Here is a 51532-nt window from a genome sequence, read left to right as displayed (position 1 = left end):
CTACCACCATCTCAAATACAGCAAGTTAACTTCCTAATAGTTAACGTTCACAGCACACGCGGAAAGAAGGATTAATACGCCGACATAATTTAAATTTATCAAATGAATTATGAGAATATATGGGAACTCAAATAATCACTCAAGGATTTAAAAGAATCATAAGGGTAAGAGTAAGAGTAAGAGTAAGAGTAAGAGTAATAGTAAGAGTAAAAAATGAATCTGTTTTTGATATAAAGAATAGACAATCGATAGAATAATGTCATTTATTTAAGGACTATAATGGCAAAATTAGGTTAAAGGCCAAGCTAATTAATTTCAAAGCACATGATAATATTCCTGTTACCTTCTTTCACTTGCAGTGATTAAGAGTTAACCTTTTTATTAACTCGCATTATCCTTAATCAATTCAATTTTTTTACTGAAGAAGCTAAGATGCTGTTCATCATGACTAATGAGTAATAACGTCACATCAGAATGCTGTTTTATTGTCAATTCATCTTTAATTGGTCTATTATGCAAAAAACCGATAGTCCCATAAATCGACTCCATAATGGCATTTGCATTTTCTTTATCTAAACTTGCGGTAGGTTCATCTAAAATCCAAAATGTCCGGTTAACTAAAAATAATTTAGCTAAAGCAATTCTCTGTGCTTGGCCTATAGATAGCCGTGTGGCATTGTCACCTATGAGGGTATCTAATTTATTAGGTAATCTATCGACAAATTCATCTGCCTTAGCAGATTTTAAGGCGTGCCAAATCTGCACATCATCTTGTGGCTCTGAGGCTACAAGATTAAGGTTGTCTCTTATCGTATTTGCAGGCAAGACGGGATTTTGTGACAACCAATGAATATTTTGACGGAATTTTATTAATACATCTTGAGATAAGGGAATGCCATCAACCAAAATGTGACCTTCAAAAGGCAAAAAACCCATCAAACAGTGAATAAATGAAGTTTTACCCGATCCACTTTGGCCAAAGATTGCTATTTTATCTCCCCGTTGTATTTTAAAATTAATCGATTGAGTTAAAGAAATGCCATCGGGGGTTTTTACAACTAAATCAATAAACTCAATAGATTGCCAATCATTAATCTGAATTTCCTTGTTATTACAGTCAAGACTATTAGTTTGTTCCACTCCATTTGATGATTGAGATTGGGTCTCTGTGACGTGCAGTATGGGCAGTTTATTCGTATTGATATCTTTTTTATTGTCAACGGAATGAAACATAGATTTTAGATTCGATGGTTTTAAATCGAGAGTCAATAGCACATCCGCAGCACCAATTGCTTGAGCTTTTGCATGATAAAATGTACCTAAATCACGAAGAGGTTGATAAAATTCAGGCGCCAAGAGTAAACAAAAAAAACCAATAAATAATGTCATTGGGAGACCATAATGGCCAAAATTCAAATCGCCTAAAAAACTGAAACCAAAATATACGGCCATAACTGCAATCGAAACAGAAGTAAAAAACTCTAACACTCCAGAAGAAAGAAAGGCAATACGCAGTACTTCCATAGTACGCACTCTGAATGCTTCACTATTAGTTTCAATTTTTACTAATTCTACATCTTTTCGGTGGAAAATCCTTAATGTCTCAAGTCCTTTTAGTCTATCCAAAAAAAATCCACTTAATTGAGCCAGCACTTGGAAATTTTTTCGATTAGCTTCAGCAGCACCCATTCCGACAAACGCCATAAAAATCGGGATTAAAGGGGCTGTAAAAAGTAAAATAACTCCAGCTGCCCAATTAAACCAGAATACCGAGATAAGAATACAGATTGGTGCACTTATGGCAAGTTGTGTTTGGGGGAGGAACTTTGCGAAGTAATCATTAAGATTATCGATTTGTTCTATGACAATTATTGACCAGGAACCTGCCGCTTTTTTCTGAAGGGCTGAGGGACCTTCTTTTTCAAACAAACTAAACAGTTGCTGACGGACGTGTTTGCGAACGGTATGCCCAATTTTTTGACCTACTTGTTCTCTTGTAATGAGTAATAAAGATCTCATCAAAAAAATCAAAAACAGTCCAATCAATTGTAGAATAAATAGACTGGGTTCTTTTTTTTCTATGATGATTTGCTGTAATAGCCAGGCAAGCATCCACGCCTGTGCAATGAGTAATAGTGTCATAACCAACCCCAAAACACCACTGAGTCGAATCCACTTGTTGGCTACAGAACGCTGCTGTTTAAGCCATTGAGTGATCTCTTTTTGTCGAGTTTTACTGATAGGTTGGTTTTTACTATTATCCATAATCAAAAAATATATGCCTTGAGAAGTAAGTTAGAGGTATTGAGTCCAAGACAAAATATAAATATCTAACTAAAGAAAAAGGAGTATATGAAAACATACTCCTTAGTATTAATGTCATTCTAACCTAATTAAAAATATTTTGCTAATGGCTGATTAATAGCTAAAACTGCAAAATGCGTTAATATACTTTTTGTCTTAACGCTTCGATTCTCTTATCAAGAGGAGGATGGGACATAAAGTATTCGCCAAAACTGCTTGGGGCTGCATTTATAGCAAGAACCGTCATGGATTTTTCAACTTGTGGCTCATGTGCTTGCTTAAGTCGTTCTAGCGCAGCAATCATTTTTTCAGCACCAACTAAGCGTGCAGCACCTGCATCAGCGTGGAATTCACGGTATCGTGAAAACCATAAAGTAATAATGCTCGCTAAAAGGCCAAAAACTATTTCTAAGACCATTGATACGCCAAAATAGGTCATTGCACTAAAACTTTCCCCACCTTCTTCATCCTCAGATGAGCCAGAGGCTGTTGTAGCAACAACTTGCGCTATCATTCGAGATATGAAGATAACAAAGGTGTTGACAACCCCCTGCAACAAAGTCATTGTGACCATATCACCATTTGCGATATGCGATACTTCATGTGCCAATACTGCCTCGACTTCATCACGGTGCATACCGCTAAGAAGCCCTGTACTTACGGCAACCAGAGCATCATCTCTTTTTGCACCTGTAGCAAACGCATTTAAGTCTGATGACTCATATATCGCAATGGTTGGCATACCAATTCCAACTTGTTGCGCTTGCGATTTGACTGTATTTACTAGCCAACTTTCCATTTCATTGCTTGGATTGGATATTACCCTTGCCCCCATTGTTTTTAAGGCTATTGTTTTAGAAAGTAGCAGAGAGATAATTGATCCTGCAAAACCAAAGAGTACAGCCATAATTAGTAGGCCACTGGTACTACTAGAGCTTATCCCAGTAATAGACAGTATGATGCCAAATAAAACCATTACAGCAAGGTTAGTCAACAAAAACAAACCAATTCTTATCATAGTTACCTCATGTCAATTATTTTAATCAGTTGGATATTAATTTAATATCATCTGCATTGTAATCAATTGGTTACAATATTCAAGTTACTTTAACTATTTTTGCATTACATTAAATCGGTAAATATTTTGCAATTACATCACGGACTCTTCATTACATGGTGTATTCATTGTAATAAATCGGCTACACACCATGACAAGCAAAAGTAACGCTGCTATAAATAAAAACACCATATTCAAACCCATCCTCTGGGCCACAAATCCGACAGCCGCCGGCCCAATAAGCATTCCTCCATAGCCAATCATCGCAACAGCTGCAACTGCAAGTCTTGGTGGCATCGTCCGTTGATTCCCAGCAGCACTAAATAAGATGGGTACTGAGTTTGCAGCACCAATACCAATTAAAAAGAAACTGAATAATGAAAATACAGTAATAGAAGAAACAACTAGGAGTAAAAAACCAAGTGTACATAACATAATCCCAAAAAATAGGATCCTAAATGCACCAAATTTAAATATGACTTTATCCCCAAAAAGTCTGCCAATAGTCATACCTATAGAAAAAAAAGCGAAACCTAATCCAGCATAACCTTCAGTGATTTCGGTATACTCAGTCATAAAAATAGCACCCCAATCAAGTAAGGAGCCTTCCATTAAAAACAGAATAAAACATAATAAACCAATTAAAAGCACTATGCCTTTTGGCATAACTAACAACGGATCTTTTAGACTGTTATTTTCCGCTTGCTTTGGTTTGGGTAATAATTTTTTCCTTATAAGGAAAAAACTCGTCGCTATACAAAACGCAATAAAAGTCACTATATAGAATAAATTCACTTGCCAATCGAAAAAATTTAATACATATAAAGCCGCTGCGATGACAAAAGGGCCAAATATTCCACCAATACTCCAAAAAGCATGCATGCTAGACATAATTGGTTTTGAAGCCATTTTTTCCAATAAAATTGCTTGTGTATTCATGGAAATATCTATTAAAGCGAGACCTGCACCAAAGAGGAACAAAAAAGCAAATACAAACCAATAGATATTAAAAAAAACCAATAAAGGCAAGCTCAGTACAACAAAAAAGATCCCTAATGCAATCGTTTTTCTTGCACCTATTTTTTCAATTAAGATGGCAGAAATAGGCATCATACTTAGTGATCCTGTTGCAAGAGCTATCAGAAGAAGCCCCAGGGCGTCTTTATCTATTCTTAATTGCTCTTGGACTATAGGAACCAAAGGTGCCCAGCACGCCATGGAAAAACCAGCAATCAAAAATATGAGTCGAGTCGCATTTATAGCTTCTTGTGAATGAATAAGAGATTCATAGCTATCTCTCCCCTGTGTGTGTATGTCTAACATATAACCTCAAATTATTACTGATAAATTACATCAAATTAAGATACAAAAAAGTGAAAGTTCGTGCGAACACAAACTGTAAAAGAATCATTCAAAATTATTAATTAGAATAATTTACTTGATAGCAGCACCTACCATGGGCCCGACCGAAAACCAAGTGCTTTCAGTTTTAAAAGGCGGTGCATAAAGTGTGGAGATTTTCCCATCAAAATAGAGGGCATTGGGCGTTTTTAGCTCATCTTTAAAAAAAGTTGCAAAATCATAAAAATTTATTGGTGCTTTCGACTTAACAAAATAGACTTCAGAAGTTGCACTTACTCCTACACCGTTTCTGACAAAACGGGAGTCACTACCTTTGATGAATTTAGGGTGTATTGTATCATTAATTACTAGCATTGGTCCTGATTGCGTTGCAAAATAGGGCGAAGGATTCTCTTTAATATAATCTATCGTTGTTTTAATATGATATGAGTATGACTCGTCTTCATTACGATGAATATAAAAGACACCATTAGGCATAAGATGAAAATTTCCAGGTCCTTCATTCTTGCTAATTTTTTGCAAAAGAACGCCTTTTTCAATATATAAACCTACTGGAGATAGATCAGAATGGTACATCCCTGCATTCATTAAAAATGAAATATTTTCTTTACTATTTTTCAACGCCCCAAAGACATTTTTATATGGCTTTCCTTCGCTATCTTTAAAAAGCATAATCGGGACTTCTCGACTGGCGTTTATGGTACACACAGTCATTTGAATCTCCTTATATTCTTTTTCAAAGCAATCAGCAAGTGCATTACAACTGATCAATAAAAATAATGCTGTAAAGAGCGAGTTAACTTTCATTTTGAATCCTTTTTTCATATTTTGCAGATTGACTGAATCAATTAATTTACATACTATTCATTTGATATCCGCCCCACTAAGTAGAAAAGTTTAGTGGCAAAATATTGTTTTAGTGTGATGCAATTACTTGAGTATTTGATGACTACATTAAAAATTTGCGTGACCTGCATATTATAAAGAGTTCTGATGAGCTTAGAAAACTTTTTTCATTGTTCTTTATGAGAATAAATGATCTTTAGTGTCACAAAGTATTAAGTCAAACTTCAATATTAATAAAACGATTAAGCAAATTAGATAATTCCAAATAAACGTCATAAAATGAAAAAAAAAATAAACTTCTCCATTTCTACTAGACAAGCATTATTTGACACCCTACCCGTTGGTATGGGGTATATACCCCTTAGCATTGCTTATGCTCTATTAATTAGTGAAACTGGTGTTCCTTGGTATTATGCTTTATTGATGAGTTTTGTCATTTATGCTGGTGCTTTGCAATTTTTTGCAGCAAGTATCATGGTTGAAATGACTTCTTTACCTGAAATTGCGTTAGCCACACTCATAATTAATTTTCGGCATATTTTTTATGGTCTCTCTTTTCCTATTGATTCGGTAAAGACTCCTTTTAAAAGAATTTATGCGATGTTTGCATTGACTGATGAAACCTACTCTTTACTGGCCAGTAAAAACCATAAAAAAAGGCCAGAAAATTATATATTTGCGGTACAGTTTATTAACCAGTCTTATTGGATTTTAGGCACAGTGATTGGATTGGCATTACATGCTGTATTGACAGGCCCAATAAAAGGGATAGAGTTTGTATTAACTGCTCTATTTATCGTATTAACACAAGAACATTTTTACCGTAAAGTAGTTAATTTATCTTTAATACTAGGTCTGGTTGCTGCATTGGCTGCATTTTTTATCCTCCCAAATCAATTTTTGAGTATTGCTATTTCTATATTTTTAATTTTTCTTTGTGTTCATCACCGCTTTATATTCCAAGCTGAATATAAAAAAGGAGTTAAATAATGAGTACTCATGGTTATATCATCAGCGCAATCGCAATCATGGCATGCATCACCTTTTTATTAAGGGCTATACCTTTTTGGTTAATGAGAAAGAAAAGAGTGGCATTTATAGACTACCTAGGGTTTATGATGCCGCCAGGAATAATGATCATTCTGGTTATCTATAGCATTAATGGGTTGAATTATACGGGTGCATCAAGCTATTTAAATATGGCTGTTTCTTGCTTAAGTGTTGTACTATTACACCACTTTTTTAGAAACTCGCTTTTAAGCATCACGTTAGGGACTGGCATCTATATCGCCTTAGGTTATTGGATTTAACCGTTTATATAAATACCTAAAAAATTCCCTATTCGTTTCAACATCCACAGATATAATCCTCGTAATAGAAATGAAGTTTCTGAATTAAAGTACCTGCTGATTTTCATTTATTATAAAAAAATAGAAACGAGTAATTCAGATAGTTTTTTTATTCTTCCTCTAGTATTTTTGAAATTAAGACACTGAGTATGTGTGTCCGCTTTCGAAGTAAATTCAACGTATTTTAACCTATCGGTTTAATAAAAAGTCTCATCCTAATTTAACTTGAAATAATTCGAAAGTAAATGTATATTAAACGAAATAATTTAATAAATAATAAAAAGGAAGAGAAAAATGAAAGAAACCATAAGAAAACACAAGGATACAGGTAAAGGCGGCATTTATTCCATCTGTTCAGCACACCCAACAATAATTGAAGCCGCATTTCTCTTTGAATCCAAAACAGATAATAAGATTTTAATAGAAGCAACCTCCAACCAAGTCAATCAGTTTGGCGGTTACACTGGCATGAAACCTACTGATTTTATTGGTTTTGTAAAAAACATTGCTAAGAAAACGCATTTTGATGAAAATCGTATCATATTTGGAGGCGATCATCTTGGCCCTAATTGCTGGGTTAACGATCCCCCTGAAATTGCAATGAAAAAATCTCTTGAGCTGATTAAGCAATATGTAGAAGCAGGTTTTACTAAAATACACCTCGATGCATCTATGCCATGTTATGGGGAACCCGCTGTTTTATCACCAGAGATTATCGCTCAACGCGCAGCACAGATGTGCAAACAAGCCGAGTTATCCAATAAAAAAATTAATTCCAATAAGTTATGCTATATCATTGGCACTGAAGTTCCAATTCCTGGAGGTGAAGCAAATGATCTTCAATCGATTCATGTATCAAAACTAGAGGACATTAAAAATACAATAGATCTCCATATAAAAGAATTTAATCATCAGGGAATCGATGATTTTGATGACAAAGTGATTGGTGTCGTAGTTCATCCAGGCGTAGAATTCGATCACTCGAAAGTATTTGAATACAATAATAATGAAACGAAAGCCATTTCTGAATTCATTAAAAGTACGCCATGGGTATATGAGGCTCATTCTACTGATTATCAAACGAAAGAAAAACTAAAACAATTAGTGAACGACAGCTTTGCAATTCTTAAAGTAGGGCCAGGTCTGACATTTGCATACAGAGAAGCAATCATTTCTTTGGCTATGATTGAAGATTTCATTATTCCTGAAAACAAAAAAAGTCAATTTATCCCAATTTTAAAGAATCAGTTATTGAATAATCCAAAATATTGGGATAAATATTACAAAGGAAATTTTGATACAATAAATCAACAGCTTTTCTTTAGTTTATCTGATAGAATCAGATATTACTGGACTGATGAAATCATTAATAATGCATTATCAAAATTACTAATGAATTTAAATAATGTGGAAATTCCTTTGAGCTTGGTAAGTCAGTTCTTTCCAAATCAATATCAACTTATTAAGGCACACGCCATTAATAATACAGCTGAAGAAATAATAATTTCAAAGGTTCAAGATGTCTTAAGCGATTACAGCTACGGTTGTGCTTATGAATAGAGAAATTTATGAATCACATACAAAGAAGAAAATTCATTCTTGAAAAATTGATGCAAGAACACAGTGTTGAGGTTAAAGACTTAGCTAGTTTAACCCACACATCTGAAGTGACAATAAGATCTGATTTAAAATTATTAGAAAGCCAGGGCAAGCTCGTCCGTTTTTTTGGAGGAGCACACAAACTTGAGCATAATACAGTTGAAGATTTAACCGTTGCAATCACAGATAATGAACAATCCCTTAATTCTAGATACTCAATTAATAAAGACGCTAAATTAAGAATTGCCGAATATGCAGCAAGCTTAGTAGCATTTGGCTCAACTATAATTTTAGATTGCGGCAGTACAACCCATCTGATAGCGGAAGAGTTATCTAAACGTGGAGGTATTACAGTAATAACTAATAATTTGCAGGCTGCCGTTTCCTTATCTAAAGCGCCAGACACAAATTTAATTTTAACAGGTGGACTTTATAGAGCAAAAACAAGCTCTTTTCATGGAAAAATAGCTGAAGAATCAATTAAGCATATTACGGCTGATATAATGTTTATTGGTGCCGATAGTTTTGATCCCAAATATGGCGTTACAACATTCAATGAAGGTTTTAATGTCAGTCGGGTGATGATGAAAAACACAAAAAAAGTTATTGTAGTCGCTGATTCAACCAAATTTTCAAGAACAGCCTATAATCAAGTTATATCACCAGAAGAAATTGATTTACTTATTACTGATACAGATACTTCTGCTAGCATAGCAAGAGAATTATCCAAAGCGAAAGTAGAAGTTAAGATGGTTTAAGACTCTGTTTCCAAACTCATTTGAATAAGCTAATCTAAATTAGGAGATAGGGGCTGTTTGGGGGCTGAGACAGCGGAACAATGCACAAACCATGGGATTGCTATTGAAACACCCGTTAGGAAAAGTATGAGACAAACTCCCTAAAAACATTTGGAATTTTTGGAATAATAAAAGAAGAATTATTGAAAGTAAAATTGATCAACTCGCTGAAACATTCAATATTGAAAGAACATTCGTAAGAATAATGCTGAGCTTTTCTAATAGGCTGAGCAGGAAAATATTATCACACAAACTGGCCAACCTGTTCAATAAAGAACAAGGTAGCCCCATTTAAAGTATCACAGATCTCGCATTTTAAAAGTCGCGCATCGCGTTATATAATAAATAAACTTATTGACTCATCTGCTTTTCAATTCGATTAATCACGTTATCCATCTCTTTTCTTGCATCTCCACCTAAAAATATTTTATTCAGAGCTGATTTCCATAAATCCTGCCATTTAGGGTTATTAGTCCCTGCAACCGGATAAGGTAAAGAAAACTCAAGAGCCTCCACATGAGCAGAAACATCTATATTATCAATCGATTCTGTCCATTTACCAGCCACATTTTTATTTGCAGGGATGACTACTTTGCTTATCTCTGCCTGAGAAGCTTCTGATGTCATAAAAGATACAAATTTCCATGCAGCATCTTTATTTTCACTATTAGCAGAAATTGCAAGGCCAATACTATGAGAAACGGTTGCTTCTCTTTCAATTTTAGGCATTTTGACAACCCCTATATGGTCTTTTATTAGCTCATTTTTTGAAAAAGGGCCTGAAAACCATGAACCTGCATAAACCATAGCTGCACGATTCGACTGAAATACATCTTGGGGCGTTATTTCACTCATTTGCTCAATAGAAGGTAAGGAACCATCTTTCATCATATCTTGAAGTTCCTCATAGACCCATATTGCTTTGTCACTTGCTATATCAGTAGGTTGCCCATTTGCAGGAACAATATTTAATCCTGCTTGGTAAAGAAGATTTAAATAGCTATCTTGGCCCTCTCTATTCAGTTCCAATACTATAGGATAGGCTTTATCACCTAATTTTTGATGAAGTTTTTCAGCTGTTTGACGTAAATCATCCCAATTCCAATCATTAGTAGGATAGGAAACTCCTGCCTCATCAAATAATTTTTTGTTAAACCAAAGTGCTATTGAATCAATATCTCTTGGAATACTGAGCTGGTTATCATTATGTTTATAGGCATTGAGTGAACTTTTAATTATTGCATCGGTATCAAAGCCAGAGTTGTCAATATAATTGTCAAGTGGTTCTAATAAGTCATTATTTGCATACTGTTTAAATCTTGGCATATTAATCCAAAAAACATCTGGAGCAACACCGCCAGCTGTCGCTGCTCCTAATTTAACCCAGTATTCTTTAGAGGGTGTTATCAGATCTAGGCTAATTTTAATGCCTGGATTTTGCTCTTCAAATTTCTTAATCAGTGTTTCTTCCACTTGAAGCTGGTTTCTATCCCAAATAGAATATCTAAGCGTAATATCTTTAGCAAACACCGATGGTATAAATACAATGGAACTTAATAGAGACAGCGTAACAAAGCTAAGTTTATTTTTCATTTTCAAACTCTCCAAAATATAAAATATGCAAAATTATAAATATTAAGAATAAAATTTAACTTAATATTTATTATTAATGTTTCAGCTAAATTGTTCGCAAATTACAACTTTAACTTTAACGATTCTATATAATTTTCATTGCAGATTTGTTAAAACCATATTGTTTATTTAGGGTAAAAGTTCTACCTAATTAAAAATTATTAATAGTTATTTAGCTTATTTTGACTGCCACATAATCTAATTTTTTCCATCACAACGTCTTTCATCGCTGCTTTCCCTGGTGGCATATAATATCGAGGATCATCAGCCTTAGGATTCTCAAGAAAGTAAGCTTTTACAGCCGATGCAAATGCAATCTTCATTTCGGTAGCTACGTTAACCTTACAAATACCTAATTCAATTGATTTCCTGAGCATTTGCTCAGGAATACCAGAGGCACCATGCAAAACCAAAGGGATATCTACTACTTTTCGGATCTCAGCTAATCTGTCAAAATCAAGTTTCGGTTCACCTTCATACATCCCGTGAGCCGAACCTATGGCAACAGCAAGTGAATCAATTCCTGTTCTCTCACAAAATTCTGCTGCAGCTATTGGGTTTGTGAAAAAACTATCTTTTTCATCCACGATAATGTCATCTTCCTGACCACCCAAACGACCTAATTCAGCTTCAACACTTGCCCCATATTTATGAGCAATCTGAACCGCTTTTTTTACAAGTGCAATATTATCTTCAAAAGGCAAATGCGAACCGTCAATCATCACAGAACGAATCCCCGCTTTTACTTTTAGCTCGATATCCATAAGATCTTCATGATGATCAAGATGAAGGGCAATCGGCAAATCATATTTTTTTGCGGCTGTTTTACATATTGCCACTAGAAAATCTAAACCCGCGTATTTATAAGTGGCAGTAGTGCCTGCTAAAATTACGGGAGATTGCATTTCAAAAGCAGTCTCAGTAATCACTTGGATAGTTTCTAAATTATGAATATTAAATGCAGGAACTGCGTACCCCTCTCGCTGGGCTTTTAATAACATTTCACGGTTAGATACAAGAAACATGTAAACTCCTTATTAAATCTGAATTAAAAAAATAGGCTTCAGCGTAAAAATTTATTACTCTGAGTATGGATAAATAACAACCCCTTTTACTACTCGATTAACTTCCCCAGTAGGGCAAGGATTGTCAGGAGTATTTCCTAGCGCTAGTGAAGTTTCTAATGCAAAAACTTGAGCAAAATAAAGGTAAGCCCATAACCCAAAAAAGTCACATGATAAATCAGCAACCTGAAAGACCTCTTCATTTCTATATAATCTACCCTTAGAATCTTCAGGTAATTGATTTATAACATCTAAAACTTCATTGTTAGCTATTTGACTAGAGGTTAATACTATATGATTTGCTGCAATATTGTTACTTTTTAATTCATGCATTAAATCCAGATCATAACGACGCGCATATGCGTTATTTGAAATAAATTGCAAGATAAGCGTTTCATTATCAACCATAAATTTTGGACCGTGTCTCAATCCAAGAGCTGAATCATGACGGGTTGCTACTTGACCAGCCGTCAATTCTAAAAGTTTTAACGCAGCTTCCTCAGCTAAACCTTTATAGCCATTTGCGCCTAATACAACATAACGCTTAAATTTAGATGCAGCGAGTTTCTTTATAGTTAACATGTTAATACTGTCCAAAGCAGCAGACAAATTAACAAGTTGCTGTGCAACTAAATTCTTTGAAGCATCACAAATTATGCCCCCTTTAATTAATTTGTTACTCAATAATAATCCTGCGCACAACATCATTGAGCTGAAACTTGATGTCATTGCAAAACTCTGATCGTTAGTTCCCTCAGGCATAACCACAAGTTGAGCCTTATTATTTGATTTAGCATAATTAGCTAATTCACTTTCAGGGTTACAGACAATAATTAAATGATGAAGATTATGACATACTTGATCCGCTAATTTGATAGCTGCAACACTCTCAGGACTATTACCTGAACGTCCAAAAGAAACCAATAGCGTCGGTTTATCTATTGATAAGTAATGGGTTGGACCAGCTACTATATCTGTTGTTGAAATCGCAACGATATCTCTTTGCGTTTCATTTTTAATCAATGGAGCCAATGCTTGTCCTAAAAAAGCAGAGCTCCCAGCCCCTGTCAAAATAATCTGATGATTATTATCATTTAAAATTGGAGTTAAAAAAGAGATAAGCTCATTGTTACCTACGATATTTTGAAATAAAATTTTCCAGATGTTTTTTTGCTGTTCTATTTCTTTTGCCGTATGTACCGCATTTAATTTCAACAATTCTGCTTCACTGTAATTAAAATAATTAGTCATAATACCCTCTAAAAAATTAATGAGAATTCAATTAAACAATTAAAACTTCAATGCCTGAATCAAGTAACATTGCATGATATAAATCAGGGATTTTTTCGTCTGTAATAACCTTATTAACTTGGTTTAAATCTGAAATATTACAAAAACTTGTACGATTAAATTTACTAGAATCAGTAACTACGATAATTTCATTGGCTACGCGGCACATGAGTTTATTTAACTGCGCTTCCATCAAATTAGGCGTGGTTAATCCATTTTTTATATCGAATCCGTCCACCCCTAAAAAGAGTTTATCAAACCTATATTGTTGTAATAAATCTTCAGATAATGAACCATACAAAGACCATGACTTATGACTTAAATGCCCCCCAGTAACTAACAACTCAATATTTTCAAATTGGGATAACTCAAAAGCAATATTTAGAGCATTTGTTAAAATAATCAATGATTTATTTTGAATAAAAGGAACAATTTGACTCACAGTAGATCCAGAATCTAAAATGATTTTATCTCCATCGTTTATCAAGGTTGATGCCTTATTTGCTATTCGTTTTTTTAATTGCTTATTAATTGCATCTTTATCATTCAAAGTCCGTTCAAATGCGAATTGTTGATTCAGCTTCGCTCCACCATAAAAACAAATCGCACAGCCTTGTTGCTCTAGAGAACGAAGATCATTTCTTATAGTCACTGTTGAAACATTAAAATGCTTACTTAATTTTTCAACTTTCACCGAACCCGATTCGCACAATTGCTCTAAGATAAAACGTCTCCGTTCACTGCAAGTCATCATTATTTATTTCACCTTAAATATTTAAATACTTTGATTTAACATAGCTACACTTCTTACCCCACTGCTGTGTCCAACTACATGAAACATAACTTTAGCAATCTAAACTACTGATTTATTGCAAAAAATTAAAGCTAAACCGTGCAAGAATGTAATTTAATAACAATATAACTATTCAATTATTTAATTTTACTTGAATAAAGGTTTATATCATGTTTGCTAATGACAAACCAAAGAGCTAAATGTTGTTTATTATTTCAAATGAAAAAATGCTAGATTTTCACCCGATTTTTACTTTATTGATTTTAAATCTATTATCTTCCTGACAGAAAAAAATTTGACATAATAACTAAAGGTTAATGTATTTTATTACCTACATATAAAATAAAGATATATGAATAGTTAATTTCATCAAAATGCAGATCCACTAACGCTAGTCGTTGAATAATATGTGGTTCCTCCTTTGTTTCCTATTACATCGCCTAATTTATTGCCATCAAAATCTCCAACAAGCCTTGGATTTGAATATGAATTAATAAAGTCATGAGAAGGAGTAAAACCATATATCCAAGGAGTTGTAGGTAGGAAATTTGTTCCAGTAGAAAAAGATACAGAAACAAAACTTCCTCCGAATGCAACTATATCATCGAGTCTATCACCGTTTACATCTATTAAAAATCTAGGGTTAAGGAAGTTTCTTCCCTTTAATCTATCATCTGTTAACCAAATTTTTGGTTCTGTGAAAGACGTCCCTGTAGAAGTTGAAACCCAAACTGAATCTTTGAACCCAACGATGTCATCTTTGCCATCACCATTTACATCTCCAACCAAACGAGGACTAGCATCATTTGATACCCAACCATTATTTGAACCAAAATTATTCAGCCAAAAATTTGTCGATGAAAATGATGAACCCGTAGATAATGCAACACTAACACTTGTATCAAATCCAATTAGATCCGATTTACCATCGCCATTAACATCTCCTAATAGTCTTGGTTTCCTGTCATAGCTGTCCCAAATCATAGTATTAGCCCAAGTTTTTGGTTGTAAAAAAAAGTTACTTTTATTTCCGCTAGATAGGCTTACAGAGACATTGTTGCCTAATTTAGAGAATCCAATAATATCGGCTTTATTATCGCCATTAACATCACCGACTAATCTTGGATATTCTTCGATGTTAGTCCAGCCTTGCGCAGTAGTAAAATCAGATAAAGAAAGATAAGGTGTAAATTTAGATGCGTTGGAAATAAACACATGGATTTTATCCTGACCAAATGCAATAACGTCAGTCACACCATCTCCATCAACATCTCCAGCTTTCAATGGATTCACGCTAGCATCTTTCCAAGAAGCTAATTCATTAGACCAAACTTGAGCCGAAATTGCTTCAACAGTTGGATTTTTGACCTGATTAGTTGCTGAAATTGATAAAAATGTAGGTATAGGTCTTACTGTATCTTTACCCTGAATTTTATCTCCTGGTACAGTACAGCTTTTAGCTAATGGTCCGCAATTTGCTGCGCCTACGAATGGAATGGATGAGTCTCTAGGAAAGCTTGGTAAATGTGAACTCACAAGTTGAGAGGAACCACTACCATCAAGTACTATTATTGTTTGCATGTTGTAATAAGATTTTAAAAAATCGTTGACTTGCTTAACAGAAAAACCATACCCCCTATCTCTACCAGTTTGAACAACTAAAATAACCATATTATTTCCGTTCATTCCAATAGCTGTGCGACCAACTCTTTCATTAGGTTTTGTTGCGCTAGGATAAAATTGAGAATTATTTATAAGAGTAATACTTCCAGCAATTGCAACTTTGGCATTTTTAAGGAAAGAATTTAATGTAAGTTGATCTGTTTGATCAATACGGAAAAATTGATAAGGAATATCGCCAGAGAATAATGCAAGTACATCACTTGCCTCTTTTATTTGACCTTTTGCATCAATTTCTTGAGAGTTTGGGCCAGAAAGCATAATTCCATTTGCAACCATAGCACCAAAAGGTTTAGAGCAGGGTTCATTGTACAATACTCCTCCATTAAGTTCTGAAGGAGGATTGGGCCACAAAGAACCCCTTAAATCAAAATGATTTGTATTAATAATGAAATCAGATGGATTAGAATTAACTTGCAATCGATTAGATCTGATTTCGTTAAACCAATATGTTAGAGGATGCAAAGGAAAACTTAATCTTTCTTTTATCGGATTGTTTCCAAATATTTTTTCGCATGTAGGATTTATTGAATTGCACTTATTTGCGTCTAATCCTTCGGAAGTAGCAGGTGATACAACTTGGCAGTTCACTGTACTTAAGCGTGTTTCCGGAACACTAAAATCAATGTATCTTATATCTTTGATATTCACTACATATCCTCTTAGATCTTGGATAAATTGACCATCTAAATTTAATTTACTTGGTAGTGAAGAAAAGGTAACATTATCACTTGGACCATTTGGCAAAGGGTACAATAACTTTTGAGTATTAGAGATATCAGCATATGCATTTACACTCCAGAAAACCGTTAAAAACATTGTAGATACATATTTTTTAGATAATTTCAACATATCGCCATCCTGTATTTTTTTATAAAATGTTTTTTGCTTAATCAAAATTCAACAGTTATTTCACCTTAAATATTTAAATGCTTTGATTTAACATAGCTGCACCTCTTACCCCACTGCTGTCTCCAAATACAGGAGGCAGTATTTTGGCAGGTACAACGTTAGGAAGAAGCCAATCAGTCATTTTTTTAGGAAGCCCAGAGTATATGTTTTGGATATTAGATAAACCCCCTCCTAATACAAAGGCATCTACATCGTATAGCAATTGTAGGCTAGCTAAAGCACTTGCTAGCATATCAAGATACATATCAAATAATTTGAGCGCTTCATTGTTGCCTAAACTTAGTTGCTGAGAAAAACCTTCCGTATTTAATACACTAAATCCTTTGGCATCAAGAACTTGAGCAAGTCCTGTTCCAGAAAGGTATCTTTCATTGCAAGCGGTTAAGCCGCAATTACACTTAAATAGAGGTAAATTATAGCGATTAATAATATTTGCTGACATCGGAACATGTCCCCACTCACCGGCAATACCATTTGATCCTCTAAAGAGTTTGCCTTCAAAAACTAATCCCCCACCTGCACCAGTTCCTAAGATGGTGCCAAAAATACTGGATAAGTTTTTAGTTTGTTCCGTATTAGCTTCAGATAGAGCAAAGCAACGACAGTCATTCTCTATGGCGACCTTTCGATTTAAAAGATGAGTCAATTCATCCACTAAATTTTTTCCTGTAAGACAAGGCACATTAACAGCTAACTGTTGCTTTGTCTTATGATTCACAATGCCTGGGATGCCAATACCTATTTTGCCTTTAGCATTTACTAAATTATCCGCAAATTCAACTAACCCCATGATACTGTCTATAAATTTTTTATAGTCATGAGTTGGAGTATAAGTTCTTTGAGAATGTAACTTATTAAAATTTGCATCAAAAATAGCAAGTTCAATTTTGGTTCCCCCCACATCAAAACCATAATAAAACTCGTTTTTTTGTATATTCATCATGGCTTACCCAGTATCCTTATGAAAATTAAACTCAACTCCCTTAGTGTGATCTCTACAACTCAATAACTTTTGAATTTAAACGCGACTCTTCTGCTTTAAAAACCATATGATGACTGGCAAGTGTTTGCTCCGGTCCAGAAAGAATTTTACTTGGATCATTTGTACGGATTGCATCTATAAAATGAGCCATTAAATAATAATCGCCGCCACCGTGCCCAGCCATATCTTTAATGTAGGGGTTATCACTTACTACGCTCAAATTATCCGCTTCGGTATCATAAATCTGCGTTTTATCATCAAGAAAAGTCGTCACATGTATATATCGACCATCCCCTTCTATTTGACCATGACTACCAAAAATTCTTGTTTTTCTATCAGACATAGGCGTAAATGCGGTCATTGTGAATGATACGGTTTGACCTTGTTCAAACTCCATATTAACAATTTGATGATCTACCACGTCATTATCACAATCATAAACACACGTACCGTATTGACTCCTCTCCAAAACTTTTACTAAATTTTCCTGTGAAGGATCAGCTGAGAGAATTTTAAGAGTGCTACTTTTAGCTTTCGGTGTAGTGCCAAGATAAATTTTCTTTGCAGAATATGGGCAATTTGATTCTGCAGCGCAATCGATACATTTATTTGCTGCATTAGGGGGGCGGTTTTCCTTTCTAAAGTGCGTTAAATTTCCAAATGAACTGATACGGATACACTTTGTATCCATGAGATAATTTAACCAATCAACATCATGGCATGATTTAGCTAATAACATGAATGAAGATTTAGCCGTATTCCCCCAATTACCACGAACAAATGAATGTGCTTGGTGCCAATATCCAACTGGTTCTAAATGCTGAATACTCACGACATCCCCGATAATATGAGTTCCAAGAATTTCCTTAAGTTTTTTCGTATATGTTGTATATCTGAGCACATGCCCAACTGTAAACATCACTTTATTTTTAATCACTTCGTTAACTATTGTTTCACACTCTGTTTCAACAGGTGACATCGGTTTTTCTAGCAGAATATGATATCCTAATCTTGCAAATGCAATTGCAGGCTCCAAATGCATATTATCTTGCGTACAAATAAGCACGGCATCGGCCATTTTTGCTTTATTTGCAGCCTCTTTCCAATCTAAAAAAATCGCTTCTTTTTCAATGCTATGCATTTGTACAAAAGGAATTCTATAGTCTTCTCTAGGTTCAGCTACACCAACAACTTTCATTAAATCCGGGTGAGCGAGCGCATATTTAGAGTAAATTTCGCCACGCGCTCCACATCCAATAACTAAAACTGTTACCACTTTTGAAATCGTCATATAATCACCTTTTAAATAGACTTAATTACTTATTAATACCTAAATTTTTTTCTGTTTTTATGTCAAATAAATGTACTTTATCCAAATCAAAAACCAATATAATTTCTTCTTCTAATTGGGGTTCCCATTCAAGACTGGTTGCTACCCTGGTAAGCACAACAACATTCCCAATTTGGCAATGCAATAAATCTTCATTACCCATTCTTTCAATTGTTTTTATTTTTGCTGTGAAATGATTTGGAGACGTTAATAAGTCCCTATCAAAATTAAGTACTTTTATATCTTCTGGTCTTATTCCAAAAGTCACCTGCTCTTCTTGATAATTATGAATAATTCCCATTAATCGTTCATTTGATGTAATGGAGACTTCCTTTTGTATCAAGAGTTCATTTCCTTTTATTTTTGCATCCCACAAATTCATTGGTGGACTTCCAATAAATTCGGCCACGAATTTATTGGCTGGAAAATGATACAACTCAGTTGGCTTATCTACTTGCATTATTTGGCCTTGATTCAAAACACAAATTCTATCGCCCATCGTCATTGCCTCAACTTGATCATGTGTTACATAAATCATCGTGGCATTTTTTCCGGATTTTTTTAAATCATTGTGTAATTCAATTAATTGTAACCTCATTGTTACTCTAAGTTTTGCATCTAAATTAGATAAAGGCTCATCAAACAAAAATACTTCCGGGCTTCTAACAATCGCTCGCCCTAAAGCCACTCTTTGGCATTGACCTCCAGAAAGTTGGCTTGGTTTTCTATCCAAAAGTTGTGTTAGTTCAAGTTTTTCAGCGGCATCAAGCACTCGTTTTTCAATTTCTTCTTTTGTAAAATTGCCCCTAAGACTAAAAGCCATATTTTTATAGACTGACATATGAGGATATAAAGCATAGTTTTGAAAAACCATCGCTATTCCTCTTTCTTTTGGTAGTTCGTCGTTAACACAACGTCCATCAATTAAAATTTCACCGTCTGATATGCTTTCAAGGCCTGCTATCATTCTTAAGAGTGTTGATTTAGCGCAACCAGATGGACCAACAAAAACAAGAAATTCTCCATCTTTTATATCCAAATCCACCCCATGTATCGCTTGAAATCCATTTGGGTATATTTTTTTTACTTTTTTTAATTGAATACTGGCCATGCTTCCTACCTTATTGAATAATAAATTGTTCTTAAAAGATAATTATCAAATTCACTATTTAGCCTTTGACACCTGCGTTAGCAATCCCTTGAATAAAATATTTTTGGAAAACAACAAAAAGCATTAACATAGGCAAAATAGCCATTAGAGCGCCAGCCATTAATAAGGGATATTCAACACCTGCCCTACCAGATAACGATGCTAAACCAACAGGTAATGTCAATTTATCTGTACTGGTATTGACTATCATAGGCCACATGAGATTATTCCAACTCCATAAACCATTAATGATAATACAAGCGATGATCCCTGGTTTTACGAGCGGTAACATTATTTTCCAAAAAATTTGAAAATGGTTATATCCATCTATCAATGCAGCCTCTTCCATTTCCTTTGGTATCGACATAAAAAATTGCCTAAGAAGGAAAGTAGCGTAAATACTGAATATTGTGGGTAAAATCACACCAGGAATTGAATTGAGTAAACCTATTTTTTGGATAATCAAAAATTGAGGAATTAGGAAAGCTTGTCCTGGTACCATTAAAATGGAAACACAGAGAATAAAAATAAAATCTCTACCTTTAAATATTAACCTGGCAAAGCTATAAGCCGCTAAACAGGCGATAAGTGTTTGGAGTATTACGGTTGAAAAAGTTACCAACATAGAATTAATATAAAAAGTCGCAAATGGAATTTCATCAAGTATATTGGGATAATTTTCAAATCTAAAAAGCTCGGGTATGATTGTTGGGGGCGTTTGGATGCTCTCACCTTGAGTTTTTAGAGAAGTAATTATCATCCAAATAAAAGGCGTTAAGCATAGCAACCCAGCAATAATCATGAATAAATGAACAAAGCAACAGTTCTTTCTTATAAAATTAGAAATATTTAATTTAGCTGGGGTATTGATTGTCATATCAGTCATATTTCAAAGCCTCTATTATTATATTTTCTAACATTAATTTACGCTGAGTTTCTTACCAAGAAACATCTGAATAAGGGTAATTAATAAAGTAACCGCAAACAGTACTACAGTTATTGCTGAGGCATATCCCTTTTCTTGGATATAAAATGCGTATTTGTAAAATAAAGAAGTGATCGTCATGACTTCATCTTCGAGCAGCGTATTGCCAAACATTAAAAATACGACATCAAATACCTGAAGTACCTCGATAAAAGTCATGATGGATACAAAAAATAAAGTGGGCACCATTAAAGGTAAGGTAACAAAAAAGAAAACTCTGATTTTACTTATCCCATCAATAAGTGTAGCTTCGTAAATTTGTTTAGATATTCCTTGCAGACCTGCCAGTAAAATAATTACTTTTACTGCTAATGAAGACCAGATAATAATAATTGAAACACTTATTTTGACTATATCAGGATTTGAAAGCCAGCCGACATCTTCTAATCCGAAATAGTTAAGGGTTTGATTTAATAACCCGAAATCCTTATTAAAAAGCCATTTCCATACCATTGCTACCGCTGCAGGCATGGTAATCGCAGGTAAGAAGAGAAGCGTACGATAAACAGATTTTCCTTTTATTGATTGGTTCAAGCCTATTGCTAATAATAAAGATAAAGAGAGAATAATCGGGACGCAAATGACCACATAAATTAGCGTATTAATAATTGCAATCCATATATCGGTATCCTCAAAAAATAAACGGGTGTAATTATCTAAGCTAATAGAGGACCAATTCATAAATTGGTCTAAATCCGTGAAGCTGAAGAAAATATTTTGTAAAAAAGGGATAAAATAAAAAACCGCAAGCCCCAAAACTAAAGGAAGCAACATAACCCATCCCCAAAATCTCTCAGCTTTTTCAAGGCGGCTTAATTTTATGTTTACTTGAGAATTCATTTTTAGCATCCAAATAATTAATTATTGAGGGTTAAAAAATTTATAATTTAAGTCTAGAGAAAAACTATATCAGTCTTGAGTGACATTTTTATTAAACTTTTTTAGCACTTCTATTACACATCAATATTATTTCCGCATGATTATTGCCCCATTGTTTTTTCAATTTTTTCTATCACTTTACTCATTTCTTTTGTCGCATCTGACCCTAAGAAGATCTTTTTAAGTGCTGATAGCCATAGATTTTGCCATTTTGGATTATTAGTTCCAGCAACTGGATAAGCTTTTGAAAATTGTAATGTCTCAATATAAGGCGACACATCCACTGTTTTAATACTTTCAGCCCACACTTTAGACGCATTTTTATTAGCGGGAATTGCTGATGTACCCAGTTGAGATTGTGCTTCTTCAGAGGCTAAATAGGAAATATATTGCCAAGCAGCTTCTTTTTGTTTACTAGCCGATGAGATAGCATAACTGACGCTGTGGGAGACACTTGCTTGAATGTCAATCTTAGGCATCATAACAACACCTACGTGCTTATTGATAATTTCATTGTTAGCAAAAGGACCAGCAAGCCAAGAACCTGCATAAGCTAAAGCGACCCTATCGGATTGAAATGCCTCTTCCGTTTTTAACTCAGACATCTGCTCAATAGAAGGTAAGGAACCATCTTGCATCATTTCTTGCAACTGTTCATAAACCCATATTGCCTCTTGTGAAGCAATATCAGTCGGTTTATCTCCCATAGGAGTTATATGTAATCCTTTTTGATATAAAAGATTGAGATAACTATCTTGACCATCTCCAGACAAGTCCATCATTAATGGGAACGCTTTATCACCTAATTTTTCATGTAACTGCTTAGTAGTGTTTCTTAAGTCATCCCAAGTCCAATCATTTGTCGGATAGGCAATTCCAGCTTCATCAAATAATTTTTTGTTATACCAAACTGCAATTGAATCAACGTCTCTTGGAATAGTCATTTGCTCACCATTGTATTGATAGGCTTTAATAGAACTATCTAACATAGTGGTTACATCAAATTTTGTTGATGCAATATGTGCATTAAGTGGTTCAATAATGCCATTTTTAGAATATTGAGTAACGTTTGGCATATTCATCCAAAAAATATCAGGCGATACCCCACCTGTTGATGCTGCACCCAACTTCACAAAAAATTCTTTATAGGGTGTTAATTCAAATTCAATTTTTACACCAGGGTTTTTTTCTTCGTATTTTCGCGCTAACGCTTCTTCATAAGGAAGTTGGTTTCTGTCCCACAATGCATACCTGAGCACAATATCTTCAGCATGTGCTAACGGCGATAACCCTACCGTGCAAAGTATGGTTAAAGTGGATAATTTAAATATGCTTTTTGTTGTGTTCATTGTTAAATCCTCATAAATGAAAAAGTAAAAAACTCGAAACCAAAACAATATGTTAAAAAAATGTTAATTAACTGTTAAATCTTGTTCTATAAAAATAATATGTACTAAATCAAAAGCCGTCAAATTAATAAATTGAAAAATGTGATATGAAATATTTACGATTCTTTAAAAAAATCGAAAGAATGAAAGGTGTTTTTTCCAATAACTCGAAAGAAAAGAAATTTTTTTTCAATAAAACAAAGAATTGAAATCTTATCTAGTTTTTAAATAGAAATTAAAGTGAGAGGTAAAAACAATAAGAGGTTTTGTTATGATTTTTAGATTATTAATCTAATATGTGATGTGATTAACATTATTTATTTAGAGAAAGAGACGATAAAGAGTATTATTTTTCCTATTACATTTGAAAAATAAATTTTTATTTAATCTTATTACAACAAAACCAATAGGGTTGAATACCGCTATTGGCTTTTTGATTAAATTAATGTAGGAACAATTAGATAGTTCTATTAACAGCTTGGTTTACCTGTTTTAAAATTAACTGCGCCTTTTGAAATTAAATAATCAGCTACTTCTTGATATCCCCCTTTACAAGCAAACGTTAAAGCATTTTGTTGCTTAGGTTCACTGATAAGATGTATATCTGCGCCTTCATCAATTAAAAATTTAACGATGTCTAATCGGTCATTACTTGCTGCAACTATAAGCATCGTTTCACCATCGGCTTCTTGCTCATTAATATCGATTTTATCTTTTAGCATAGGATATAGATAGTTAACTACATTGATATTTTTACCTAAAATAGCTGATTTAAGTACATTTTTCACGTCAGCAATATCTGTAGCAAATAGATTAGCCCCTGACTCAACTAGGTATTTAACCATATCTTCATACCCGATAAATGCCGCCCAACCCAGTGCGGTTTGTCCTAAGGAAGCCTCATCTTTAACTTCAATATCTTGACCCTGCTCAACCATTTTTTTTACGGTCTCTAAATCACCACGTTTTACCGCATCAAACCAGCTAGCATGAGGTCCTTTTGAGGGTGATTCGTAAAATATACGATGTGACAATTTTGTCGGACTTGCGATATCAATCATCTCTTCTTTAGAAAATCGAAAACCGTCAACGGCAGTTTGAGCATGCGCAAACATTCCAATGCATAGACTAGATAATGCAAATAGCGTAGTGCATATTTTTTTTTGTGTATTTAATTTTTGTGTTTTACGTGAAGACAAAAGCATAGAGTTCCCTCGATTTTTAAGTAAAAAGCTAAGTCAAACTGCTACTTAGCGGAAAGGTAAAAAAATTCTCAGCATTTAAATTAACACAGTGAATATTAATTTAAAAATTAATTAAATTTCATAAATCAGTTTGCAAGTCAAATGACGTTTTAGGGTAATATGACCAATATGCATTTTATCCACATAAGATTGCCATAGTTGTGGATAAAATAACATTGAATTTTTTTGTACAAGTAATTAAAAGTTATTCACGGAATCTGTGGATAACTCTGTGCATATACATATAACACCTAGGGTAAACTTGCTATATTATTGGCTTTGAATTAAGTGGATGAAAAATAACCACATCAATTTGCTTTTATTATTTTACTTAATTTTCATAGACTTAACTAATGTCAAATGCTTTTTTTTTCTATTCGCAAGTACATTTAACTCTACTTCGGGGAAATCTTTCCTCTCACTACTTTTGGGGATAATTAGATAAGTGTCAAGGAAAATAATTTTTTTTTTAGTCTATTAACTTAAGAAATCTGCTTGACATTTACTGTGCTTTTCAAATTGAAAAATGCAGTTAATAACAAGGCAGGGTCAAAAAATGCACCAGGCTGTGGATAACTTAATTCAGTGAGCACTATACAATGATAAATTAATTTAACAACAGAGACATAAAGCACGACTGAGCATAATTATTTGAGGATAACCCATCCATTTTATTTTTTGCCAGTAAAATGTACCTAGTCCCTATTGATCCATTTAGTTAAAGCAAAAATAGAATCGGTAGTGAACTGCTGTTGATTATCAAAAATATCATCAATATTCATCCATTTGACTTCATCAATTTCGGTCGCTTGCAAAGCAAATGGCCCTGTAGAAATACAACTATATAAATAGCCGATGATGTTTTGTCTCTCAGTTGAAAATTGAAATTGCCCATGGAATACAAAAGGAATATCGACGATCCCAAGTTCTTCTTCTGCTTCTCTTTTCATGCTCAAAAGAATATCTTCTTCTTTTTGAACAACGCCACCAGCAGCCGCATCCCAATAGCCTGGATAAAAATCTTTATTAAGTGTTCTTTTTTGGACGAGGACTTGATTTTGAGTGTTATGGACAATTAAATAAGTTGCTTTATGTAGCATTCCATTCTCTCTCATGACTTTTCTTGTCATTTCACCAATAGGTACACCATTGGGATTTAATAAATCAATCCATTCTTCCCTATCTATCACCGCTTGAATAGTCAAAACTTCTTCGTTCATTTGAAAATTGACATCTAATTCGCATGGTAGTTCTCTTTGTCCAGAATTATGATTGTCTGGACTTCCATCATACTCTATAACTTCCTCATCTGGGGATTTGATCATTTTTCTATTCCTTTTTCAATAAATTCCAAAAGACTTAAACAACCTCTTATCTAAAATGTAATTTCTTGCTTTATTCTATCTAAAATGGTTTGATTTGATTTCACACTTCGAATGTCCTGGTATAGCTCTAATGCTTCAGGATACTGAATTAATATATATCTAAGCCACTGCTTGGTTCTCATCATATGATACTGCTTTTTTATATCTTGCTCTTTTTCTAGAGCAAAATAGTTAATAAGCAACTTTATAACGTCCTCAAAAAGCATTGGCTTTTCATTATGTTTTATTACGTTTGCAATATTAGGTAAAGCTAAAGCCCCTCGACCTATCATCAGATCAGAACAACCTGTTGCATACATACATTCTATTGCAGATTGCAAACTCCATATTTCACCATTGGCAACCACTTGTAAACAAGTTTGCTCGCGAATTTCTTTAATTTTATTCCATTTGATTTTATCTGCTTGGTAGCCATCTTCTTTCGTTCTTCCGTGCACGAAAATCATATCAGCACCAGCTGACTCTATCGCATCAACTATTTCATGGGTAGGAGTCGAATCATCCCACCCTAATCTAATTTTGACGCTAAACTGATTATTGGGCATATCTTTAATTGCACTTGCTATCGCCAGTACCGCCTGATAAATAGTTTCAGGAGATTTTAATAAAACCGCGCCCCCGCCATGACCATTTACGAAACGGGAAGGACATCCGCAATTTAAATCAATGCCATGAGAGCCTAACTCCAACGCTCTATAAGCATTTAGTGCCAGAAAAATAGGGGATTGTCCAAGCAGTTGAATTCGCACAGGTGTACCACTGGATGTTTTTCCATACGATTGTAACTCTGGGCATATCTTATAAAACGATTTTTTAGGTAATAGCGTATCTGTTACTCTTAAAAATTCGGTAATACATAAATCGTAGTTATTAATTTGTGTTAACAGGTGCCTTACTAAAGGATCTAAAACGCCCTCCATAGGCGCTAGATATATTTTATTACTTTTCAATGATAGCCCCTTGCTGATCACATTTGAATAGTGGTGGGTTATGCATCATAACTATCTAATATCCTAATTAAATTTTGTTTGAGAAGTGCTTGCATGTCCTTAGTTAAGGCTTTTCTATCGTGGGTACTAAGTAAAAACATATCCTCAATTTTTTCTCCAACCGTCATGATTTTAGCCCCAATAACTCGTAAAGACAGTTTAGCAAATTCATTAGCAATTAGAACCAATAAACCCGGTCTATCAAGGGTCATAATTTCAATTTCAGTTTGTTGACTCAGTGGATGATTAGTCATTGTAATCTGGCTAACTAATGAAAAATGGGCTTCAACATAATGTGCTCGTTTAGCCGGGGGAATAGGCAAAGTGGGTTGCTTTAATAAAGTGAGTAAAGCATTTTTTAATTTGAGCTGTCTTTCCAATGCTAGAGGTCTATTGTCGCGTTGAGATAAAATAAATGTATCCATAGCCATATTATCTTTTTGCGTGAAAATTTGTGCTTGCAATACCGACAAATTCATTTTATCAATTGTGCTAACAATAGCAGCAAACAGATTATCTTTATCCTTTGTCCATATGAAAAGTTCTGTTGCACCAGGTGTTAATTGATTTGTCATCAATACTGCTGTCTTTGACAAATCCATGTTCTGCTTTTTAACTGTATTGTAGTGAGTGATAATCCCTATCTGATATCTATCATTTTGATTTTTTATATTTTCACACTCATCATTTTCTTTTCTTTTGTAACTAGAATCATTAGTAATATTTTCACTCTTACATAGATATTTCATTAGCAATTTATCTACATGCCAAGCTAGTGATTCACCGTTATGATAGATAAAATAATCAACTCTGCAGCGACGCCAAAATTGCATTATTGCACGGCTATAGACACACGATTGATTAGTTCTCGATAGCGTGAGTCCATGATGTTTATTGAGCCAAGTTAAAGCATCGAGTTGCTTATTTCTAATAGAACTTCTTATTTGCTTAAAAACAGTTTGATTATTTTCTAAAAGAACCTCGATTTTAAAGTATAGTTCATCTAATAATGATTTTTTCCAATTACTGAGAAGCGCATAATGAGTCCCTTTTATATCGGCAACAGTTAAAAGATAGAGAGCAGCAAGTCTCTCTTTGGTCGCAATGTTATCGGCTAATGCTTTTAATAGATAAGTATCCGATATGTCTTTTCTCTGCGCTGTCACTGAAAATATAAGATGATTACGAATCAGCCATGAAATTTCTTCTCTATCTTCAAAATTAATATCATGTAGCAAAGCAAAATGATTAAAGATCTCCCCCCCCACCTCAGAATGATTTGCTTTTTTGCCTTTACCAATATCATGAAAGAGAGCCGCCAGTTTTAACCTGTGTGGATATTTTAATTGAGAGAATATATGATAAACCAAATCTTCCTTATTAGCGTTCGCAAAAGACTCAATATTTAACAACACTTGAATGGTATGTTCATCAACAGTATAGGCATGAAACCTATCAAATTGCATTAATCCTGAAACATGGGACCACCCTTTATAATAATCCCAAAAAATACCCAATTGATGTAATAAACGAATCGCTGAGTAAATACTCGAAGGATGGATTAACAAGTTAAAGAATCTTTTTCTTGTTTCAATATTAAGTGTCTCACAATCTGGGAGGTTTACTAAACTTAAATTGATTGCGGTTTGATAATCCAACACATCTAAAGTAAGTTTATATTTCACCATTTCTTCTAAAAGCGTTAATAACTCATCTACATCACCAATATCATTTCCCTTCGCTTTTTTTTTCAACAAACGACTGGGGTTGATAAGACTTAAGTTATCTTTTTTTAGTTTTTTTGGATGTGAAAACGCTTTTATTTTGGTTTGGTTCTTAAATTGCTTAATGCTGTCGCCAGGAATCCATTTCGCCCTGATGATATCTAAAGCAACTAGTTTGCTTTGTTTTGTTTTAGGAATTAAAGCACCAGAAAAATGATAAAAACAACTCATCAGCTCAATTTGTTTTATCGTCTCATTGATTTGTTTTATGAAAATAATATTCTGTAGGGTAACTCCTGCCGCTGTTTGATAGAACTGTTTCATCAATTTTTCAACATCTTTATTGACTTCAGCTAGTGAACTTTGTCCGGAACCATTATAAAGGAGCTCTGTATCTTCATAAATAAAATTATATTCCTGCGCGATAGTGAGCTGATGCATAAACAACAGTCTATCTTCTTTTTTGGTTGTTATAGAATGCAGACAAAAACGTAAAAGGATCAAAGTGCATTCATACTCTTTAAGTACAGCTTCAACTGCATAGACTAATTGATTATAGGAAGAGAGCTGTGGATTATTCTTGAATTTCTCTTGAATCCAATAAATAAGGTGAATATCTCTAAGTCCACCTGGTGTTTTTAAAAGATGGGGTTCAAGGTGATAGCTAGTATCTTGAAAAAGTCGATGTCTGGTAGATTGTTCTATTATTTTTTGTTTGGCAAAATATCTAGTTGCTAAAAGTTTATCTTCGTATTTATCTACAGCGATTGCATTATATTTAAGTTCAGATCCTTTGATTAATCGTCTAAAAATAAGACTAGTTTCAAATTGAATATCACTTGAGATGATTTGTAAAAGCTCAGAAACACAATGCGTCTTAATGCTGGGTTCTAATCCTACATCCCACAAAAATTGAGTTAATTGAACAACGAGTTCCTTACTGGCTAGCAGAGTATCTTCTTCATCAAATATAAAGAGAAGATCAATGTCAGAGTATAACGAAAGTATTTGTCTGCCGTACCCCCCGGTTGCAATTAATAAATAATGGCTCTCTTCTTGTTCCGAATGCATCGTATCAATCCATTGTAATAGCAAGGAATCAATATAGCTTGATCGATATTGCGAGAGTTTTAAAGCAAAATGTTTAGCTTCTGAAAAGTATTTTATTTTTTTTAAAGCATTTATCTGCCATTCATTAAAAGCCTGAATATTCTGTTTGATTGTATTTAAAAATAAATAATCAGGCTTTTCAAACATAAACGGAAAGGGAACTAAGGAAGATTTCAAACCAGCAAAACTGCTTTCTAAAACATCTACATGTTTTTTGAACTCAAGATCGTATTGAAGCATTAAGTTGCCATATCCATTACTGTTTGAATCTTTACTCAATAAGTTGAACCGCTAATTTTAATAATCACCTATATTAGCTTTTACATAAGCATCAAAATCAGTAAATCCACCAATACTTTGTCCATCGATAATAACTTGTGGTACTGTTTCAACGGGTTTTTTAATAATGTCAGCCAGATCTTCTTTAGTCAGCCCTTTAGCAATCATATCGATGTACTCGAAATTAAATCCTGCAACATTTTCTTTTAAACGAAGTGCAAGGGCTTTAGCTCTTACACAATAAGGACAGTTGTCTCTACCATAAATAGTTACTTGCATTTTAAACTCCTTGAGTCATGAATAGTCAATTAAGCACTTTTTAACAACCGAAGTTAGGTGTACTCATAAAACCGCAATGAAGTATAGCAATCATTCGAGTAAAAACCAAATAAGGAAATGGAATAACTTATATTCATGATGAATATATAGAAAAACTTAAATTTTGATTAACTGCAAGATTCTCAATATTAGCAGAAACTATTATAGCAAAGAACATTCAAATTTAAGAATGTATTCACCTAAATGACATTAGCACTATCACTCACTATGGGGTATTAATAGATAGAAGAAACGAAATAGTTAAAGAAGTAAAAAATTTATATTTTTTTAGGGGGGATTAATAGACTAATGGTCGGCGAGATAGGATTCGAACCTACGACCCACTGGTCCCAAACCAGTTGCGCTACCAAGCTGCGCTACTCGCCGAATAAGGCATAAAATTTAAAGTGGTCGGCGAGATAGGATTCGAACCTACGACCCACTGGTCCCAAACCAGTTGCGCTACCAAGCTGCGCTACTCGCCGTCTATACAACTAGTTTAATACTAAAAAAGCTAACTGTCTAGTCATAAAAAATGGGGTGACTGATGGGACTCGAACCCACGACGACTGGAATCACAATCCAGGGCTCTACCAACTGAGCTACAGTCACCACTGAAAAAACAACGAATGAAATTCCCGTGCCTAATTGGCGCGCCCGACAGGATTTGAACCTGAGACCTCTGCCTCCGGAGGGCAGCGCTCTATCCAGCTGAGCTACGGGCGCTTTGCGCCGTTGCGGAGCGCATATTACGTATTTATCGCACTAATGTCTAGTACTTTTTGCATTTTTTTGTCTATTTGCCTAAGGTTTAGACAAAATAGAGGGTTAATGGCTATTAAACCGATATAACTATCAATTAAGTTAACACTTCACCTCCCTCTCAGTAGATTACGGAGAGGACTATTAAATCATTTAGTTAAGACAAATCTATTCCAATGTAAAATTAATTCCTAGATCATATACTAACTTGAGGGGCGTTAAACTAACCCCAAAAGCATACTTATCTTCCATTATTATTTGCACTTAATAAGTTACCCTACTTTGTGTGTTCCGTCAGATGCATTTTAGATTAATGTATTAAGCACTTGCCTTAACTACATGGCTAAAGTGCTAACGTAAAGACTGATTTTTTAGTGAACTTTTTGCACACTCTCAGGATACAATCTAAAGTAAATTTAATGGCTTATTTACCTCCATTTGTTCATCATATTACGCAATTCCTATAGATTCATCCTATCTTTTAGTCTCTTTGTCAGCTGCCTTCTCTGCCCTTTCTTTTCTTTTCTTTTCTTTTCTTTGTTTTCTTTCCTTATTCTTTTTTTCTAATAAGAGTTTCGTATACAAACAAGAAATCCTTATAGCTAGCAACTCACTCTTTGAAAGAATACTCTCAAAATACTCTCAACACATGCTTATCTATGCACGTTCTTGTCCTCGCGTGCATCGTTATTTTCTTTAACTTGTTTATGAGAGTTAAATACAATTAGAGGAGTGTCACTATAAGTGTATGTTCTATTAAATACACGCTTTGTTTAGCTTTATTTAAAACACCAAAAACAAAAAAAGCTACATTGCTGTAGCTTTTTTTTAATGATTAATCCAGTTAAAGTAAAAGCAATTATTAAGCTTGACCCTTAACTTCCTTTAGTCCATTAAATGGTGCTTTATTACCTAAAGCTTCTTCGATACGAATTAATTGATTATATTTAGCAACCCTATCAGAACGGCTCATAGAACCTGTTTTAATTTGGCCAGCAGCAGTACCTACCGCTAAATCTGCGATAGTTGCATCTTCAGTTTCACCTGAACGATGAGAAATGACCGCTGTGTAACCAGCATCTTTAGCCATTTTAATTGCTGCTAGAGTTTCAGTTAATGTCCCAATTTGATTTAATTTGATCAAAATTGAGTTTGCTATACCTTTATCAATACCTTCTTTGAAAATTTTGGTATTTGTTACAAAAAGATCGTCACCAACGATTTGAATTTTGTTTCCTAATACTTTAGTTTGATAAGCAAAGCCATCCCAATCTGATTCATCAAGACCATCTTCTATTGAAACAATTGGATATTCATTAGCTAGATTTTCTAAGTAATGAGTAAATTCATTTGAAGTAAATGTTTTACCCTCACCTTTCATATTATAGATTCCAGCCTCTTTATCATAAAATTCAGAAGCAGCACAGTCTAAAGCTAGCGTAATATCTTTTCCTAAGGTGTAACCTGCAGCAGAAACCGCTTCTTTAATAACTGCCAATGCAGCTGCGTTTGATTCTAAATTTGGTGCGTAGCCACCTTCATCACCAACAGATGTACTTAATCCTTTAGATTTTAATACTTTAGCTAAATGATGAAACACTTCTGAACCCATTCTTACAGCTTCTTTAAAAGTCTTTGCACCTACAGGCTGAATCATAAACTCTTGGATATCAACATTATTATCACCATGCTCACCACCATTGATGATATTCATCATAGGTAACGGCATTGAGTATTGACCTGGAGTACCATTTAACTCAGCTACATGAGCAAATAGAGGTAAACCTTTTGATGCGGCAGCAGCTTTCGCAGCAGCTAAAGAAACAGCGAGGATGGCATTAGCCCCTAAATTAGCTTTATTATCTGTTCCATCTAAATCTATCATGATTTTATCGATGTTAGCTTGATCTTTTGCATCTTTACCAACTAACGCTTCAGCAATGCATCCGTTTACCGCATTAACTGCTTTTAAAACACCTTTACCAAGGTAACGTGATTTATCACCATCTCTTAATTCTAAAGCTTCACGTGAACCTGTCGAAGCACCAGATGGTGAAGCAGCTAAGCCAACAAAACCACCCTCTAAATGAACTTCTGCTTCAACAGTTGGGTTACCACGTGAATCGATGATTTCACGTCCTATTACTTTTACGATTTTAGCCATCTTTTTATCCTCTTTTAGTTAAATGAGTTGTTATAGTTAAAACACTACTGTCAAATACTTTACACGAAATTGTGATTTATGCCAAATTATTCGATATGATTTCTGATATTAATCAATCAATCAATTGCTTATCAATTGAAACTCTAATTTCTATGCCATAAGGCTAGTTATACACTTTTTTGAAATTCAAATGATGCTTTTACAAATCCTTCAAATAATGGATGTCCATCTCTTGGTGTTGAAGTAAATTCGGGGTGAAATTGTGAAGCAACAAACCATGGATGTTCTGGCAGTTCGATTATCTCAACTAATTTGTTGTTACTACATTTGCCCACAATACGCATGCCAGCGGCTTCCATTTGAGCTATGTACTTATTGTTTACTTCATAGCGATGGCGATGTCTTTCAACAATTTGTTCTTTTTTATAAAGTTGTGCACTCAAACTACCAGGCTTGAGATTAACAAGTTGGCCTCCTAAACGCATAGTTCCACCTAAATCAACCTCTTCATCGCGTTGGACGACTTCACCGTGTTCATCCTGCCACTCTGTCACTAAAGCTATCACTGGACTGGAGGTTTTATTATCAAACTCTGTCGAATTGGCATCTAATAGATTAACAACATTTCTTGCAAATTCAATAAATGCAACTTGCATTCCAAGACAGATCCCCATAAAAGGGATTTTGTTCTCTCTTGCATATTGAGCAGCAAGAATTTTACCTTCAACACCACGATAACCAAATCCGCCTGGAATTAAAATGCCAGAAAGACCTTGTAAAATTTCGTCTACTCCCCGTGTCTCAATATCTTGGGAGTCGATTAATTTAATATTGACACTGACTCTATTTTTTAAACCGCCATGCTTTATTGCTTCAATTACGGATTTATATGCATCAGGCAATTCCACGTATTTCCCAATCATTCCTATGGTGACTTCTCCCATAGGATTTGACTCAGCATATAAAACTTGTTCCCATTCACTTAAATCAGCTTCAGCTGTTTTAAAATTAAATTTACTACAGACAAAATCATCAAGTCCCTGAGATTTTAAAAGTGCAGGGATTTTATAGATTGAACTAACATCTTTTAATGAAATAACCGCTTTTTCAGGGACATTACAAAATAGTGCAATTTTAGAACGCTCATTGGCTGGAATGCTTTGTTCAGAACGACAAATTAAAACATCAGGTTGAATGCCTATAGATAAGAGTTCTTTAACAGAGTGCTGAGTAGGTTTTGTTTTAACTTCGCCTGCAGTAGCTATGTATGGAACTAACGTTAAATGTAGAAATAGCGTATTTTCACGTCCCACTTCAACCGCCATTTGACGAATAGCTTCTAAAAATGGAAGAGATTCTATATCACCTACCGTGCCACCAATTTCAATAAGAGCAATATCATAGCCTTGGCTACCTGCAATAATTCTGTCTTTTATTTCATTGGTAATATGCGGAATAACCTGTACAGTAGCACCTAGATAATCACCTCGACGCTCTTTTTTTAAAACAGTTGAGTAAACTCTACCTGTAGTAAAACTGTTTCTTCTAGTCATCTTTGTGCGAATGAAACGCTCATAATGTCCCAAATCAAGATCTGTTTCAGCTCCATCATCTGTAACATAGACTTCACCATGTTGAGTTGGATTCATAGTACCAGGATCTACATTAATATATGGATCGAGTTTCATCATGGTAACACGTAACTTACGTGCTTCTAAAATTGCGGCAAGTGACGCTGCGGCTATGCCTTTTCCTAATGAAGAAACAACACCGCCAGTAACAAATACATATTTAGTGGTCATATTACACTCTGGAGAAATATCGATTGAATTAGAAGAATTTGATATCTAATTGATATACAATCCACTTTTTAATAAAGTCGAAATTACAATTAAATATACATGTTAGACGGGAAAACAGTATATATGAATATAAGTCTATTAACAAATAGCTTTTTTGTTGATTTTCGTAATTTATTTTAACCTTGCTAACATAAGGTGATTTAAGTTAACTCAATAGTTCTTATTAGCACATCAATTATATAAAATTGTAAATTGCTAGTACTGAATATTTTTTGACGGAGTTAGAACCCAATTAAAAATACTTATCTTTTTTAATTTTACTTGGTGTGCTTACTGTTCCTAGAATAAATAAATTAATTTATTTATTCCTTTTTTCATAAAACACAAGGCTAGAAGAAATGAGTTTTTTGATTCAATTTCAAGACTACATATGATTGCTATAATTTGCAAACTATATTTTCACACTAGAAACTGAACACTATAGAAGTGGTTGCGGGGGCAGGATTTGAACCTACGACCTTCGGGTTATGAGCCCGACGAGCTACCAAGCTGCTCCACCCCGCGACTGAGATGATTTTAATTTATTTTGCAGTTAATTTTTTGCTGGTGGGTCGTGCAGGATTCGAACCTGCGACCAATTGATTAAAAGTCAACTGCTCTACCGACTGAGCTAACGACCCAACACCACCATTTTAGAATGTTTTGAGTGTAGATCAAGTTTTTTTTGAAAATTTACATCTATTTGAATACAATTAAATCAAATTGATTAGTCTTTAACTCAATTTACACTTCATCTGCAATTCTAGATATGCTGATGGAATATTTAACATTCGCTTAAACTAAATTTGGGTCTACACTCATACTACTGGATTTTAGCCTTAGCTTTATTAGCTGAGTCAGTACCTGGGAATTGATTGACGACTTCCGTAAAAATTGCTTTTGCTTTTTCAGTTTCACCCTGCTCCTCTAATATCAGTCCAACTTTTAGTAATGAATCGGATGCCTTAGGTGAATCAGGATAATTTTTGACAACAATGGCAAAATTTGCAGCTGCATCATTTTTTTGATTTAAATTGTAATAAGATTGACCTAGCCAATAATGTGCATTGCCTATATAATCTGATGTTGGGTATTTTTTAATAAATGCCTCAAAATGTGCTGCTGCTTGCTGATAATTTTGTTGATTGAGCGCTAAGTTCACTGCCGAATTATAATCATTAAAATCATTTCCCGTTAATTCTACCGAAGAACTTGGTTGGGCAATCGCCGTGTTGTTATTAATTTGGCTTTCAGAATTTGATGAATTACTCGCACTAGGCACTGAGGTGTTATCGCTTTGAGACATTGGTATGAGTTGGTTAAATTGTTCAGCCAACAATTGCTGTTTTTCAACTGCCTGATTCAATTTATAAGATAACTGATCTATTTCATCTCGCAAGCTACTTATTTCATTTTGATTGGCAGACATCTGCTGCTGTAATTGAGTAAAAAGCTGACTATGCGCAGTTGCAATACGTTCTAATTCAGCGATTTTAGTTTCTGTTGTATTTGCATGTACTTGTAATGAACACCCGATCGCTAGCAGCAATGAGAGTGAAAATTTACTATAAAAATTAAGCTTACTCTTCTTCATAATCTCACCTATTTTGTTCATTCCGCCTCTTTTCATAATGCTACCCAAATTATTTTTTGCTATTGGTTATAGCGCATTTTTTGTAATAATCGCATTTATTTCATGTTTATATATTTTAAAAGTTAAAGGCAGGTCAAATGATAAATCATCCGCCTGCCTTCTTTTAAAACGACAATCTTATTGACTAGTAAACTAACACTGCACGGCGATTTTTAGCAAAAGCAGATTCATCATTACCATAAACTGCAGGTTTTTCTTTACCATAAGAAACAATTTGCATCTGAGCATCAGATACTCCACGTCCTTGTAGGTACATTCTGACAGCATTCGCACGTCTTTCACCTAATGCGATATTGTACTCAGCCGTCCCTCTTTCATCTGTATGTCCTTCTATTACAACACGAATTGAAGGATTTTCTCTTAAAAATGCAGCATGAGAGTCAATCAGATTTAAGTCATTTGCACTGATGTCATATTGATCAAAGCCAAAATACAAAATGTTATTTGACTGAAGCTGTTGTAATTGCATTCTAGCTTCATCTGATAATGAACCAAATTCGTTGCCGCCAAAACCTGGTAATTGTCCTGATTCTAAGCTACCCGTTTCACCATTTGGATTTGTATATAAATCCTCTCCACCTGTATTTTCAGTGTTTGATTTACATGCGGCTAACGCAAATAAAGGTAAAACAACCAATAGAGTTTTGACTAGTTTATTTTTTTTCATTTTTTATTCCTTGTGATAATAAGTTATTTATTAATTTAAATTTAATTACTTAATTATTGGGCCCCACGCAGGGTATTTTAACTGCCCACCAGAAGAGGGTAATCTCCCCTTGAAACGACCATTAGCTGATACAACACCTAAACTTGAGTTATATCCACCTGTACTATAAATTATCATAGTGCCATTAGGCGCTATACTTGGAGATTCATCTAAATCAGTATTTGTCAGTGCTTTGATAGAGTTGTCCGTTAAACTCTGACTTACAAGAGTTTGTCTACCACCTTGAGAACTAATATAAACCATGAAATTACCATCAGGGCTAATTTGTGCATTTTGGTTTTGGGCGCCTTCAAATGTCATTCTTTGAGCTCCTCCACCATTAACATTCGTTCTGTAAATCTGAGGTCTACCTGTTTTATCAGAGGTAAAAGCAATGGATTGCCCATCTGGGAACCAAGCGGGTTGAGTATTATTACTTCTATCATTTGTCACTTGTCTTACATTACCAGAGCCAACATCCATAGTGTAGATATTCAGACTGCCAGATTGTGATAAAGCCATGGCAATTTTAGAACCATCAGGTGAAAATGCTGGGGCACCATTATGTCTTGGGAATGAAGCAATTTTTCTTACTTGCCCAGTTTGCGTGTCTTGAAGCATAATCACGGAAGGTCCTGTTTCGAAGGAAACAAATGCAATCTTGGTGCCATCAGGTGACCAGCTTGGTGACATTAATGGTTGAGAAGCTTTATGTATTGTGATCTCATTGTAACCATCATAATCAGATACTCTTAGCTCATGGGCATACTTAGAGGTATTAGTTTTAACAATGTAAGCTATTTTAGTCCTAAACACTCCCTTTATGCCTGTCAATTTCTCAAATACTTCATCACTGACTGCATGCACTCCATATCTAAACCATTTTTTATCAACTTGCTGTTGATTTTGAATAACTAAATTAGCAGAACCAGAAGAAATATCAATTAATTGATAGGCAATCGCTAATTTACCATCGGCTGCAGGTTGAACTTGCCCTACTATAATAGAATCAATTCCTTTTGCTCTCCATAACGCTGGATCAATTTGAGCAGGTGAGTTAATATTTTGTGGGAATTCATTATTTTCCAATGGTTGGAATTTACCGCTATTTCTCAAATCTGACTTAATAATTTCAGATACATCACTTCCAGAAACTCCTCCCATAGAGGTGAACGGAACAACAGCTATTGGTCTTGCTGCATCAACGCTATCTGTTACTTCTATTCTAATTTCCGCATTTACTATGCTTGTTAAAAACATAATAAACAGCATCACCATGACATTTATTTTTTTCATTATAATAACCTTAATTTATTAAACTCAGCCTCTTTAAGCTTCTAATTCATAGCCATCAATCCAAAGCTCAAAGTAAACACTTAGTCAATTTTTATTGAGTAAATTAACCGTCTTACTATTATATAACTATTGATTAATCTTACCATACTCTTGATTGAATTGAATTGTAAAAACTAATATTTAAAATCCAAAACAATATCTTTACCCTTAAAATAGTTATAAATTTCATCTGTCGGTGCCCGAGGTGCCTTAGCTAGATTGGCTGCACTAAGTGCTTGATTACATAATGCAGGATCTCCACTAAGCTGTCTAGTGCTGATGATATTACCTTCTCTATCAATTCTTATCGCTACACTACATTTTTTATTTCTATGCAAAGATTTTGCATCATACATATATCTAGCAACAGAAGCACTAATTGCATTGCGATAACTATCTGAATCAGTCATTGTCACACCAGATGATTTACCACCACCTTCACCTGCGGCCGCAGATTGTCCTGAATTAGATCCCTGCCCTCTTTGCTTATCTGATATAAAATCTCCTAATGCGTCATCAGCTAATTTTTTGCTATTTCTTGCTTCACCCTCAGCTTTTGCCTTAGCAGCGGCATCTGCTTTAGCTTTCGCCTCTGCATCTGCTTTTGCTTTCGCTTCAGCTTCTTTCTTTTTCTTTTCAGCTTCGGCTTTAGCTTTAGCCTCGTCTTGCTTCTTCTTCTCTAATTCTGCCTTAGCTTTCTCTTCTTGTTTTTTCTTTTCTGCATCTGCTTTAGCTTTAGCTTCTTTCTTTTTCTTTTCAGCCTCAGCTTTGGCCTTCGCTTCAGCCTCTTTTTTCTTCTCAGCTTCTGCTTTAGCTTTTTGTTCTGCTTCTTTTTGCTTTTTCTCTATTTCTGTTTTTAAAGTTTCTTCTTGTTTTTTCTTCAACTCTGCTTCTTTTTTGAGTTTTAGCGCCTTAGCATCCGCCTCTTTTTTGAGTGCTTCAGTTTGCTTTTCTTTTGCTGCTAGCAACTCTTTTTCTATAGCTTCTTTCTCTTGTTGCTGTTTTTGCAGCGCCAATTGTGCTTGTTCTTGTTCTAATGCTTTTTGTTTTGCCTGTTCTGCAAGCTCTTTTTCAAGCTGAGCTTGCTTTTCTTGTATTTCATTTTCGATTTCGGCAAGTTTTTCTTGTTCTTCAAGTTGCTGTTTTTCTCTTGTTTGTTCAGCTTCCTTTTGATTCGCAGTAATAGTACTCATTCTCATTTCATTCGCTTCCATAGCGTTGAAATCCACCATTACAGCATCAATAATATCACCTTGATTGCCACTGCCTGTCTCATCCATTAAATGAGTATAAGTGGCTATTATCAGGGCAACAATAAGTACCGTGTGCAGTAAAATAGAAAGAATAAATGACACGGTAAACTTGCTTTTTCTTTTAGTAAAATTTGACACATTAATACCTAGTTTATATTTTATACCAACAATCTTAACCTATTGGTTGAGTCATTAAACCGACTTTTTCCACACCAGCTTGCTTAAGTGTATCTAACGCTTTAATGATTTCATTATATTCAACTTGCTTTGCGCCACCTATTAAAAAAATAGTTTTAGGATTTGCTGTCAATTGACTTTTTGCTTCTTCAATTAACAATGACTCAGAAAGAGGCTCACTTCTTTCTTGATTAATTATCATAACATAAAGACCCGCAGCAGCAACTTCGACGATGACAGGTGGATTTTCACTAGTATCCACTACGGACGAATCAGATGTCGTTGGAAGATCTACCTCTACACTTTGACTTATGACAGGTGCAGTAGCCATGAAAATTAATAATAAAACTAATAAAACATCCAAAAAAGGAACAATGTTAATTTCTGACTTCAATTCTCTTTTAGAAGATCTTAGACGACGCTTAGCCATGCTTATACCTTGTGCTTACTTACTTGTTGAACTTGAAAATGCTTGTCTATGCAAAATAGCAGTGAATTCTTCAACAAAATTATCATAATTCTGTTCTAATTTATTCACTCTTTGATTCAATCTATTATATGCCATTACAGCAGGTATGGCTGCAAATAGACCTATAGCTGTTGCAATCAAGGCTTCAGCAATACCCGGAGCAACCGTTTGCAGGGAAACTTGTTTTTCTCCTGCTAAAGAAATGAAGGAGTGCATAATTCCCCATACTGTGCCTAAAAGACCAATATATGGACTAATTGAACCCACTGTCCCTAAAAAAGGGATATAGGCTTCAAGCGTTTCCATTTCTCTGTTCATAGCGATTCTCATTGCTCGCGCAGAACCATCAATGATGGCTTCTGGCGCATCAGAATTTGCTCTATGTAATCTAACAAATTCTTTAAAACCAGAATAAAATATTTGTTCTGAGCCTATCAAAATATCACGTTTACTATGACTTTCTTGATAAAGTTTTGACAACTCTATACCCGACCAAAATCTATCTTCAAATTGCTGGGCATCAGCAACTGCAGAGCTTAAAACTCGTGTTCTTTGAAGGATAATAGCCCAAGATGAAATAGAAAAGCCTAATAATACTAACATCACAAATTTAACAAAAAGTCCTGCTTGCATAAACAAGCCAATAATACTCATATCATTCACAGTACAACCCCATTTTTAATAGAAGCAGGCAAGCGCATTGCCTTCATTTTTGTCTTACTTACACTGGCTACAACCACGTTGGCTTGGCTCAATAAAACTTGATTTTCTTTTCTAAATAATCGCTGTTCAAAAATTATTGATGCATGATTCAATTCAGTTATTTCGGTTTCTATTTCGAGCTCATCATCTAAAACTGCAGGGCGGTGAAATTCAATGCTCATGCGTCTAACCGCAAAAGCAACATCTTCTTGCAGCAATCTTTGCTGAGAAAAACCAAGTGTTCTTAGCAATTCTGTTCTTGCTCGTTCAAAAAAAGCCACATACCTGGCATGATAGACAACACCACCTGCGTCTGTGTCCTCGTAATAAACTCTAATTGGCCAGTGGTAAATTTTATTTAAGTTCATAATTCAAGAATTGGTTATTTAAAATTTTTTAATTTAAAAAATGGATTATTATGTATTTAACTTTGGCGTAAAAACATAATAAACTACTTGAGAATGATACCATTTTTTTTAAGTTTGCAATAGTTTTATTGTGTATATCGAAAGTCTGTTTTTTTAAAACTATTTATTATTTCAACATATTTATATATCAATGGTCGTTTTAACCTAATTTGAATTGTGACTATTTTAAGACATAATCCTATTATTGATGCGACTCTACATTTTTTCAATACTTCTGCAGAACATACTTATGCATATAAATGATCAAAAACAAGCAATGTTAAAACTTTTAGAAAAACTCGTGAACATAGATAGCGGTAGCTATTACGCTGAAGGAATTAACCATGTAGGTGCTATATTGACAGATCTATATCATGAATTAGGCTTTACAAAAACTGTACACTCTGATAATCAAATAGATGGTAAAACTCTTGGTAATCATATCTCCCTTAAGCACAAAGAAGCTAAGAACCCTCAAATACTTATATTAGCGCATTTAGATACGGTATTTCCCCTACATGAATCAGATAAAAGGCCATTTACAGTTAAAGAAAATAGAGCTTATGGTCCTGGAGTAATTGATATGAAGGCGAGTCATGTGCAAGTCTACTTTGCGTTAAAATTTCTTACTGAAACTGGCGATAGTGCCTATAAAAATGTTTTGTTATTGCTTAATTCGGATGAAGAAATAGGATCTCCTAGTTCAAAGGCACTCATTCGGCAGTTGTCCAAAAATAAATCTTGTGCATTGGTAATGGAACCTGCAAGACCTAATGGAAGTATTGTTAGTTCAAGACGTGGCGTCGGCAAATATATCATTGAAGTGTTTGGCGTTGCAGCCCATTCTGGCATAGCCCCTAAAGATGGTGCTAATGCTATCATTGAGTTATGCCGTCATTTGATTTTTATAGATCAACTTAATGACCATGACAAGGGTATCTCTTTAAATATTGGATTAATTGAAGGTGGGGAATCAGTTAATACTATTGCCGATTATGCTAAAGCAACCATTGACTTGAGAGTATTAACTTCAGAACAGGCACTGTTTATCGATAAAGAAATCAAAAAAATCACCCTGTCAACTTTTAACTCTCAGTGTCAAATTAAAGTGACAGGGGGAATGAATCGACCTCCAATGACAAAAACAGTCGCCAGTGAGAAAATTATAAACATAATCAAAGAACAAGCAACTTTATTGAATATTGAACTAGACGATATTGCAACAGGTGGAGGTTCTGATGCTTCTTTTACTTCTCATGAGGGCCTCGCTACTGTAGATGGATTAGGTCCTGTTGGAGGTAAACAACATACGAGTGATGAATATTTGGACATTAATAGCCTTGTAACAAGAACGATTTTACTCATTGAGTCAATTAAATCAATCAGTAAAACTTCTATTTAGCAAAAACTATCTATAATTTTTTAAATTGATGAATAGCAGAATTGCCATAGTAGAAGAAATTGTTTAATAAAGGTATAATGGAACATTAATGAATAATTTTATTAAGTGAACTGAATTGTTAACTTGTTTAATACAAAAGGAATGCCCATTGTCTTACGCAACTCATGATACTGAAGAAAATGAAGATATTTTTTCCTCGCATCCTTTTTTCTATCTATTGCTAATGCTATTAGGTGGGTGCCTCATATTCATGGGAGTCGCTATTTATACCTACAATCCAGCAGATGCAGGATGGACCCATAGCTCGACTGAAATAGTTACTCATAATTTAGGTGGTGCTATTGGAGCGACGATAGCCGATACATCCTTTTTTATTTTCGGAGTCAGTACTTTTTTTCTCCCTTTTTTAGGGATTTTGTATTTAATTACAATCTATATAGGTAACAAAAAAAAAGAACAACTTTGCTTTTGGTTAATCTCCATAAAATTAATTGGCGTGTTGTTTCTTATTATCGCAACAACAACTCTTTCTGCACTCAATATTGATGATAGCCCAAATTATTCTTCTGGGGGTCTGTTAGGTTCCATTTTTTCTATTGCACTATTAAAATACATCAATGCAATCAACTTAACACTTGCAATGATCACTCTTTGGATAATTGGCTTTACTATTCTAACGAGTTGGTCGCCCTTAAAAATAGCTGAAAAAATTGGTGAAATTGTTCTTTTCACTGTGACTTTTGGCGGTTCTCGTGATAAAGCAGTACTGGATGAAATCGACAACAGCAAGGAAGATCCTTTCGATTTTATGGCTGATGAGAACGATTCATCTAAAAAAACATCTACTGACAGAGAAGATAATTCTGATTTGATATATTCAGATATCCTCTACGAAGATATTCGTAATGAAGAAAATATAAGCGACGATTCTAAACCCCAATCTCTATCCTATGAAAGGGAACTTAATGAGAAAGAAACATCTATAATTCTAAGGCATGATGATGAGGAGAATAATTATCCTAGTGAAACAAAAGGTGTTTTACCAGAAGATGATATAGATGAATTAATACCAACGTTAACTTTTTCTGCATTAGACGATGGATTTACTGACGCTACTACGCAAAAAAAGGATACTCTACAAAAAGTACAAGCGAATATACTTGCTGACGTAGATACGAATATTGATAAACAATCAACTCAAAAAACTGTAGTCATGCATGCGGATGACCCCAACATACCAGTGGATATTAATTCAGTTGACATTAATAAAGATACCACCAATCTGATAGTAACATCAACTTCAAACGGTTCAAATATAGAGTCGACTCATAGCTCAATTGCAAATGCCTTTGATTACAAAGCACCTTCGTCGCAAGTTACTTCATTACATGAGCCTTTTGCAGAAGAAACAACTCTAATCGAAACGACTGAAAAGACAATAGTAATTAATGAGCCTTCACTTAAAAATTCTGCACCTGTAGATAATATTTCTGTTACTGTAAACAACTCGAATATTGACTATATTAACCATCGACCAAACTATAAAGAAAAAATAGACAATGAAGAGACAGCCAATATCAACGCAAATGAATCAGCTAAGTCTAACCAATCATCAATATCTCCTAGACCTTCACTTAGTTTAGATGAAAAATTAGCGTTAATTGAACAACAAGCCAAGCAAAAACAGACAGAACAAATGAAGGTTGTACATGAAACACAAAATAGTGAAGCTATTGTGCAATCCTCTCTTAAGAAAACAGAACAGCAAAAAAGAGAAGAAACGCTGGCAAGCTATGGCATAAAAATTCCTAAAGTACAATTTATTCAAGGCATGAAAATTGTACGGGAAGAAAATACTAATATTGAGATCATAAATGAAGAAACCACAAATAGTAATAACGAGAGCTTGGATGTGCTTGATATTGAGCACAAGAATACATTAAATGAAATTGAGCATGCGAATCAAAATGGAAAGGATGGTGCATTTACACACCCATTAGAAACTAACGTTCCTATGCAAAGCGTGCAAAGCGTGCAAAGTGCGCAAAGTATGCAAGCTGCTTCATTGCATTCAATAATCCCAAATGAGCAACATGCAGATAATCAATACTCTGATGAATCTAAACTAGAGGGTTCCTATAATAAAATCTCTTCAGATAAGGTGATTGGTCGGGTTGAGATTGATGACAAGACTGAGGCTGTTTTTGAACAGATAGACTCGCGCACGATTATCATGAAGAGGGTACTTAAGCATGAGTATGCTCAAAATAAAAATCAGCTTTATCATGGCGAGCAGTCCGAAATTTCACCCTATGAACATACGAACGAATCTTCAAAAGCTCAGACTCATAGAAATATTTCCTCACTCTTTAGTGCTGAAAAGCCTTCTCTCGATGGATCACTTTTGGAAGGACTAGGTATTGAATCTACTGATGATCTGACTAGTGCTACGAATAGTTTGGACACAAATAATAAGGATAGTTCAAATAAATACGATGAATCTATCAGAAGAGCAAATAGCGAAATATCCTTGGACGCTAGCGCACATTTTAATTTTGATGAAAAACAGGAGCTAAGTCATACCAATTTAAATAGTGATATGCCTAGCACCTTTGTACAAGAAACGGGCGCACACTCAAACAATGAGTCATCTACTGGATATACACTACCTGAAGTTTATGAGGATAAAGGAGAGTCTGAAGAGACTCACCCACTATTTCATCCTCTTATTTTCAGAGAAACAGAAAAACAACCGGTACCTAAAGAACCTCTACCCACTGTTGAATTACTAGCGGAAAATAAATCAGAGGCAATTGATTTTGATAATGAAAAACTTCAAGAAACAGCTAGCCTAATCGAAACCGCTCTTGCTGATTTTAAAATCAATGTGACAGTTGTGGATATATTCTGTGGACCTGTTATCACTCGATTTGAGCTTGAACTAGCACCAGGTGTCAGAGCTGCTAGAATAAGCGCACTAGATAGAGATCTTGCAAGGGCGCTCTCTGTCAGCTCTGTGCGTGTGGTTGAGGTAATCCCTGGTAAGCCTTATGTAGGATTAGAGCTTCCTAATCCTCAAAGAGAGTTACTCGTCATCAGAGATGTTATTGATAGCACAGAATTTAAAGAGATGAAATCACCTCTGACTATGGTGCTTGGAAAAGATATTGCTGGGGAACCTGTCGTTGCCAATCTAGCTAAAATGCCTCATTTACTTGTAGCTGGTACAACCGGCTCGGGTAAATCTGTTGGTGTAAATGCTATGATCATAAGTATTTTATTCAAAGCATCACCTGATGAGGTTAAATTCATCATGATTGATCCTAAAATGTTAGAGCTATCAATTTATAATTCAATCCCTCATTTACTCACTGAAGTAGTGACTGACATGAAAAAAGCATCTAATGCTTTACGCTGGTGTGTCGGAGAAATGGAAAGAAGATACCAATTGATGGCGGCTTTAGGTGTAAGAAATCTTGAGGGTTATAACGAAAAAATAAACCTCGCAGAAGACATGCAACATCGAATCAAAGATCCCTTATGGAAGCCTTCTGACAGTATGGAAACAACTATTCCCTATTTAGAAAAATTACCCTATATCGTCGTAGTGGTGGATGAATTTGCAGATTTGATTATGACTGAAGGGAAAAAAATTGAAGAACTCATAGCTCGATTAGCACAAAAAGCGCGAGCAGCAGGAATTCATCTTATTTTGGCTACCCAAAGACCTTCTGTGGATGTTATCACGGGGTTAATTAAAGCGAATGTACCGACAAGAATAGCGTTTACCGTTTCAAGTAAAATAGACTCCCGTACCATCTTAGATCAAGGAGGAGCAGAGTCTCTATTAGGTGCTGGTGATATGCTCTATTTGCCTCCAAATTCCTCATCAACCATACGTGTTCACGGTGCATTTGTTGGAGATGAAGAAGTGCATAATGTTGTCGCTAATTGGCGCGCTCGTGGAACACCCAAATATATCGATGAGATTATTGCTGAACCCAAATCGAGTAGTGACAATGAGGGAGGGGATTCAAATCAAGTGGATGAAAAATTTGATACGATTGTCCAATTTGTTATTGAAACTCAGCGAGTTTCAATATCGGGCATACAACGAAAATTTAACATTGGATATAATCGAGCAGCAAAGATTGTTGAAGAAATGGAAGAGCAAGGAATAGTCAGCACGCCTAATAATAATGGCACTCGTATGGTTTTAGCAAAATAAAGGTTTTTACCAAAAGTTATGCTAAGATGTAATGACTAATCAAACATCCCGAAGGATTAATTTTTATAACTGACGCACAATTAACCTGATTTATATTTCAGATTTTAAGAGGATTAAATATGCAAAAAACAATCAAGTATCCTAAAAAATTTAGTGTGTTGAAAACTTTGTTTTTACTCAGTGTATTTGGAACCTTAAGTGTCTATGCAGATGCGTCAAAAACACTTAAAAGTCGCCTAGATGAAGTTTCAGCATTTCAAGCAAGTTTCACTCAACAAGTACGAGATGCAGACAATGCTCTAATTCAAGAAGCAGAAGGTGACGTTTGGGTCCGTCGCCCCAATCTTTTTCGTTGGCATACATTGGTGCCTGATGAAAGTATTCTTGTTTCCGATGGAAAAACCCTATGGTTCTATAATCCATTTGTGGAACAAGTAACAGCGACCAATTTAAATGATGCTACGACAAATACTCCCTTTAAGCTTATAGCTAGTAATAGAGATAGTGATTGGAGTCAGTACAATATCAAGCAAAAGGGAAATAATTTTTCATTAACGCCAAAATCTAGTGATAATAACATTAAGTCCTTTGATATTAACGTCACAAGTGCAGGGATAATAGAGTCATTCAATGTCATAGAGCAAGACGGGCAAAAAATCGAATACCAACTCAAAAAGCAAAATAGTCTTAAAATAGAAGATTCTTATTTTACTTTTGAACTACCAGATGGTGTTGAATTTGATGATCAACGCTAGCATATTTTTCAAAATCTATTCATCAATGACCTCTAATAATGAGTAACTATTCTTTAACTTTAGATGAAGACAACGCATTTTTGCCGCTTGCAGCTAAAATGCGTCCTACAAAACTAGAACAGTATATAGGGCAATCTCATATTTTGAGCCCTCAAAAGCCTCTGTTTAATGCTATAAAATCCGGTAAACTCCATTCAATGATTTTATGGGGACCACCTGGTACAGGTAAAACTACACTAGCCGAACTAATAGCATTTTATGCAAATGCAGAAGTCATTAAATTGTCTGCCGTTACCTCAGGTATAAAGGAAATTCGTGAAGCGATTAGCCAAGCACAATCTTATCGTTACCAACAAATAAAAACCTTGCTGTTTATAGATGAAGTGCATCGATTTAACAAAGGGCAACAGGATGCTTTCTTACCTCACATAGAAAATGGCACAATTACATTTATTGGGGCTACAACTGAAAATCCTTCTTTTGAACTCAATTCTGCCCTGCTTTCAAGGGCCAGGGTCTATCTATTAAAATCTTTATCCATTGAAGAAATTACGCTTTTATTAAAGGACGCATTGAGTGATGAAATAAGAGGCCTTGGAAAATTAAATATCATTATTTCTGACACTATTCTCGATTCAGTAGCAAAATTTTCAAATGGCGATGCAAGAAAAGCACTGAATACACTGGAAATGATGGTCGACATGTCACCTATCGACGAGAAACAAAACTATAGAGTAACAGAAGAAGCATTGGAAGCTGCACTTGGCCATCAATCTGCTAATTTTGATAACCAAGGTGATAGATATTATGAATTAATCTCGGCATTTCATAAATCTGTACGGGGATCAAATCCAGATGCAGCACTATATTGGTATGCAAGAATCATCACGGCAGGAGGTGATCCTTTATATGTAGCTAGAAGATTACTCGCTATTGCATCTGAAGACATTGGTAATGCAGATCCTAGAGCTATGCAAATCGCTATAAGTGCATGGGATTGTTTTACTCGCGTAGGCCCTGCGGAAGGAGAAAGAGCCATTGCTCAAGCAATAATTTATCTCTCTTGTGCAGCAAAAAGCAACGCTGTTTATACGGCATACAATGCAGCTATCACTACGGCATTAAAACATCATTCACTTGAAGTACCTATCCATCTTCGAAACGCCCCTACTCAATTATTAAAATCACTTAATTATGGCAAAGAATATCGTTATTCCCATGATGAACCCTTTGCTTACTCTGCTGGGGTAAACTATATGCCTGAAGAATTAAAAGGGACTCGATTTTATCATCCAACTGATAGGGGGCTTGAAAAGCAAATAGCTGAAAAACTTATTTTTTTGGATAAGTTAAACTCAGAAGCTGAGGAAAAAGCAAGTAAAAAATAAAATAAAAAAATGCGCTAATTGCAAAATTAGTTAATGCCTGTGTTTTTTTAAGCACCTTATCAACGCGATGGGTGATCTCTTTTTTTTAGGTTGCAAGAACAAAATATATAATTTTTTTGCTATTTTTAATCTTTTTAGAACATAGAAAATTTTGCTTAACCTTAAGCATCAGTGAAATATTGAATTTAACTTAATTAAAAATGCTAGGTGAGCAGTTTAATCGTTTGTTAAACTGTTATAGCTAAAATACCAAACACAAGGACGGTAAACATTTTTTCATAACCCTTAACCCAAATATTAAAATGTACATGAACTCGCTCTAGAGCACTTCTTGCTTTGTATATTACTGACTTTTTGGGACTGAAATAATATTTGCACTGTATCTAAAAAATCATTCTGAATATACGGTACAAAATGAAAAGAAAGCATTATAATTAATTTATGATGAGTATGCTGCAAAGATGTGTGCTCTAAATAGAAGGATTACGCGTACCGGAACTTGCCAAGATAGTTGTTAGTTATTTATAGTTTTTACATACTAAGCTACACCGTTTGTTTTATCCTATTCAGGCATTTCATTAAACGTCACTTGGTTATTGGACTCCAATCACGTATACGCCCTTTAGCCCATCTATTAGGATGACTTTCTTTCTTGCGGTTCATGACCTCTTGTCTTTTCTGTAATTTAGCCACATCCTTACCAGTACGTTTATCAGCAGGGGTAATAAATGGATTGCTGCTATGTAAGTGTTCATGGTTATACCACTGAGCAAACCGATACACCCAATCTCTAACTTCTTGTATATTGCCTAAGGGTTTTAATGGCAATAATGCGATATATTTTACGAATCCACGAGTTAAAATTTAAATTAAAATCAAATCCATAGAAATTTAATATAAATCGAGTAGAGCACAGGAACTGCCCCTGCACCTTCTCATAGAACCGTACGTGACACTCGAGCGTCATACGGCTCCTCTAACCCAACCTCTAATGTTTTATCACTATGTTGTTTTGGCTTTTGTACTTAGTTTAAATTGCCAATGAGCAAACAGCCCTCTGTAGCGAACACTAGATTTTATCTCTTCAAGTAGATTAAATGATTTGGTTTTCTTGCCTTTGTACCTTTTATGTTTCTTCATGATCCATCTAACTAGACGTGCATCTATTGTTTTCCATATCTCATCTAGTTCAGATTGGTAGAATTTACTGTAGTCATTGATGATCCCTCTAATATAGGGATTAATTACTTTAGCTACGTTATCCAACCCTTTTTGTAACATCGCTTGCCAATTGAAAGATTTTATTTTCTGTTTGATTACTACCTTCTTTTTATCCCCTACCGCTGGCAAGAAACTCGTGAACACAGTATTACTTTTAGTGCTACTAGCTCCTCTACGTCTAAAGGTAAAACCAAGAAAATCGAATTTATTATTTGTTACCTGTTTATTTGTATTAACCTCACAGTTAACAATTTTAGTTTTCTCTGGGTGTAATTCTAACTTACAATCAATTATTCTTCTTTTCAGCTTACTTAATACATATTGGGCTTGCTTCTCAGATACGCAATGTATAATAGCATCATCAGCATAACGTTCAAATGGTAACGTTGGAAATTCACGCTCCATCCATTTGTCAAAGGTATAATGCAAGAAAAGATTCGCCAACAGTGGACTAATGACACCGCCTTGAGGCGTGCCACTTTCTCCTGACTCAATACTACCGTCAGGATACATAACATCCGCTTTTAGCCAACGCACTAGGGCAAGTCGAACCAATTTAGGTGGGTTTTGTTGGTCTATTGCCTTTAACATGAGTTCATGGTCGATATTATCGAAAAAAC

40 protein-coding genes, 6 tRNA genes and 1 pseudogene are annotated in these 51532 nt (G+C 34.7%); 10 read left to right on the top strand and 37 right to left on the bottom strand.

Annotated elements, in window-relative coordinates; translation table 11 throughout:
* Window positions 1–119 precede the first annotated feature (119 nt).
* On the top strand, window positions 120–257 hold the full coding sequence (locus ACFFIT_RS09070) for a hypothetical protein (protein WP_385877335.1): 138 nt from the start codon (window positions 120–122) through the stop codon (window positions 255–257).
* Between the two features lie 124 nt (window positions 258–381).
* On the opposite strand, the gene cydD is transcribed toward ACFFIT_RS09070, so the two are convergent.
* The 4 genes from cydD to ACFFIT_RS09050 all read right to left on the bottom strand — a co-directional run bounded on the left by cydD (window position 382) and on the right by ACFFIT_RS09050 (window position 5530).
* Window positions 382–2265, bottom strand: a complete 1884-nt coding sequence (gene cydD, locus ACFFIT_RS09065; protein ID WP_385877334.1) for a heme ABC transporter permease/ATP-binding protein CydD — start codon at window positions 2263–2265, stop codon at window positions 382–384.
* A gap of 178 nt (window positions 2266–2443) precedes the next feature.
* A complete protein-coding gene (gene htpX / locus ACFFIT_RS09060; protein ID WP_385877333.1) occupies window positions 2444–3322 on the bottom strand; it encodes a protease HtpX in 879 nt (292 codons plus the stop codon).
* Window positions 3323–3454: 132 nt separating this feature from the next.
* Window positions 3455–4684 (bottom strand): MFS transporter, encoded by a 1230-nt coding sequence (locus ACFFIT_RS09055; RefSeq protein ID WP_385877331.1) that lies wholly within the window; start codon window positions 4682–4684, stop codon window positions 3455–3457.
* A gap of 111 nt (window positions 4685–4795) precedes the next feature.
* Window positions 4796–5530: a phosphodiester glycosidase family protein gene (locus ACFFIT_RS09050; RefSeq protein ID WP_385877330.1), complete on the bottom strand. Its 735-nt coding sequence runs from the start codon at window positions 5528–5530 to the stop codon at window positions 4796–4798.
* 318 nt (window positions 5531–5848) lie between these two features.
* Here ACFFIT_RS09050 and ACFFIT_RS09045 point away from each other — a divergent pair, with 318 nt between their 5' ends.
* From ACFFIT_RS09045 to ACFFIT_RS13370, 5 genes and pseudogenes are all read left to right on the top strand, one after another.
* Window positions 5849–6559 carry an AzlC family ABC transporter permease gene (locus ACFFIT_RS09045; protein WP_385877329.1) on the top strand — a complete coding sequence of 237 codons (711 nt, stop codon included), beginning with the start codon at window positions 5849–5851 and terminating at the stop codon, window positions 6557–6559.
* Complete coding sequence (locus ACFFIT_RS09040; protein ID WP_385877328.1) at window positions 6559–6879, top strand: branched-chain amino acid transport AzlD family protein; 321 nt, start codon at window positions 6559–6561, stop codon at window positions 6877–6879. The genes ACFFIT_RS09045 and ACFFIT_RS09040 overlap by 1 nt, the downstream gene beginning before the upstream one ends.
* Window positions 6880–7212: 333 nt before the next feature.
* The gene (locus ACFFIT_RS09035) at window positions 7213–8478 is read left to right on the top strand and encodes a class II D-tagatose-bisphosphate aldolase, non-catalytic subunit (protein ID WP_385877327.1); all 1266 of its coding nucleotides are present in this window, start codon (window positions 7213–7215) and stop codon (window positions 8476–8478) included.
* Between the two features lie 8 nt (window positions 8479–8486).
* Window positions 8487–9275, top strand: coding sequence for a DeoR/GlpR family DNA-binding transcription regulator (locus ACFFIT_RS09030; RefSeq protein WP_385877326.1), 789 nt, complete (start codon window positions 8487–8489; stop codon window positions 9273–9275).
* Between the two features lie 39 nt (window positions 9276–9314).
* Window positions 9315–9609: pseudogene (locus ACFFIT_RS13370) on the top strand (transposase); the annotation flags it as partial.
* Window positions 9610–9665: 56 nt separating this feature from the next.
* Here the strand turns inward: ACFFIT_RS13370 and ACFFIT_RS09025 are convergent.
* From ACFFIT_RS09025 to ybgC, 31 genes are all read right to left on the bottom strand, one after another.
* Window positions 9666–10907, bottom strand: coding sequence for an ABC transporter substrate-binding protein (locus ACFFIT_RS09025; protein ID WP_385877325.1), 1242 nt, complete (start codon window positions 10905–10907; stop codon window positions 9666–9668).
* A gap of 200 nt (window positions 10908–11107) precedes the next feature.
* On the bottom strand, window positions 11108–11971 hold the full coding sequence (locus tag ACFFIT_RS09020; RefSeq protein ID WP_385877324.1) for a tagatose bisphosphate family class II aldolase: 864 nt from the start codon (window positions 11969–11971) through the stop codon (window positions 11108–11110).
* Between the two features lie 54 nt (window positions 11972–12025).
* Window positions 12026–13261 carry an SIS domain-containing protein gene (locus ACFFIT_RS09015; protein WP_385877323.1) on the bottom strand — a complete coding sequence of 412 codons (1236 nt, stop codon included), beginning with the start codon at window positions 13259–13261 and terminating at the stop codon, window positions 12026–12028.
* 31 nt (window positions 13262–13292) lie between these two features.
* A complete protein-coding gene (gene agaR, locus ACFFIT_RS09010) occupies window positions 13293–14054 on the bottom strand; it encodes a transcriptional repressor AgaR (RefSeq protein WP_385877322.1) in 762 nt (253 codons plus the stop codon).
* Window positions 14055–14462: 408 nt separating this feature from the next.
* Window positions 14463–16625: an FG-GAP-like repeat-containing protein gene (locus ACFFIT_RS09005; RefSeq protein WP_385877321.1), complete on the bottom strand. Its 2163-nt coding sequence runs from the start codon at window positions 16623–16625 to the stop codon at window positions 14463–14465.
* Between the two features lie 73 nt (window positions 16626–16698).
* Window positions 16699–17628, bottom strand: coding sequence for an ROK family protein (locus ACFFIT_RS09000; protein WP_385877320.1), 930 nt, complete (start codon window positions 17626–17628; stop codon window positions 16699–16701).
* Between the two features lie 52 nt (window positions 17629–17680).
* Window positions 17681–18958 carry a Gfo/Idh/MocA family protein gene (locus tag ACFFIT_RS08995; RefSeq protein ID WP_385877319.1) on the bottom strand — a complete coding sequence of 426 codons (1278 nt, stop codon included), beginning with the start codon at window positions 18956–18958 and terminating at the stop codon, window positions 17681–17683.
* Between the two features lie 25 nt (window positions 18959–18983).
* Window positions 18984–20108, bottom strand: coding sequence for an ABC transporter ATP-binding protein (locus ACFFIT_RS08990; protein WP_385877318.1), 1125 nt, complete (start codon window positions 20106–20108; stop codon window positions 18984–18986).
* Between the two features lie 58 nt (window positions 20109–20166).
* Window positions 20167–20949 carry a carbohydrate ABC transporter permease gene (locus tag ACFFIT_RS08985; protein ID WP_385877336.1) on the bottom strand — a complete coding sequence of 261 codons (783 nt, stop codon included), beginning with the start codon at window positions 20947–20949 and terminating at the stop codon, window positions 20167–20169.
* 117 nt (window positions 20950–21066) lie between these two features.
* Window positions 21067–21972, bottom strand: coding sequence for a carbohydrate ABC transporter permease (locus ACFFIT_RS08980; protein ID WP_385877317.1), 906 nt, complete (start codon window positions 21970–21972; stop codon window positions 21067–21069).
* Between the two features lie 140 nt (window positions 21973–22112).
* The gene (locus tag ACFFIT_RS08975) at window positions 22113–23360 is read right to left on the bottom strand and encodes an ABC transporter substrate-binding protein (protein ID WP_385877316.1); all 1248 of its coding nucleotides are present in this window, start codon (window positions 23358–23360) and stop codon (window positions 22113–22115) included.
* A gap of 509 nt (window positions 23361–23869) precedes the next feature.
* Complete coding sequence (locus tag ACFFIT_RS08970) at window positions 23870–24604, bottom strand: ankyrin repeat domain-containing protein (protein ID WP_385877315.1); 735 nt, start codon at window positions 24602–24604, stop codon at window positions 23870–23872.
* A 734-nt stretch (window positions 24605–25338) separates the two neighbouring features.
* Window positions 25339–25968: an NUDIX hydrolase YfcD gene (yfcD, locus tag ACFFIT_RS08965; RefSeq protein ID WP_385877314.1), complete on the bottom strand. Its 630-nt coding sequence runs from the start codon at window positions 25966–25968 to the stop codon at window positions 25339–25341.
* Window positions 25969–26018: 50 nt separating this feature from the next.
* On the bottom strand, window positions 26019–26978 hold the full coding sequence (dusC, locus tag ACFFIT_RS08960; RefSeq protein WP_385877313.1) for a tRNA dihydrouridine(16) synthase DusC: 960 nt from the start codon (window positions 26976–26978) through the stop codon (window positions 26019–26021).
* A gap of 38 nt (window positions 26979–27016) precedes the next feature.
* Entirely contained in the window at window positions 27017–30130 is a 3114-nt protein-coding gene (locus tag ACFFIT_RS08955) for a [protein-PII] uridylyltransferase family protein (protein ID WP_385877312.1), read from the bottom strand.
* A gap of 18 nt (window positions 30131–30148) precedes the next feature.
* On the bottom strand, window positions 30149–30409 hold the full coding sequence (locus ACFFIT_RS08950) for a GrxA family glutaredoxin (protein ID WP_385877311.1): 261 nt from the start codon (window positions 30407–30409) through the stop codon (window positions 30149–30151).
* A gap of 349 nt (window positions 30410–30758) precedes the next feature.
* A tRNA-Pro gene (locus ACFFIT_RS08945) sits at window positions 30759–30835 on the bottom strand.
* A gap of 21 nt (window positions 30836–30856) precedes the next feature.
* Window positions 30857–30933, bottom strand: a tRNA-Pro gene (locus ACFFIT_RS08940).
* Between the two features lie 51 nt (window positions 30934–30984).
* Window positions 30985–31060 (bottom strand) — tRNA-His (locus tag ACFFIT_RS08935).
* Window positions 31061–31097: 37 nt separating this feature from the next.
* Window positions 31098–31174 (bottom strand) — tRNA-Arg (locus tag ACFFIT_RS08930).
* Between the two features lie 898 nt (window positions 31175–32072).
* Window positions 32073–33374, bottom strand: a complete 1302-nt coding sequence (gene eno / locus ACFFIT_RS08925; RefSeq protein ID WP_385877310.1) for a phosphopyruvate hydratase — start codon at window positions 33372–33374, stop codon at window positions 32073–32075.
* 167 nt (window positions 33375–33541) lie between these two features.
* Window positions 33542–35176, bottom strand: a complete 1635-nt coding sequence (gene pyrG, locus ACFFIT_RS08920) for a CTP synthase (RefSeq protein WP_385877309.1) — start codon at window positions 35174–35176, stop codon at window positions 33542–33544.
* 487 nt (window positions 35177–35663) lie between these two features.
* A tRNA-Met gene (locus ACFFIT_RS08915) sits at window positions 35664–35740 on the bottom strand.
* A 40-nt stretch (window positions 35741–35780) separates the two neighbouring features.
* A tRNA-Lys gene (locus tag ACFFIT_RS08910) sits at window positions 35781–35856 on the bottom strand.
* Between the two features lie 182 nt (window positions 35857–36038).
* Window positions 36039–36809: a tol-pal system protein YbgF gene (ybgF, locus tag ACFFIT_RS08905; protein WP_385877308.1), complete on the bottom strand. Its 771-nt coding sequence runs from the start codon at window positions 36807–36809 to the stop codon at window positions 36039–36041.
* A 184-nt stretch (window positions 36810–36993) separates the two neighbouring features.
* Window positions 36994–37536 carry a peptidoglycan-associated lipoprotein Pal gene (gene pal / locus ACFFIT_RS08900; RefSeq protein WP_385877307.1) on the bottom strand — a complete coding sequence of 181 codons (543 nt, stop codon included), beginning with the start codon at window positions 37534–37536 and terminating at the stop codon, window positions 36994–36996.
* 45 nt (window positions 37537–37581) lie between these two features.
* Window positions 37582–38871, bottom strand: coding sequence for a Tol-Pal system beta propeller repeat protein TolB (gene tolB, locus ACFFIT_RS08895; protein WP_385877306.1), 1290 nt, complete (start codon window positions 38869–38871; stop codon window positions 37582–37584).
* Between the two features lie 173 nt (window positions 38872–39044).
* On the bottom strand, window positions 39045–40301 hold the full coding sequence (gene tolA / locus ACFFIT_RS08890) for a cell envelope integrity protein TolA (RefSeq protein WP_385877305.1): 1257 nt from the start codon (window positions 40299–40301) through the stop codon (window positions 39045–39047).
* Window positions 40302–40335: 34 nt separating this feature from the next.
* Window positions 40336–40770: a colicin uptake protein TolR gene (tolR, locus tag ACFFIT_RS08885; RefSeq protein ID WP_385877304.1), complete on the bottom strand. Its 435-nt coding sequence runs from the start codon at window positions 40768–40770 to the stop codon at window positions 40336–40338.
* A 15-nt stretch (window positions 40771–40785) separates the two neighbouring features.
* Window positions 40786–41472: a Tol-Pal system protein TolQ gene (gene tolQ / locus ACFFIT_RS08880; protein ID WP_385877303.1), complete on the bottom strand. Its 687-nt coding sequence runs from the start codon at window positions 41470–41472 to the stop codon at window positions 40786–40788.
* On the bottom strand, window positions 41469–41879 hold the full coding sequence (gene ybgC, locus ACFFIT_RS08875) for a tol-pal system-associated acyl-CoA thioesterase (RefSeq protein ID WP_385877302.1): 411 nt from the start codon (window positions 41877–41879) through the stop codon (window positions 41469–41471). The genes tolQ and ybgC overlap by 4 nt, the downstream gene beginning before the upstream one ends.
* A gap of 289 nt (window positions 41880–42168) precedes the next feature.
* On the opposite strand from ybgC, the gene ACFFIT_RS08870 reads away from it, so the two are divergent.
* The 4 genes from ACFFIT_RS08870 (at window position 42169) to ACFFIT_RS08855 (ending at window position 49691) form a co-directional block, all read left to right on the top strand.
* A complete protein-coding gene (locus ACFFIT_RS08870; RefSeq protein WP_385877301.1) occupies window positions 42169–43320 on the top strand; it encodes a M20 family metallopeptidase in 1152 nt (383 codons plus the stop codon).
* A gap of 148 nt (window positions 43321–43468) precedes the next feature.
* Window positions 43469–47548 (top strand): DNA translocase FtsK 4TM domain-containing protein, encoded by a 4080-nt coding sequence (locus ACFFIT_RS08865; RefSeq protein WP_385877300.1) that lies wholly within the window; start codon window positions 43469–43471, stop codon window positions 47546–47548.
* Between the two features lie 119 nt (window positions 47549–47667).
* Entirely contained in the window at window positions 47668–48303 is a 636-nt protein-coding gene (gene lolA, locus ACFFIT_RS08860; protein WP_385877299.1) for an outer membrane lipoprotein periplasmic chaperone LolA, read from the top strand.
* Window positions 48304–48341: 38 nt separating this feature from the next.
* On the top strand, window positions 48342–49691 hold the full coding sequence (locus ACFFIT_RS08855) for a replication-associated recombination protein A (RefSeq protein WP_385877298.1): 1350 nt from the start codon (window positions 48342–48344) through the stop codon (window positions 49689–49691).
* A gap of 585 nt (window positions 49692–50276) precedes the next feature.
* Here ACFFIT_RS08855 and ACFFIT_RS08850 read toward each other — a convergent pair.
* Together ACFFIT_RS08850 and ACFFIT_RS08845 are read right to left on the bottom strand one after the other, a co-directional pair.
* Entirely contained in the window at window positions 50277–50519 is a 243-nt protein-coding gene (locus tag ACFFIT_RS08850; protein ID WP_385877297.1) for a hypothetical protein, read from the bottom strand.
* A gap of 174 nt (window positions 50520–50693) precedes the next feature.
* Window positions 50694–51532: reverse transcriptase domain-containing protein (locus tag ACFFIT_RS08845; RefSeq protein WP_385877296.1), on the bottom strand; the 839-nt coding region annotated here is incomplete at its 5' end.

Origin of the sequence: Thorsellia kenyensis (assembly GCF_042432445.1) — a bacterium.
GTDB lineage: Bacteria > Pseudomonadota > Gammaproteobacteria > Enterobacterales > Thorselliaceae > Thorsellia > Thorsellia kenyensis.
The sequence above is the reverse complement of the archived record's forward strand: the minus strand, read 5'-3'. Positions and strand labels throughout refer to the sequence as shown.

Bases quoted from the DNA above. Each gene is read 5' to 3' on its own strand.
- ACFFIT_RS09070 (WP_385877335.1), top strand. From the start codon at position 120: ATGGGAACTCAAATAATCACTCAAGGATTTAAAAGAATCATAAGGGTA.
- cydD (WP_385877334.1), bottom strand. From the start codon at position 2,265: ATGGATAATAGTAAAAACCAACCTATCAGTAAAACTCGACAAAAAGAG.
- htpX (WP_385877333.1), bottom strand. From the start codon at position 3,322: ATGATAAGAATTGGTTTGTTTTTGTTGACTAACCTTGCTGTAATGGTT.
- ACFFIT_RS09055 (WP_385877331.1), bottom strand. From the start codon at position 4,684: ATGTTAGACATACACACACAGGGGAGAGATAGCTATGAATCTCTTATT.
- ACFFIT_RS09050 (WP_385877330.1), bottom strand. From the start codon at position 5,530: ATGAAAGTTAACTCGCTCTTTACAGCATTATTTTTATTGATCAGTTGT.
- ACFFIT_RS09045 (WP_385877329.1), top strand. From the start codon at position 5,849: ATGAAAAAAAAAATAAACTTCTCCATTTCTACTAGACAAGCATTATTT.
- ACFFIT_RS09040 (WP_385877328.1), top strand. From the start codon at position 6,559: ATGAGTACTCATGGTTATATCATCAGCGCAATCGCAATCATGGCATGC.
- ACFFIT_RS09035 (WP_385877327.1), top strand. From the start codon at position 7,213: ATGAAAGAAACCATAAGAAAACACAAGGATACAGGTAAAGGCGGCATT.
- ACFFIT_RS09030 (WP_385877326.1), top strand. From the start codon at position 8,487: ATGAATCACATACAAAGAAGAAAATTCATTCTTGAAAAATTGATGCAA.
- ACFFIT_RS09025 (WP_385877325.1), bottom strand. From the start codon at position 10,907: ATGAAAAATAAACTTAGCTTTGTTACGCTGTCTCTATTAAGTTCCATT.
- ACFFIT_RS09020 (WP_385877324.1), bottom strand. From the start codon at position 11,971: ATGTTTCTTGTATCTAACCGTGAAATGTTATTAAAAGCCCAGCGAGAG.
- ACFFIT_RS09015 (WP_385877323.1), bottom strand. From the start codon at position 13,261: ATGACTAATTATTTTAATTACAGTGAAGCAGAATTGTTGAAATTAAAT.
- agaR (WP_385877322.1), bottom strand. From the start codon at position 14,054: ATGATGACTTGCAGTGAACGGAGACGTTTTATCTTAGAGCAATTGTGC.
- ACFFIT_RS09005 (WP_385877321.1), bottom strand. From the start codon at position 16,625: ATGTTGAAATTATCTAAAAAATATGTATCTACAATGTTTTTAACGGTT.
- ACFFIT_RS09000 (WP_385877320.1), bottom strand. From the start codon at position 17,628: ATGATGAATATACAAAAAAACGAGTTTTATTATGGTTTTGATGTGGGG.
- ACFFIT_RS08995 (WP_385877319.1), bottom strand. From the start codon at position 18,958: ATGACGATTTCAAAAGTGGTAACAGTTTTAGTTATTGGATGTGGAGCG.
- ACFFIT_RS08990 (WP_385877318.1), bottom strand. From the start codon at position 20,108: ATGGCCAGTATTCAATTAAAAAAAGTAAAAAAAATATACCCAAATGGA.
- ACFFIT_RS08985 (WP_385877336.1), bottom strand. From the start codon at position 20,949: ATGATTATTGCTGGGTTGCTATGCTTAACGCCTTTTATTTGGATGATA.
- ACFFIT_RS08980 (WP_385877317.1), bottom strand. From the start codon at position 21,972: ATGAATTCTCAAGTAAACATAAAATTAAGCCGCCTTGAAAAAGCTGAG.
- ACFFIT_RS08975 (WP_385877316.1), bottom strand. From the start codon at position 23,360: ATGAACACAACAAAAAGCATATTTAAATTATCCACTTTAACCATACTT.
- ACFFIT_RS08970 (WP_385877315.1), bottom strand. From the start codon at position 24,604: ATGCTTTTGTCTTCACGTAAAACACAAAAATTAAATACACAAAAAAAA.
- yfcD (WP_385877314.1), bottom strand. From the start codon at position 25,968: ATGATCAAATCCCCAGATGAGGAAGTTATAGAGTATGATGGAAGTCCA.
- ACFFIT_RS08950 (WP_385877311.1), bottom strand. From the start codon at position 30,409: ATGCAAGTAACTATTTATGGTAGAGACAACTGTCCTTATTGTGTAAGA.
- eno (WP_385877310.1), bottom strand. From the start codon at position 33,374: ATGGCTAAAATCGTAAAAGTAATAGGACGTGAAATCATCGATTCACGT.
- pyrG (WP_385877309.1), bottom strand. From the start codon at position 35,176: ATGACCACTAAATATGTATTTGTTACTGGCGGTGTTGTTTCTTCATTA.
- ybgF (WP_385877308.1), bottom strand. From the start codon at position 36,809: ATGAAGAAGAGTAAGCTTAATTTTTATAGTAAATTTTCACTCTCATTG.
- pal (WP_385877307.1), bottom strand. From the start codon at position 37,536: ATGAAAAAAAATAAACTAGTCAAAACTCTATTGGTTGTTTTACCTTTA.
- tolB (WP_385877306.1), bottom strand. From the start codon at position 38,871: ATGAAAAAAATAAATGTCATGGTGATGCTGTTTATTATGTTTTTAACA.
- tolR (WP_385877304.1), bottom strand. From the start codon at position 40,770: ATGGCTAAGCGTCGTCTAAGATCTTCTAAAAGAGAATTGAAGTCAGAA.
- ybgC (WP_385877302.1), bottom strand. From the start codon at position 41,879: ATGAACTTAAATAAAATTTACCACTGGCCAATTAGAGTTTATTACGAG.
- ACFFIT_RS08870 (WP_385877301.1), top strand. From the start codon at position 42,169: ATGCATATAAATGATCAAAAACAAGCAATGTTAAAACTTTTAGAAAAA.
- lolA (WP_385877299.1), top strand. From the start codon at position 47,668: ATGCAAAAAACAATCAAGTATCCTAAAAAATTTAGTGTGTTGAAAACT.
- ACFFIT_RS08855 (WP_385877298.1), top strand. From the start codon at position 48,342: ATGAGTAACTATTCTTTAACTTTAGATGAAGACAACGCATTTTTGCCG.